The 43215-nt window shown below is 70.2% G+C and carries 35 protein-coding genes and 2 tRNA genes; 18 read left to right on the forward strand and 19 right to left on the reverse strand.

Annotation, left to right across the window (positions count from 1 at the left end; all coding sequences use genetic code 11):
• Positions 1-153: 153 nt before the first annotated feature.
• The 3 genes from KGA66_RS14655 to sodN form a co-directional block, all read right to left on the reverse strand.
• Entirely contained in the window at positions 154-1089 is a 936-nt protein-coding gene (locus KGA66_RS14655) for an RNA polymerase sigma factor SigF (protein ID WP_438822045.1), read from the reverse strand.
• Positions 1090-1238: 149 nt separating this feature from the next.
• Entirely contained in the window at positions 1239-1637 is a 399-nt protein-coding gene (locus KGA66_RS14660) for an ATP-binding protein (RefSeq protein ID WP_211468663.1), read from the reverse strand.
• Positions 1638-1941: 304 nt separating this feature from the next.
• Complete coding sequence (sodN, locus tag KGA66_RS14665) at positions 1942-2355, reverse strand: superoxide dismutase, Ni (RefSeq protein ID WP_246507845.1); 414 nt, start codon at positions 2353-2355, stop codon at positions 1942-1944.
• A gap of 93 nt (positions 2356-2448) precedes the next feature.
• Here sodN and sodX point away from each other — a divergent pair, with 93 nt between their 5' ends.
• Positions 2449-2814: a nickel-type superoxide dismutase maturation protease gene (gene sodX / locus KGA66_RS14670; RefSeq protein ID WP_211468664.1), complete on the forward strand. Its 366-nt coding sequence runs from the start codon at positions 2449-2451 to the stop codon at positions 2812-2814.
• On the opposite strand, the gene KGA66_RS31610 is transcribed toward sodX, so the two are convergent.
• A complete protein-coding gene (locus KGA66_RS31610) occupies positions 2792-3358 on the reverse strand; it encodes a CGNR zinc finger domain-containing protein (RefSeq protein ID WP_211468665.1) in 567 nt (188 codons plus the stop codon). The two genes, sodX and KGA66_RS31610, sit on opposite strands and share 23 nt — an antisense overlap.
• A gap of 613 nt (positions 3359-3971) precedes the next feature.
• On the opposite strand from KGA66_RS31610, the gene KGA66_RS14680 reads away from it, so the two are divergent.
• On the forward strand, positions 3972-5177 hold the full coding sequence (locus KGA66_RS14680) for an NAD(P)-dependent malic enzyme (protein WP_211468666.1): 1206 nt from the start codon (positions 3972-3974) through the stop codon (positions 5175-5177).
• Between the two features lie 117 nt (positions 5178-5294).
• Positions 5295-6254: a zinc-binding dehydrogenase gene (locus KGA66_RS14685; protein WP_211468667.1), complete on the forward strand. Its 960-nt coding sequence runs from the start codon at positions 5295-5297 to the stop codon at positions 6252-6254.
• 102 nt (positions 6255-6356) lie between these two features.
• Here KGA66_RS14685 and KGA66_RS14690 read toward each other — a convergent pair whose 3' ends face one another.
• The 6 genes from KGA66_RS14690 to KGA66_RS14715 form a co-directional block, all read right to left on the reverse strand.
• On the reverse strand, positions 6357-7451 hold the full coding sequence (locus KGA66_RS14690; protein WP_211468668.1) for a PadR family transcriptional regulator: 1095 nt from the start codon (positions 7449-7451) through the stop codon (positions 6357-6359).
• Positions 7448-8488, reverse strand: coding sequence for a DUF4097 family beta strand repeat-containing protein (locus KGA66_RS14695; protein ID WP_211468669.1), 1041 nt, complete (start codon positions 8486-8488; stop codon positions 7448-7450). The genes KGA66_RS14690 and KGA66_RS14695 overlap by 4 nt, the downstream gene beginning before the upstream one ends.
• A 163-nt stretch (positions 8489-8651) precedes the next feature.
• A complete protein-coding gene (locus KGA66_RS14700; RefSeq protein ID WP_211468694.1) occupies positions 8652-8834 on the reverse strand; it encodes a DUF6104 family protein in 183 nt (60 codons plus the stop codon).
• 176 nt (positions 8835-9010) lie between these two features.
• Positions 9011-12850, reverse strand: a complete 3840-nt coding sequence (locus KGA66_RS14705; protein ID WP_211468670.1) for a multifunctional oxoglutarate decarboxylase/oxoglutarate dehydrogenase thiamine pyrophosphate-binding subunit/dihydrolipoyllysine-residue succinyltransferase subunit — start codon at positions 12848-12850, stop codon at positions 9011-9013.
• A gap of 419 nt (positions 12851-13269) precedes the next feature.
• Entirely contained in the window at positions 13270-14346 is a 1077-nt protein-coding gene (locus KGA66_RS14710; protein WP_369015875.1) for a HAMP domain-containing sensor histidine kinase, read from the reverse strand.
• Between the two features lie 125 nt (positions 14347-14471).
• Positions 14472-15347 (reverse strand): response regulator transcription factor, encoded by an 876-nt coding sequence (locus tag KGA66_RS14715; protein WP_211468671.1) that lies wholly within the window; start codon positions 15345-15347, stop codon positions 14472-14474.
• A 137-nt stretch (positions 15348-15484) separates the two neighbouring features.
• Between KGA66_RS14715 and pgi the strand changes: the two genes are divergently transcribed.
• Positions 15485-17140 carry a glucose-6-phosphate isomerase gene (pgi, locus tag KGA66_RS14720; protein WP_211468672.1) on the forward strand — a complete coding sequence of 552 codons (1656 nt, stop codon included), beginning with the start codon at positions 15485-15487 and terminating at the stop codon, positions 17138-17140.
• A 57-nt stretch (positions 17141-17197) separates the two neighbouring features.
• On the opposite strand, the gene KGA66_RS14725 is transcribed toward pgi, so the two are convergent.
• Complete coding sequence (locus KGA66_RS14725; RefSeq protein ID WP_211468673.1) at positions 17198-17767, reverse strand: Uma2 family endonuclease; 570 nt, start codon at positions 17765-17767, stop codon at positions 17198-17200.
• Between the two features lie 132 nt (positions 17768-17899).
• Between KGA66_RS14725 and era the strand changes: the two genes are divergently transcribed.
• Positions 17900-19057 carry a GTPase Era gene (gene era, locus KGA66_RS14730; RefSeq protein ID WP_211468674.1) on the forward strand — a complete coding sequence of 386 codons (1158 nt, stop codon included), beginning with the start codon at positions 17900-17902 and terminating at the stop codon, positions 19055-19057.
• Positions 19058-19111: 54 nt separating this feature from the next.
• Here era and KGA66_RS14735 read toward each other — a convergent pair whose 3' ends face one another.
• A complete protein-coding gene (locus KGA66_RS14735; RefSeq protein ID WP_211468675.1) occupies positions 19112-20236 on the reverse strand; it encodes a GNAT family N-acetyltransferase in 1125 nt (374 codons plus the stop codon).
• 406 nt (positions 20237-20642) lie between these two features.
• Between KGA66_RS14735 and leuA the strand changes: the two genes are divergently transcribed.
• From leuA to KGA66_RS14755, 4 genes are all read left to right on the forward strand, one after another.
• Positions 20643-22328, forward strand: a complete 1686-nt coding sequence (gene leuA, locus KGA66_RS14740; protein WP_211468696.1) for a 2-isopropylmalate synthase — start codon at positions 20643-20645, stop codon at positions 22326-22328.
• 120 nt (positions 22329-22448) lie between these two features.
• Positions 22449-23066, forward strand: a complete 618-nt coding sequence (locus tag KGA66_RS14745) for a tellurite resistance TerB family protein (RefSeq protein WP_211468676.1) — start codon at positions 22449-22451, stop codon at positions 23064-23066.
• A 94-nt stretch (positions 23067-23160) separates the two neighbouring features.
• On the forward strand, positions 23161-23922 hold the full coding sequence (recO, locus tag KGA66_RS14750; protein ID WP_211468677.1) for a DNA repair protein RecO: 762 nt from the start codon (positions 23161-23163) through the stop codon (positions 23920-23922).
• Between the two features lie 10 nt (positions 23923-23932).
• Entirely contained in the window at positions 23933-24757 is an 825-nt protein-coding gene (locus KGA66_RS14755) for an isoprenyl transferase (protein WP_211468678.1), read from the forward strand.
• An 83-nt stretch (positions 24758-24840) separates the two neighbouring features.
• Here the strand turns inward: KGA66_RS14755 and KGA66_RS14760 are convergent, their stop codons facing one another.
• The gene (locus KGA66_RS14760) at positions 24841-25605 is read right to left on the reverse strand and encodes a class I SAM-dependent methyltransferase (RefSeq protein WP_211468679.1); all 765 of its coding nucleotides are present in this window, start codon (positions 25603-25605) and stop codon (positions 24841-24843) included.
• Positions 25606-25890: 285 nt separating this feature from the next.
• Between KGA66_RS14760 and KGA66_RS14765 the strand changes: the two genes are divergently transcribed.
• On the forward strand, positions 25891-26475 hold the full coding sequence (locus tag KGA66_RS14765; protein WP_211468680.1) for a GNAT family N-acetyltransferase: 585 nt from the start codon (positions 25891-25893) through the stop codon (positions 26473-26475).
• 15 nt (positions 26476-26490) lie between these two features.
• On the opposite strand, the gene KGA66_RS14770 is transcribed toward KGA66_RS14765, so the two are convergent.
• Positions 26491-26922: a Fur family transcriptional regulator gene (locus KGA66_RS14770; RefSeq protein WP_211468681.1), complete on the reverse strand. Its 432-nt coding sequence runs from the start codon at positions 26920-26922 to the stop codon at positions 26491-26493.
• Positions 26923-27153: 231 nt separating this feature from the next.
• On the opposite strand from KGA66_RS14770, the gene KGA66_RS14775 reads away from it, so the two are divergent.
• Positions 27154-28536 (forward strand): glycine--tRNA ligase, encoded by a 1383-nt coding sequence (locus KGA66_RS14775; RefSeq protein WP_211468682.1) that lies wholly within the window; start codon positions 27154-27156, stop codon positions 28534-28536.
• Between the two features lie 47 nt (positions 28537-28583).
• On the opposite strand, the gene KGA66_RS14780 is transcribed toward KGA66_RS14775, so the two are convergent.
• Positions 28584-29189 (reverse strand): hypothetical protein, encoded by a 606-nt coding sequence (locus KGA66_RS14780; RefSeq protein ID WP_211468683.1) that lies wholly within the window; start codon positions 29187-29189, stop codon positions 28584-28586.
• 132 nt (positions 29190-29321) lie between these two features.
• Entirely contained in the window at positions 29322-30122 is an 801-nt protein-coding gene (gene ppgK, locus KGA66_RS14785; RefSeq protein ID WP_211468684.1) for a polyphosphate--glucose phosphotransferase, read from the reverse strand.
• Positions 30123-30259: 137 nt separating this feature from the next.
• Between ppgK and dusB the strand changes: the two genes are divergently transcribed.
• Complete coding sequence (gene dusB, locus KGA66_RS14790; protein WP_211468685.1) at positions 30260-31426, forward strand: tRNA dihydrouridine synthase DusB; 1167 nt, start codon at positions 30260-30262, stop codon at positions 31424-31426.
• A gap of 358 nt (positions 31427-31784) precedes the next feature.
• A complete protein-coding gene (gene ppdK / locus KGA66_RS14795; protein WP_312886918.1) occupies positions 31785-34529 on the forward strand; it encodes a pyruvate, phosphate dikinase in 2745 nt (914 codons plus the stop codon).
• A gap of 89 nt (positions 34530-34618) precedes the next feature.
• Here ppdK and KGA66_RS14800 read toward each other — a convergent pair whose 3' ends face one another.
• The gene (locus KGA66_RS14800) at positions 34619-35080 is read right to left on the reverse strand and encodes a GNAT family N-acetyltransferase (protein WP_211468687.1); all 462 of its coding nucleotides are present in this window, start codon (positions 35078-35080) and stop codon (positions 34619-34621) included.
• Positions 35081-35181: 101 nt separating this feature from the next.
• On the opposite strand from KGA66_RS14800, the gene KGA66_RS14805 reads away from it, so the two are divergent.
• The 3 genes from KGA66_RS14805 (at position 35182) to KGA66_RS31615 (ending at position 40399) form a co-directional block, all read left to right on the forward strand.
• Complete coding sequence (locus KGA66_RS14805) at positions 35182-36441, forward strand: deoxyguanosinetriphosphate triphosphohydrolase (RefSeq protein WP_211468688.1); 1260 nt, start codon at positions 35182-35184, stop codon at positions 36439-36441.
• A gap of 10 nt (positions 36442-36451) precedes the next feature.
• On the forward strand, positions 36452-38422 hold the full coding sequence (gene dnaG, locus KGA66_RS14810; protein WP_211468689.1) for a DNA primase: 1971 nt from the start codon (positions 36452-36454) through the stop codon (positions 38420-38422).
• Positions 38423-39016: 594 nt separating this feature from the next.
• Entirely contained in the window at positions 39017-40399 is a 1383-nt protein-coding gene (locus KGA66_RS31615) for an RNA polymerase sigma factor (RefSeq protein ID WP_369015876.1), read from the forward strand.
• A gap of 228 nt (positions 40400-40627) precedes the next feature.
• Here KGA66_RS31615 and KGA66_RS14820 read toward each other — a convergent pair whose 3' ends face one another.
• Entirely contained in the window at positions 40628-40957 is a 330-nt protein-coding gene (locus KGA66_RS14820) for a hypothetical protein (protein WP_211468690.1), read from the reverse strand.
• Positions 40958-41289: 332 nt separating this feature from the next.
• Here KGA66_RS14820 and KGA66_RS14825 point away from each other — a divergent pair.
• Together KGA66_RS14825 and KGA66_RS14830 are read left to right on the forward strand one after the other, a co-directional pair.
• Positions 41290-41362, forward strand: a tRNA-Asn gene (locus tag KGA66_RS14825).
• A gap of 105 nt (positions 41363-41467) precedes the next feature.
• Positions 41468-41541 (forward strand) — tRNA-Ile (locus KGA66_RS14830).
• A gap of 417 nt (positions 41542-41958) precedes the next feature.
• Here KGA66_RS14830 and KGA66_RS14835 read toward each other — a convergent pair.
• A partial coding sequence (locus KGA66_RS14835) for a site-specific integrase (RefSeq protein WP_211468691.1) occupies positions 41959-43215 on the reverse strand: 1257 nt, incomplete at its 5' end.

A 43215-nucleotide genomic window follows, 5' to 3' on the forward strand; every position in this document is an offset into this window, starting at 1 on the left:
CAGCGACCGCGAGATGCGACTGCTGAAGGAGCGGCACGTCAGACCACACGAGTTCCACGGCGAGTGGAACTACGACCTGATTGCGACCGAACCGCCCGAATGAGCGTGTCGTTCATTTCCAGGCCCTGACCGCCGCGCGCGCCGCGCCGCCCTTTACTCGTCGACCAGCAGCTTCTCGCGCAACTGCGCGAGCGTGCGGGCGAGCAGCCGGGAGACGTGCATCTGCGAGATGCCGATCTCGTCGGCGATCTGAGACTGCGTCATGTTGCCGAAGAAGCGCAGCAGCAAAATCCGCTTCTCGCGCGCCGGCAGCTGTTCCAGCAGCGGCTTGAGCGATTCGCGGTACTCCACGCCCTCCAGCGCCTCGTCCTCGCTGCCGAGCGAGTCGGCCACGGCCGGGGACTCGTCGTCGCCGGACTCAGGCACGTCGAGCGACAGCGTTGAGTAAGCGTTGGCCGATTCGAGCCCTTCGAGCACCTCTTCCTCGGACAGGCCCAGGTGCCCGGCGAGCTCGCCCACGGTGGGGGAGCGACCGTTGCGCTGGGACAGTTCGCTGGTCGCCGCGGTCAGCGACAGCCGCAGCTCCTGCAGCCGACGCGGCACGCGCACGGCCCAGCCCTTGTCCCGGAAGTGCCGCTTGATCTCCCCGATGATCGTGGGAGTGGCGTAGGTGGAGAACTCCACACCGCGCTGCGGGTCGAACCGGTCCACCGACTTGATCAGGCCGATCGTGGCCACCTGGGTCAGGTCGTCGAGCGGTTCGCCGCGATTGCGGAAGCGCCGGGCCAGATGCTCGACCAGCGGCAGGTGCATGCGCACCAGCCGATCGCGGATCTGCGCCCGGGCCGGGTCCTGCGGGGTGAGCTCGGCCATCCGGCGGAACAGTTCGCGGGCCTCGGCGTGCGCGGCGGCGTGCGCCGAACTGCGCGGGGTGCTCTGATGCGTGCCCTGGTGCGGGGTGCGCACCGCACCGGCTTCCGGTTCGGCGGCGGGAAGTTCGAAGGCGCCGTCGCCTTCCAGGGCGTCGACGTCCGCGCCGTTGACCGCGGCGCCGTCGACCTCCGCGCCGTTCACGTCCGCAGCGTCCATGTCCGCAGCGTCCATGTCCGCAGCGTCCATGTCCGCAGCTTCCACGTCGGTACCGCTGAGGTCCGCGGACTCGGCGTCCAGGGCGTGCGAGTCCACGCTGCCGGGGTGGGCGCCGCCGGGCGCCGGGGTGGTCGGGGTGTGCGCGGTAGTCACTCTGCCGCCTTCTCCAGGCCGTCGCGCCGCTTGACCATGGTGATCGCCACCGTTCGCCCGTCCTCGGCGGTCACCGCGTCCACCTCGCCGGCCAGGGCGGTCAGCACCGTCCAGGCGAACGTGTCGCGGGCAGGCGGCCTGCCATCCGAGGTCGGCGCCGAGACCGTGATCGCCAACGCGCTGCCCGCCAGGTCGAAACGGCACGTCAGGCTCGTGCCCTCGACCGCCTTCTGCAGCAACATGGCGCAGGACTCGTCGACCGCGATCCGCAGGTCCTCGATCTCGTCCAGGGTGAAGTCCAGCCGTGCGGCCAGACCCGCGGTCGCCGTGCGCAGCACGGACAGATAGGCTCCGACGGCCGGGATGCGCACCTCCACGAAGTCGCGATCCTCCACCGCGGTCGCCCCTCCCGCCGAGCCCAGCCTTGAAGCGGCTTGTGTCCGTCCAACCGCGTCTTGGTCCACTGTGTCTGCCTCCCGCGTCCGTGCCAGGCAATCTGCCCCACGCCGACCGCACGCATCGTATGCAGCCGCACCCTGCTGTGAGAAGAAAGTACCTCCAACGGGTGACCGCTGTCGCCTCGCAACACTGATACGTCCGGGCACTTTTCCACAGCCGCGCCACCCCGGTGTGGACAACGGCCGGGACGGCCGGGCGGTTCCCGGCGCCCCGGCCGTCGCAGAGGCCGCAGATCGCAGGTCAGGCGGCCTGCTTGGTCTCCCAGAAGATCTTGTCGATCTCGGCGATCAGATCGAGCAGGCGCTGACCGGTGGCCGGGTCGTTCGAGCCCTTCGCGCCGCTCGCGCCGGCGGCCTTGACCGCGTCGTTGAACAGCCCGTGCAACTGCGGGTATTTCTCGAAGTGCGCGGCCTTGAAGTAGTCCGCCCACAGCACCTCCAGGTGGTGCTTGACCAGTTCGGCCCGCTGCTCCTTGATCTGGACCGCGCGGGTGCGGAAGGTCGGGTCCTCGTTGCCCTGGTACTTCTCCTGGATCGCCTTGACCGACTCCGCTTCGATCCGGGCCTGCGCCGGGTCGTATACGCCGCACGGCAGGTCGCAGTGTGCGTACGCGGTCAGCCTTGGGGCGAAGATGCGCATCGGTGACAGCTTCATGAGGGATGTCCCCTTCGGTCCTCTACGGTTCGGTCCGTGTCCGAGCCTACTCCGCACCCACCCGTGCCGCCGAGCATGGGATCATCGCGTGCTGTGAGCGCTGTCACCGGTTCGGCCCCATTCGGTCTGGCGCGCGTCTCCGGTGCGTCCATGGTGCCGGCGTACTACGACGGCGACAGGCTGCTGGTTCGCTACGGCGCGCCGGTCGGTCCGGGAGACGTCGTGCTCGCCCGCGATCCGCGCGATCCGCAACTGGTGCTGCTCAAGCGGATCGCACGGCGCGAAGACGGCGGCTGGTGGCTGCTCGCGGACAACCCCTACGCGCCGGGGGACTCCCGCCAGTTCGGCGCAGTGCCCGACGAACTGGTGATCGGGCGGGTGCTCGCGCGGCTCTGGCCGCCGAGGGCGGTGCGGCGAAGCGGCGCCGGCCGGTTGTTCAGGTCGCGACGCCGGAGGTAGCCAGCGCGGCCTCCCGGCGGCGCGCCCGGTACGCGGCGACGTTCGCCCGGGTCGCGCAGCGCTCGGAGCAGTAGCGCCGAGAGCGGTTCGTCGAGGTGTCGATGAATACATCGCGACACGGTGCCGCCTGACACACGCCGAGCCGGTCCATGCCGACCTCGGTGGCTTGCACGGCCAAACCCATGCACGCCTTCGCGCCGTACGCGGCCGCCGTGGATGGCGCGCCCTCGGCCAGATGCAGATGCCAGTCCGTATCGTCGTGCCCGGAGATCTGGGGCCTGATCGGATACTGCTCCAGCAGTTGGTTCAGCACGGCCACGGCCTGTTGCGGGTCTCCCGCCTCCACCGCGTCGAACACGACCCGCAGTCGGTGGCGCAGCGATCGCAGCTCGACCAGGTCTGCGTGGGAGAGCCGTCCGCAGGCGCCTTGACGGGACAGCAGCGCCCGTGCGTCATCGACCGTCGTAAGGCGGTCCTGGTCGCGGTACGGATCGGCCGTATTCACCAGCTGTACGGCGCGGTCCGCGTAGGAGGCAAGTTCCACTGCGTTGACCTCGGTGTTGTCATGCGAACGGTAATGGCGTGTGGGACGGGTCGGCGGTTCGTACCCGCGTGCTTACCGTACGCGATTCGCGGCTCGCGGGAGCGGACTTGCCGTTACGGTACGCCTCTATGCGGGCTTGGCAAGCCTACGGATTGCCCGGATCAGCGCTGCGGGCGCGGGTTACAGCCGTGCGGGCCGTCCGGTAAAACCCGTCGTGATCATGCCTATTTGCCGAAAATCACACCGTCTGAAGGATCACGGACTGAGTCATTCCCTGGAAACTCCCTGCCGCGGCGGCGTAGGGTTTCCGTAAGAGTCCAGCCCGGCGCCCTGCGCACCGGGCCGTGTGATTCCGCATCGGCAGGCCCGGTTCGTCACCCTCAGCCGGCTGGCCCGCGGTGTCACAATGACCACAGCGACCGGACACCAACGGTTATCGGTCGGCCTCGGCCGCGCATCTCCACCCTCGCGCGCGTCTCGGCGGTCGGCCGCACCCTCCACCCTCCCGGTGCCTCGACGGGCGCAGCACCGCCGGGTGGGCGGTTCGCCCGCTCACCCGATCGTCCTGGTGCGCACCGCGGGGACACCCAGCCGACCGAAGGATGCTCCCCCCATGCCTGGGCAGTTCCCCTCCTCCCAGCCCGCGCCCGGTGGCTCGCCCGAGTCCGCCGGCAATCCCGTGTTCGCGTTGCACCGCGGCGGCAAGCTGGCCGTCGCCGCGACCGTGCCGCTGCGCGACCGGGACGACCTCTCGCTCGCGTACACCCCGGGTGTGGCCGAGGTGTGCACCGCGATCGCCGAGCGTCCCGAGCTGGCGCTCGACTACACCTGGAAGTCCAACACCGTGGCCGTGGTCACCGACGGCACCGCCGTGCTCGGCCTCGGCGACATCGGCCCGCTTGCCGCGCTGCCCGTGATGGAGGGCAAGGCGATCCTGTTCAAGCACTTCGGCGGCGTGGACGCGGTCCCGATCTGCCTGGACTGCACGGACGTGGACGAGCTGGTGGAGACGATCGCCCGGCTCGCTCCGGCCTTCGGCGGGATCAACCTGGAGGACATCTCCGCCCCGCGCTGCTTCGAGATCGAGGCGCGGCTGCGGGACCGGCTGGACATCCCGGTCTTCCACGACGACCAGCACGGCACCGCGATCGTGCTGCTCGCGGCGCTGCGCAACGCGGCCACGGTCACCGGCCGCACGCTCGCGCAGCTGCGCGCGGTGATCTCCGGCGCCGGCGCGGCGGGGGTGGCCATCGCGAAGATCCTCGTGCAGGCGGGCATCGGAGACGTGGCGGTCGCCGACTCCAAGGGCATCGTGGACGCCGGCCGGGAGGACCTGAACCCGGTGAAGCGCGAGCTTGCGGCGCTGACCAACCGCGCCGGGCTCAGCGGCAGCCTTGAGTCGGCGCTGGCCGGCGCGGACGTGTTCATCGGCGTGTCGGCCGGTACCGTGCCCGAGTCCGCGGTCGCCACCATGGCGCGGGACTGCATCATCACCGCGATGGCGAACCCGAATCCGGAGATCCACCCGGACGTGGCCCGCAAATACGCCGCCGTGGTCGCCACCGGCCGCTCGGACTTCCCCAACCAGGTCAACAACGTGCTGGCCTTCCCCGGGGTGTTCGCCGGGGCGTTGTCGGTACGCGCCGCGCAGATCACCGAGTCGATGAAGCTGGCCGCCGCCGACGCACTGGCCGCCGTGGTCGCCGACGAGCTCTCGCCCGAGTGCGTGATCCCGTCGCCCTTCGACCCGCGGGTCGCGCCCGCGGTCACCGCGGCCGTGGCGCAGGCGGCCCGGGAGGCGGGGGTCGCGCGCGGCTGAGCCCGCCGCGCGCGAGACGATCGAGTGCGAGAGCCTGAGCCTTCTGTCGGCGGCCTCGGCTGTGACGCTGGTCCTACTCGGTGGCCGCCTCGGTTACCGGTGGGTAGGGTGAGGCGCATGTTCGCTGTCTACGCCGCTGCCATCGACAAGGACGAGCCGCTCAAGGGCCTCGCGCTGGCGCAGCGCCCGGAACCCGAGGCGCCCCCGGGCTGGACCACGGTCCGGCTGCGCGCGGCCGCCCTCAACCATCACGACCTGTGGTCGCTGCGCGGGGTCGGCCTGTCCGGGGCGCAGCTGCCGATGATCCTCGGCTGCGACGGTGCCGGCATCGACGAGGACGGCAACGAGGTGGTCGTACACGCCGTCGTCGGCGAGGCGGGGCGCGGGGTCGCCGATGGTGAGCGGCCAACGATTCTGACGGAGCGTTATCAGGGCACCTTCGCCGAGCGGGTGGCGGTGCCGCGGTGGAACCTGCTGCCCAAGCCGGCCGCGCTCTCGTTCGAGCAGGCCGCCTGTCTGCCGACCGCGTGGCTGACGGCCTATCGGATGCTGTTCACGCGCTCGGGGACGCGTCCGGGCGACACGGTCCTGGTGCAGGGCGCGGGCGGCGGGGTCGCCACGGCGCTGATCGTGCTCGCGCGCGCGGCGGGGTACCGCGTATGGGCTACGTCGCGCTCCGAGGAGAAACGCGCACGCGCGCTCGAACTCGGCGCGCACCGGGCGTTCGAGTCCGGGGCGAGACTGCCGGAGCGGGTGGACGCGGTGATGGAGACCGTGGGCGCGGCGACCTGGGCACACTCGGTGGCCTCGGTGCGCGAGGAGGGCACGATCGTGATCTCGGGGGCGACCTCGGGACCCAATCCGCCGGCCGCGCTGACCCGGGTCTACTTCCACCAGTTGCGGGTGGTCGGCTCGACCATGGGTTCGCGCGACGAACTGGCCGGGCTGTTGCGCTTCTGTGAGGTCTCCGGGGTGCGCCCGGTCATCGACTCGGTGCTGCCGTTGGCGCAGGCCGCGGACGGCTTCGCGAAGATGCAGACCGGCGACCTCATCGGCAAGATCGTCTTCACGGTCTGATCCACGGGACGCGACGCGCCTGTGCCCCGCCGGAACGGATCCGGCGGGGCACAGGCGCGTTACGAGCCGGGTCGCGACGCCGGGATCAGGACGCTGCCGGGATCAGGCCGCGTCGCCGGGGCCGCGGTCGTGCGGTCCCTCGAACAGGTTCCGCAGGTCCGCCACCGCCCGGTCGATGATCGCCTTCGCCTCGGCCTTCTGCGTCTCGGACAGCGGTCCGTGGCGGCGCAGGCTGTCGAAGAAGGGGCCGGCGTCCCGGCGCACGCCCTCGAACAGGTCTCGAAGCTGCGGGCCGAACACCTCCCAGTCGAAGGGGCGCCGGCCGCCGCTCTTGCCGCCGCCCGGCTGACCGGGCACCGCGTCCTGCGGCTCGCCCGCGGGGGGCTGGTCGGCCCGTTCCCGCGTGCCGCCCTCCTCGTGACCCCAGAACGGCGCGCCGCCGAACAGCCAGGCCCACGGCGGTCCCGGCGGCTGACCCTGGCGCTGCCGGGCCCACTGCTCCTCCCACTGCTCCTTCCACTGGCGTGCCCACTGCTCCTTCCAGGCGCGCTGCCAGTCCTTCCACTGCTCGCGCTGCCCGCCCAGGTCGCGCTTCCAGTCCCGCCACTGCTCGCGCTGCTCGCGCTTCCAGTCGCGCCACTGGTCCCGGTCCCAGTCCGCAGACTCGGGCGGCGGGCCCCCGGGCATCGAGCGCCAGTCGAACGGCGCGCCCGGGCCCCAGGCGCCAGGCCGCGGGCCCGCACCCGCGGCCGAGCCGGCCCCGGTTCCGGCGCGGGCCGGGCCCTCGGAGGCTTCGCGCGCGGCCTGCAGCGCCGCTTCACGGGCCTCCGCCTCCAGCTCCTCGCGCACGGTGCGGGCGGACTCGCGCACCTCGTCGCGGATGCCCTCGGCCAGATCGTTGACCGAGTCGCGGATCTCGCTCTCCAGCGCCTCAAGTTCCTCGGCGCGCGCCGCCAGCTCGCGACGTCCGGCCTCGGTGATCTGGTAGACCTTCCGGCCCCCGTCCGTCTCGTGCCGCACCAGGCCCTCGGATTCCAGCCGGGCCAGGCGCGGGTAAACCGTGCCGGCGCTCGGCGCGTAGAGCCCCGCGAAGCGCTCACGCAACTGCTGGATGATCTCGTAACCGTGCCGCGGGCTCTCCTCCAGCAGCTTGAGCAGGTAAAGCCGTAGCCGGCCGTGGCCGAAGACAGGGGTCATCGCGCTTCCTCGCTGTTCTCGCCGTTTTCGCCGTCCGTGCCGGTCCCGGCCGGGTCCGTCGCGTCGGCGTGCGTGCCGTCGTGCTGTCCGCCCGGACCGCCGGCGTCGTGCGGCTGAGATGCGCCGCCCTGCGCCGTGTCGCCTCCAGGTACCGCGTCCTCGGGGACGGCGTCCTTCGGGTCTTGCCGGGCGGCGGGCCGCTCGTCCTCGACGAGCACGTCCCAGGGCTCTTCGTCGGCGCTGCGTCGCAGCAGCGTCACCGAGCCGGAGACCGTCTTGCCGGTCAGCACCGCGGTTCCGCCGCCCACCGTGCCGGTCAGCTTCTGCGAGCCGCGCATACCGCTGGCGCGCACCTCGGGGAAGGAGCTGACGGCCCGTCCGTTCGCGGTGCCGAGGTCCACGCGCACATCGGGGTCGTGCGGCAGCCGGACGGTCATCGCCCCCGACACGCACTGCAGCTTCACCGACGAAGGCACCGGCTGCTCAAGGTCCAGCGCGATCGCGCCCGACACGGCGGACAGGTCGATCGCGCCGCCCGCCCCGGCGATCACCGTGATCGCACCGGAGACCGCCTTGACCGCCAGGTCGCCGGTCACCTGCTCGGCGGTCACCGCCCCGGACACGGTCGAGACGCGCGCCTCGCCGTGCACGCCCGCCAGCGTCACCTCGCCGGACACGCCCTTGACCGAGACGCGCTCGTGGAAGTTCGACACCACGACCGGGCCGGACAGGACCCTGACGTCGACCAGCGCGTCCGGAGGCAGCGCGAGCGAGAGCTCGACTTCCATCCGCTTGCCGGCCAGCAGCCACTGGAACAGTTGCGGCCTGGCGTACTCGCCGTGCCGCACCACCAGCTCGCCGCTGTCCGACAGCTCGACCTGGAGCGGCGGTCCGCTCAGCTTGGTCACCTCCAGCGTGGCCGGGCCGTCCTTGCCGATGAGGTTGACTCGACCGGCCACGGCGCTCAGGCGCACCGAACGCACACCGTCACCCAGGGCCACCTGGTCCGGGTGCTCCAACTTCCAGCTCTCTGGCATCTACGCGGCCCTCCCGCATTCCGAGGGACGCGATGTATCGCGTCTCTGTAAAACCACGATATATCGCGTTGCCGGGAAGTCAAGCCACGGGCGGCGACCGCCGCCGCCCGGCCGCCGCGACGTGCGGAAACGCCCTCTGCGGCCGGCGGGGGTGCCGCGCTGGTCAGTCGTCCTCTTCCGCGTCGTCCAGCCGCGCCAGCCACGTGGCCAGCCGCTCGATCGGCGTTTCGAACTCCGGGTTGAGGTCGACGAACTCGCGCAGCCGCTCGGCGACCCAGGCGAGTGAGACCATTTCCTCGCCACGCCGATCGTCGAGCTCTTCGATGCCGCGGTCGGTGAAGTACACCGGTGGTGCTCCGTTCCAGATCCGGTCTTCGTGCTCTTCTCGTGCGCCGATCTTCCCCATGCCGCGCATCCGCCGCGCGCATCCGCCGCGCGGTGCGCACCCGCGTCCGCCCGGGCGGACGAGGAAGCGGCCCCGGTCCGGATCGGACGGGGCCGCGTTCGTCGCCGGGGCGCCGCTCAGTCGGCGAATGCCTCTTCCACCACCCGGTGCTGCTCCACCTCGTGCCGCTTGGCCGAGCCGACCGCGGGCGAGGAGGAGGCCGGGCGCGAGACACAGGTCAGCGCTCGCCCGCCCAGTTCGGCCGGCAGGTTCAGCGCGATGAACGGCCAGGCGCCCTGGTTTGCCGGCTCCTCCTGCACCCACCGCACCTCGGCGCCGGCCGGGTACTTGCCGATCTCCGCCAGCAACTCAGCCGCGGGCAGCGGGTACAGCCGCTCGGCGCGCAGGATCGCCGTGTCGGTGATGGCCTGCTTGCCGCGGCGCGCGGCCAGATCCCAGTAGACCTTGCCGGAGCACACCAGGATCCGCCGCACCGCCTCGGGCTGCACGCCGGCGTCACCGAGCACCGGCTGGAAGCCGCGGTGGGCGAACTCCTCGATCGAGGAGGCCGCGGCCTTCAGCCGCAGCATCGACTTCGGCGTGAACACCACCAGCGGCTTGTGCGCCGGGTTGTGCGCCTGCCAGCGCAGCAGGTGGAAGTAGGAGGACGGCAGCGACGGCATCGCCACGGTCATGTTGTTCTGGGCACACATCTGGAGGTACCGCTCGATCCGGGCCGAGGAGTGGTCCGGTCCCTGACCCTCGTATCCGTGCGGAAGCAGCAGTACCACGCCCGAGTGCTGGCCCCACTTCTGCTCGCCGGAGGAGATGAACTCGTCCACGATGGTCTGCGCGCCGTTGCCGAAGTCGCCGAACTGCGCCTCCCACAGCACCAGCGCCCCGGGACGGGCCACCGAGTAGCCGTACTCGAAGCCCATCGCGGCGAACTCGGAGAGCATCGAGTCGTACACCGAATACGTGGCCTGGTTCTCGGACAGGTACGACAGCGGCGTGTACTCCTTGGCCGAGTGCCGGTCCACGATCACGTGGTGCCGCTGGACGAAGGTGCCGCGCCGCGAGTCCTGGCCGGTGAGACGGACCGGCACGCCCTCCATCAGCAGCGAGCCGAAGGCGAGGGTCTCACCCATCGCCCAGTCGATCGTGCCGTCGGTGACCATCTGCGCCCGGCGCTGGAGCTGGGGCACCACGCGCGGGTGCGCCTCGAAGCCCTCGGGCAGGTTGACGTGCACCTCGACGATCCGCTTGACCACCTCGTCGCTGATCGCGGTGCTCACCGGAACCGGGAACGGCACGCCGTCCTCGGTGTGCCCGTTGAAGGTCAGCGACGACGCGTCCGTCTTCGGCGCGCTGTCCTTGGTCTCCGCGAAAACCTGCTCCAGCTTCGACTGGTAGTCCTTGAGCGCGGCCTCCGCCTCGTCCAGGGTGATGTCGCCGCGGCCGATCAGCGCCTCGGTGTAGAGCTTGCGCACCGAGCGCTTGGCCTCGATCAGCTGGTACATCAGCGGCTGGGTCATCGACGGGTCGTCGCCCTCGTTGTGCCCGCGCCGCCGGTAGCAGACCATGTCGATCACGACGTCCTTGTTGAACGACTGGCGGAACTCGAAGGCCAGCTGGGCGACTCGGACGCACGCCTCGGGATCGTCGCCGTTGACGTGGAAGATCGGCGCCTCGACCATGCGCGCCACGTCGGTCGCGTACACCGAGGAGCGCGAGAAGACCGGCGAGGTGGTGAAGCCGACCTGGTTGTTGATCACCAGGTGGATCGTGCCGCCGGTGCGGAACCCGCGTAGCTGCGACATGTTCAGCGTCTCGGCGACCACGCCCTGTCCGGCGAACGCGGCGTCTCCGTGCATCAGGATCGGCAACACGGTGAAGGCGGTGCCGGCCTTGTTGATGATGTCCTGCTTGGCCCGCACGTAGCCTTCGAGGACCGGGTCCACCGCCTCCAGATGCGAGGGGTTGGCCACCAGCGAGACCTTGATCTGCTTGCCGGAGAGCGCCGTGAAGGTGCCCTCGGTGCCCAGGTGGTACTTCACGTCGCCGGAGCCGTGCATCGACTTCGGGTCGAGGTTGCCCTCGAACTCGCTGAACACCTTGCCGTACGGCTTGCCGACGATGTTCGTCAGGACATTGAGACGGCCGCGGTGCGGCATGCCGATCGCGGCCTCGTCCAGGCCCTGCTCGGCGGCCGCGGAGATGATCTGGTCCAGCAGCGGGATCGCCGATTCGCCGCCTTCCAGCGAGAAGCGCTTCTGGCCGACGTACTTGACCTGCAGGAAGGTTTCGAACGCCTCGGCCGCGTTGAGCCGGTTGAGGATGCGCAACTGCTCCTCGCGGGTCGGCTTGGCGTTGCCGGCCTCCACCTTCGACTGGATCCAGCGGCGCTGCTCCGGGTCCTGGATGTGCATGTACTCGATGCCGACGGTGCGGCAGTACGAGTCGCGCAGCACCCCGAGGATGTCGCGCAGCTTCATCAGCGGCTTTCCGCCGAAGCCGCCGGTGGCGAACTCGCGCTCCAGGTCCCACAGGGTCAGCCCGTGCGACACCACGTCGAGGTCGGGGTGGCGGCGCTGCTTGTACTCAAGCGGGTCGGTGTCCGCCATCAGGTGCCCGCGGGTGCGGTAGGAGTCGATCAGCTCGATGACGCGCGCCGTCTTGCTGATGTCGTTCTCGTGCGAGGCGGGGATGTCCTGGATCCAGCGCACCGGCTCGTACGGGATGCGCAGCGACTCGAAGACCTTGTCGTAGAACCCGTCCTCGCCCAGCAGCAGCCGGTGGATCGCGCGCAGGAACTCGCCGGACTGCGCGCCCTGGATGATGCGGTGGTCGTAGGTGGAGGTCAGCGTCATGACCTTGCTCACCGCGAGGCGCGACAGCGTCTCCTCGCTCGCACCCTGGTACTCGGCGGGGTACTCCATGGCCCCGACGCCGAGGATCGCGCCCTGACCCTTCATCAGGCGCGGCACCGAGTGCACGGTACCGATACCGCCCGGGTTCGTCAGCGAGATCGTGGTGCCGGCGAAGTCGTCCGCCGTCAGCTTGTTGTTGCGCGCCTTGCGGACGATGTCCTCGTAGGACTGCCAGAACTCGCGGAAGTCCATCAGTTCCGCGGCCTTGATCGAGGGCACCACCAGCGAGCGCGAGCCGTCCGGCTTGGTCACGTCGATGGCCAGGCCGAGGTTGACGTGCTCGGGGGTGACCACCGCGGGCTTGCCGTCGACCTGGGCGTAAGAGGCGTTCATGGCCGGCATGGCCTTGACCGCCTGCACCATCGCGAAGCCGATGAGGTGGGTGAAGGAGACCTTGCCGCCGCGGGCGCGCTTGAGGAAGTTGTTGACCACGATGCGGTTGTCGATCAGCAGCTTCGCCGGGACCGCGCGCACGGAGGTGGCTGTCGGCAGTTCGAGCGAGACCTCCATGTTCGACACGACCCGGGCGGCCGGGCCCTTGAGCACGGTGGTCTGCGAGCCGCCGCCGGCGGGCGTGGAGGCGGCGGGCGGAGCGGTGATCGCGGCGTCGCGCGGCACGCCGCTGGCCGGGGAGACGGCGACCGGCGTCGGCTTGGCGGCGATGCCGTCGGGCGCGGCGGGCGTGGCCGGCTCGGCAGCGGGCGTGGGCGCGGCGGGTGCCGCCGGCCCTGCCGTCGGCGCCGGTGCGGCTGAAGCGGGGGCCGCGGCCTGCCGGGCCGGCGCGCTGGGGCGCTGGGGCGCGCTCGTGGCCGGCGTGCTCGCCGCCGCCGCGGTGGCGGCGGTGTCGGTCGGCTGGTAGTCGGCGAAGAAGTCCCACCACGCCTTGTCCACGGAGGCCGGATCGCGCAGGTACTGCTGGTAGATCTCATCGACGAGCCACTCGTTGGGCCCGAACTCGGCCGCTGTGTGCGCGGCGGGGTGGTTCGGGCCCCCCTGCGCCGGCTCTGTCGAGGTCGATGTGGACGCTGACGTGGACTGTGGCGACACGGCGGGTTCCGCCCTCTTCCGCTTCGTAGATCCGTGTTCTATGGCTGTGCCGGTGAACAGCCGGATGCCAGGTGGGGCGCCCGCATGCATGAATAAAGCCCTGCGGGAACTCCCAGCGGGCAGCGGTCATCCAGATTACGCCCTTTTCCGGGCCGATCGCCGCTTGTCGCGCTGAACAGCGACGAGTATCACACTGTCCACCGCGTTTACCACCCAGGAAGATGGTAGCCGGATAGCCCGGAATGACTACAGCTGGATGAGCCGCGAACGAGGCGTGCGGAGCCGTGTGCGCCGAGTCATCGCACTGCGCCGGGCCGGCCGGCCGACCGCGTTCGCGACCTTCGCCGTTCACCCTTGGTTCAACGGCACCGCGCATGCCCGCATTCCGTGCGAATCCACGCGTCGTCTCGATCGCCGTCTCACAGTCCGGACGCGGTTGGGCGGGCGGGCGGTTGCGAATCGGCGGGCAGCTCGACCCGGATCAGCGCGCCGCGGCTGGACGGGGCGACTTCGATCGTGCCGCCGTGCAGTTCGATCGCCCAGCGCGCGATGGCCAGCCCGAGCCCGGTGCCGCCGCCGGTCGGCTGCCCGCCGCCGTCCGTCCCGCGGGTGAATCGCTCGAACACGCGGGTCCGCTCGCCCTCCGGGATGCCGGGCCCCTCGTCGGCCACCTCGATCCGGATGCCGCCGCCCCACCGCGCGGCCGCGCCGACCCGTACCACGCCGTCCGGAGGGGAGTGCTTGGCCGCGTTGTCCACCAGGTTCGCGACGACCTGGTGCAGCCGGGACTGGTCGGCCCGGGCGATCAGGTCGCGCGGCTCGACCGACAGGCTGAAGCGCACCGGCCGCGCGGCTGCCGCGGCCTCGCCCACGGCGCGGGCCAGGAACGGCTCGACGGCGAAGTCGGACAGGTCCAGCGGTACCGCCCCGGCCTCCAGCCGGGAGAGGTCCAGCAGTTCCTCGACCAGCCGGCCGAGCCGCTCGGTCTGCGTCAAAGCGGCCTTGACCACCGCGTCGTCCGGCCCGGTCACCCCGTCCACCACGTTCTCCAGCACGGCGCGCAGGACCGAGATCGGGGTGCGCAGTTCGTGCGAGACGTTCGCGATCAGCTCGCGGCGCTGCCGGTCCGCCGCGCCGAGGTCCGCGGCCATCTGGTTGAACGCCCCGGCGAGTTCGCCGACCTCGTCCCGGGACGAGGCGCGGATCCGGCGGCTGTAGTCCCCGGCGGCCATCGCGCGCGCCGCGGCGGTCATCCGGCGCAGCGGGGACGTCATGCCGTGCGCGAGGATCTGGGTCACGATCATCGACAGCACGATCGCGGTCAGCACGACGTAACGCGCGCGGATGCCGATCGATACGCCGATCGCGGTAAAGGAGCCCGCGAAGGTGACGCTCGCGATCACCAGGATCCCGAGCTTCGCCTTGATCGAGCGGACCGGGTCCAGCGGGCGCAGGTCGAGCCAGAGCCGGCGCAACCGCGGAAAGCGCGCGAGCAGCGTGCCGAGGCCCGGCGTCCACGGGATCTCGTGCGGCGCCCCGGCAGGCAGGTCGCCAGGGCGCGGATCGCGGGCCTGCCGCGGGCCCGGATCGCGCTCCTCGCGCCGCCGCCGCCGCGGACCGTTCACGGCCGTTCCGGCGGTGGGTCCGCGGGCGTCGGCGGCGCCCCGGCCGCTTCCGGCCCCGTGGCCGTGGCCGTAGCCGTAGCAGCCTCTCCGTCGGCCTCGGCCTCCAGCGCGTAGCCGATCCCGTGCACGGTGCGGATCCACTCCGCCCCGATCTTCTTACGCAGAGCCTTGATATGTGAGTCGACGGTCCGGGTCCCCGAGGCGTCCGCCCAGTCCCACACCTCGGCCAGCAGCGACTCGCGGGACGCGACCGTCCCCGGCTTGCGTGCCAGGCAGCCGAGCAGGTCGAACTCGATCGGCGTGAGGTGCACGTCCGTCCCGTCCACCCGCACCCGCCGCGCCGCATGGTCGAGTTCCAGCGCGGGCCGCCCGTCGCGCGGCTCCTCGTGGCTCTCGCCGCGCCCCGCGGCCGCCGCGTGCCCTCGTAACCGCACCGAACGTGCCGCCTGCGCCTCATCGAGCCCGCGGGCGTGCTCCAGCGTCTGTTCGCGCACCACCTCGACCCGCCGCAGCAGCGCCTGCACCCGCGCGATCAGCTCCCGCATCGAGAACGGCTTGGTCAGGTAGTCGTCCGCGCCCGAACCGAGCCCCGCCAGCAGATCCGGCTCGGCGTCCCGCGCGGTGAGCATGAGCACCGGAGTCGGCCGTTCGCGTTGAATGCGCCTGCACACTTCGAGGCCGTCGAAGCCCGGCAGCATCACGTCCAGGACCACCGCGTCCGGCTTGTGCTCGCGCACGGCGGCCATCGCCCCCGGCCCGTCCCCGGCGTGCACCGTGGCGAACCCCGCCGCGGCCAGCCGCGCCACCACCGCGTCCGCGAGCGTCGGCTCGTCCTCGACGACCAGGATCAGGCGGCGCACGGGTGTGTCCATGTCGGGAAGCTTAGGCGCCGCCGTGAAACAGATGCGGCGTGGCCCGTAGTGCGCCGGGCCGATGTTAGGTTCGGCGGTGCAGTGAAGAAGACGTGTGGATATCAGTGGTTTCGACACCGCAGTTCGAGGAGACGCCGATGGCGCAGCAGTTGACCCAGACCGAGCAGTGGCAGGCCCTGGCGGACCACCGGGAGAAGTTCGGCGCGACGCATCTGCGGGAACTCTTCGCCGCGGACCCGCGGCGCGCGGGCAAGCACACGCTGCCGGTCGGCGATCTGACCGTCGACCTGTCCAAGAACCTGATCACCGACGAGACGCTGGCGCTGCTGGTGGGCCTCGCCCGCGCGCGCGGCGTCGAGGTCCTGCGCGACGCGATGTTCCGCGGCGAGAAGATCAACCTGACCGAGAACCGGGCCGTGCTGCACGTCGCGCTGCGCGCGCCGCGTTCGGAGCACATCGAGGTGGACGGCCAGGACGTCGTACCCGGCGTGCACGAGGTGCTTGACCGGATGGCCGCCTTCGCCGACCGCGTCCGTTCGGGCGAGTGGACCGGCCACGCGGTCGACGGACACGGCGGCAAGCCGATCCGCAACGTGGTCAACATCGGCATCGGCGGCTCGGACCTGGGCCCGGCGATGGCGTACGAGGCGCTGCGCGCGTACTCGGACCGCACGCGGGTGTTCCGCTTCGTCTCCAACGTGGACGGCGCGGACCTCCATGAGGCGACGCGCGACCTGGACCCGGCCGAGACCCTCTTCATCGTCTCCTCGAAGACCTTCACCACCGTGGAGACCGTCACCAACGCCACGTCGGCGCGCGCCTGGCTGCTGGCCGGGCTCGGCGGGGACGAGTCGGCCGTCGCAAAGCACTTCGTCGCGGTCTCGACGAACGCGGCCGAGGTGGCGAAGTTCGGCATCGACACGCGCAACATGTTCGGCTTCTGGGACTGGGTCGGCGGCCGCTACTCCTACGACTCGGCGATCGGCCTTTCGCTGATGATCGCGATCGGGCCGAAGCAGTTCCGCGAGATGCTGGACGGCTTCCACACCGTCGACGAGCACTTCCGCACCGCGCCGCTGGAGCGCAACGTGCCGGCGCTGCTCGGGCTGCTGGGCGTCTGGTATGGCTCCTTCTTCGACGCCCAGACCCATGCGGTGCTCCCGTACAGCCACTACCTGAGCAGGTTCTCCGCGTACCTCCAGCAGTTGGACATGGAGTCCAACGGCAAGAGCGTCCAGCGCGACGGCGAGCCGGTGGCCTGGCAGACCGGCCCGATCGTGTGGGGCACGCCGGGCACCAACGGCCAGCACGCCTACTACCAACTCATCCATCAGGGTACGAAAATCATCCCGGCCGACTTCATCGGCTTCGCCGAGCCGGTGATTCCCGCGGCCGACCCGCGCGGCGCGCACCAGGACATGCTGACCGCGAACTTCCTGGCCCAGACCGAGGCGCTGGCCTTCGGCAAGACCAGGGAGCAGGTGGAGGCGGAGGGCACGGATCCGGCGATCGTGCCGCACCGGGTGTTCAAGGGCAACCACCCGACGACCACGATCCTCGCCCCGACGCTGACGCCCTCGGTACTCGGCCAACTCGTCGCGCTCTATGAGCACAAGGTGTTCACCCAGGGTGCGGTGTGGAACATCAACTCCTTCGACCAGTGGGGCGTGGAGCTCGGCAAGGTGCTGGCGAAGAAGATCGAGCCCGAACTCGGCGCGGGCGGCTCACACGGCGAGCACGACTCGTCGACCACGAGCCTGATCGAGCGGTACCGCGGGCTGCGTGGCCGGTAGAGCTCGCACGCACGACGGTTGGGCGGCGCCGGAACGTCTCGGCGCCGCTCGCAGTGGTCAGCGTTCGAAGATGGATGTGTCGATCGTGCGGTTGAACGGCTCGGGAAGCTCCAGCAGTTCGCCGTACGACGTTCTGATCGTGACGGAGTAGCGGCTTGCCTTTGCGTCCGGCACGTAGCGCGGCGTCGACTGCAGTAGCGCCATCTTGCGCGGCTTGTCGATCAGGAGATAGAGCGGCACTCCCGATGCTGCATACCCCCTGGCCTTGTCCTCCCGATCGCGCCGGGCGGCGTTGCCGTTGTCTTTGCCGGAGACGACTTCGACAGCCATGACGAGCGCACTCGCCGGGTTTAGCCAGACATCGGGATCGAGTTCGTCATACCGGTAGTAGGCAAGATCGGGAATGAACTCCTCGTCGGTGGCCGGCAGGAAGACAGTGGTCATCTCAAGCGCGATCAGGCCGGGAACCAGCCCTATAGCGTCCCTCAGATGGCTGACTGCGAAAGCGTGCCGGTTGAACGGTGTGGCGGCGTTCACGATGAGTTCCCCGTCGATGATCTCGGCTCGAACGGTATCCGGCAGCACTTCCTCGATGACCTTGTTGAGCAGGTCCGTAGTCAGGCTCATGCCGACTCCTCCGATTGGTCTCACCCCGAGGCCGCCAGTCTATCGATCCACTCTGACAGCCGTCCGAGCCGTTGGCCAGGGCGAATGCGGGCCTGTCGGTGCGGACCCGCCGGATGCGGGACAATGGCGGCCATGACCGAGCCGCGCCGCAGTTCCAGCCCCCGGGCCAAGGCCTCCCGCAACGCCGCACGGGGCAGCGCCCAGCAGTGGGCCGCCGACCGCAAGGCTGCCGAGCAGCGGCGCAACCGCTCCATCGCGAAGGCGGAGCGGCGCACGACGGCCGACTCGGTGCGTTCCGCTGAACCCGCTCCGACCGCGGCCGGGCGCGCACGGGTCGAGGACTCGCCGACTCCGACCTCATACACGGAAACGCCGGAGGGGTACCGCGCGGGGTTCGCGTGCTTCGTCGGCCGGCCGAACGCGGGCAAGTCCACGCTGACCAACGCGCTCGTCGGCGCGAAGATCGCCATCACCTCGGGGCGCCCGCAGACCACCCGGCACGCGGTGCGCGGCATCGTGCACCGGTCCGACGCCCAGCTCGTGGTCGTGGACACTCCAGGGCTGCACCGGCCGCGCACGCTTCTCGGCGAACGGCTGAACGACCAGGTGCGCGCGACCTGGAGCGAGGTCGACGTCATCGGTTTCTGCATCCCGGCGGATCAGAAGATCGGCCCCGGCGACACGTACATCGCCCGGCAACTGGCCGAGGTACGCCGCACGCCGAAGGTCGCGATCGTGACCAAGATCGACACGGTCGGCAAGCAGGCGGTCGGCGAGCAGCTGCTCGCCGCGGTCGAGCTGGGCAAGGAGGTCGGGATCGAGTGGGCCGACGTGGTCCCGGTCTCCGCGGTGGCCGGCGACCAGGTCGGGCTGCTGGCCGATCTGCTGGTCACGCAGCTGCCCGTTTCGCCGCCGCTGTACCCCGGCGGGGAGCTGACGGACGAACCCGAGCAGGTCATGGTCGCCGAGCTGATCCGCGAGGCGGCGCTTGAGGGCGTGCGGGACGAGTTGCCGCACTCGCTCGCGGTGACCGTGGAGGAGATGCAGCCGCGAGCGGGGCGCTCCAAGGACCGGCCGCTGCTGGACGTGCACGCGATCCTGTACGTCGAGCGGCAGAGCCAGAAGGCGATCGTCATCGGTACCGGAGGCGCACGGCTTCGCGATGTCGGCACCCGCGCGCGCCTCCAGATCGAGGCGCTGCTCGGTACGCCGGTGTTCCTGGACCTGCACGTGAAAGTGGCCAAGGACTGGCAGCGCGACCCGAAGCAGTTGCAGCGGCTGGGTTTCTGACGGCCGGACGAGAGCCGGTCCACCGGCGGGTCATCCCGGCGCGGGACACGCGCATCAGAGCGTGAGCGTCCAGGCGGCGTGCGTCGCGATCGGTTGGAAGCCGAGGCGGCGGTTCACCGCCAGCATCCGGTGATTGTCCACCGCGTTGTAGGTGTCCAGCATCGTCAGCGAAGGCTCAGCCTTCAGCAACTCCCCGATCAACTGCGCCTTCACCCGCAGCGCCAAGCCCAGGCCGCGGTACTCGGGCACCACCACGGTCTCGTTCTGCTCGCCGCGTAGGCCGTCGGCCGTGTGAGCGCTGGAGAGCGCTGCAATGCAGCCGGTGGCACGGTCGATCAGGCACGCGGTGTACTCGCGCAGCCCGGCGCGGAGCGCGGCCTGCTCGCGGTGGCGCACCTCGGCAGGGGTGAACGGTGAGAACTGCGCGGCCGCGGGATCGGGCGCCGGCGCCCCGGTGGCGGACGCGGCCATCGCTGCGGCAGGCACGGTATGCAGGCCGTCGAGCGCCCTGATGTAGCCCGGCAGGAAGTCGTCCGGGCAGTGGCTCTTCCAGTGAAGCGGCACGAAGCCGTCGTGACGCGGCGGCAGCGCGTGCCGGCGGTGCGAGCCGGAACGGCCCACCGCCTGCGCGCTGTGCACGATCGCGGCCGTCCGCTCGCGCGACAGCGGGCCGCGCAGGTCCAGCCGGGAACGCAGGTCGCGACTCGCGACGTACATGCCGTGCCGGGCCGCGAAGTTCTCGCTTGCACGCGTACGCGGCGCGTCCAGCATCAGGCGCGAGCGGTGCCACGTTCGGGCGGCGTCCGCCAGCGCGTCGAGCAAAGCCGAGCCGACACCGCAACGGCGCGCGGACGGGTGCACGACGATCGCCGCGTGCGCGACTTCCCGGTGGAAGGCTTCGTACACGCCCAGCCACGCCCAGCCGCCCACGCCGCCGGCCTCGTCCGTCGCGGCGAACAGCACCCGGCGCCCGCGGTACGGCGGGACCAGCAGAACCCGCAACTCGGCCGGGCTTACCGGCGGCTCTCCGGGACGGTCGGCCAGGTCGGCGGCGTTCTGGCAGGCCAACAGCCAGCACAGCTGCGCCGTAGCCAACCCGCCCGGCCCCAGTTCCAGCGCCGTCACCCGCCACCCGCGGGTCGGGCAGGCTGCGGCGGGTTGAGCGAAGAGGGCGCGCACATTCCCATCTCACAGCGTGCGCCGCCTTCGAGCCAGCAGAAACGCCCGGGGACACGCGAGTTGCGCAGGAATCGGGGCGCGTCGTGCGGCCCGGCCCGCGGGCGCGGCCTGTCCGCATGGTGGACGTCGGCCGGATGGATTGGCCGCGCCGCGGTGTGATCCGCTACCGTGGGTGTCCTATGTACGCCAAGCGGCTGCTTCTTACCTGCCGCGGCGGGGGTCTGTAGACCACAGACCGGCACCCCTGCCGCGGTGATGGTTGTTGCTTTCGTTTCGTCTTTTCCGCCGGTCGGCTTCCTTTCGACAGGCGATGGAGACCCCGCACATGACCGAGCACTCGACGAAGAGCTCTGCTACCTCCGCTACGCACGACGGTTACCCCCATACCGCGCAACAGCCCACCGGGATGCCGGTCCACAAGTACGTACCCTTCGCCCCGGTCCCGCTGCCGGACCGGACCTGGCCCGACAAGGTGATCGGCAAGGCGCCGCGCTGGTGCGCGGTGGACCTGCGTGACGGCAACCAGGCGCTGATCGACCCGATGTCACCGGCGCGCAAGCTGGAGATGTTCGACCTGCTGGTGCGGATGGGCTACAAGGAGATCGAGGTCGGCTTCCCGGCGGCCAGCCAGACCGACTTCGACTTCGTCCGGCAGATCATCGAGGAGGACCGGATCCCGCACGACGTGGTGATCCAGGTCCTGACCCAGGCCCGCGACCACCTGATCGAGCGCACCTTCGAGGCCATCCGCGGTGCCAAACGCGCCATCGTGCACCTGTACAACTCCACCTCCACCCTCCAGCGCCGCGTCGTCTTCGGGTTGGACCGCGAGGGCATCAAGCAGATCGCCGTCGACGGCGCGCGGCACTGCCTGAAGCAGGCCGACCAGCTGCCCGAGACCGAGGTGCTGTTCGAATACTCGCCGGAGTCGTACACGGGCACCGAACTGGACTTCGCGGTCGAGGTCTGCAACGCGGTCAACGACGTGTGGCAACCCACCCCGGACCGCAAGGTGATCATCAACCTGCCGGCGACCGTGGAGATGGCCACCCCGAACGTCTACGCCGACTCCATCGAGTGGATGAACCGGCACCTGAAGCACCGCGACTCGATCGTGCTGTCGCTGCACCCGCACAACGACCGCGGTACCGCCGTCGCCGCCGCGGAGCTCGGCTACCAGGCCGGGGCTGACCGCATCGAGGGCTGCCTGTTCGGCAACGGCGAGCGCACCGGCAACGTGTGCCTGGTAACCCTGGGACTGAACCTGTTCTCGCAGGGCATTGACCCGCAGGTCGACTTCAGTGACATCGACGGGATCCGGCGCACCGTCGAGTACTGCAACCAGCTGCCGGTGCACCCGCGGCACCCGTACGGCGGCGACCTGGTCTACACGGCCTTCTCCGGCTCGCACCAGGACGCGATCAAGAAGGGCTTCGAGCACCTGGAGCGGGACGCCGCCGCGGCCGGCAAGAGCGTGGACGAGATCCCGTGGGCGGTGCCTTACCTGCCGATCGACCCGAAGGACGTCGGCCGCACCTACGAGGCCGTGATCCGGGTCAACTCGCAGTCCGGCAAGGGCGGGGTCGCCTACATCATGAAGGCGGACTATCAGCTGGACCTGCCGCGCCGCCTCCAGATCGAGTTCTCGCAGGTCATCCAGGCCAAGACGGACGCGGACGGCGGCGAAGTCAGCCCGGAGGAGGTGTGGGCGCTCTTCGCCGACGAGTACCTGCCCGTGGATGACGCCCCGTGGGGCCGCTTCCGGCTGGCCGGGCACCGCAACGAGGCGACCACCGACGGCAAGGACGCCCTCTCGGTCGACCTGGTCGTCGACGGCGCCTCGCACACGGTCGAGGCCGCGGGTAACGGGCCGATCGACGCGTTCGTCGGCGTGTTGTCCGGATTCGGCGTGGAGATGCGGTTCCTGGACTACGCCGAGCACGCGCTGTCCGCGGGTGGCGACGCGAAGGCCGCGGCGTTCGTCGAGTGCGCCATCGGGGACCGGGTGCTGTGGGGCGTAGGCATCGACGCGAACATCGTCACCGCCTCGCTCAAGGCCGTCGTCTCGGCGGTCAACCGCGCCGTGCGGTAAATCAGCCCGCTTTTCCGGGCACCCGCGGCACAGGGTTCCCACAGCGGCATGGGAACCAATACGCTGATGGACCGCGTCTTCGGGCGCGGTCCATCAGCGTCTGCGCTAGGGGGTAAATCCGTGTTCTTCCTCATCTGGGGATTCAAGGTCCGTTTCAAGGTGCTCGGCAGCGGCACCTTCTTCTGCCCGCGCTGCGGCGGCGACCGGCCGTTCGAGCGCCGGCAGGCCAAGCGCTGGTTCCACCTGTACTACATTCCGCTGATTCCGGCCTCGGTCCTCGGCGAGCAGATCCGCTGCGGCGTGTGCCAGACCTCGTACACCCAGGACGTGCTGAACCGCCCGACCTCCGGCCAGCTGTCGGCGCTGCTGATCGACGCCGCCCGCGGCACGGTGGTACACGTGCTGCGCACCGGCTCCACCGAGTCGCCCGCAGCCCGGGCGGCGGCGGTCCACGAGATCGGCAAGGTCGGCCTGCCCGGCTACGCCGACGAGAACCTCAGCGCCGACCTGGACGTGGTGCCCGGCGACTTGTCCCAGCTCTACGCCGCGCTCGGCTCGCAGTTGGCCGACACCGGCAAGGAGTCGCTGCTCGGCGCGGCCGCGCGGGTCGCCCTGGCCGACGGCCCGCTGACGGACCTTGAGCGTCAGGTTCTGGTCTCCACCGGCGCATCCCTCGGCATGACCGCGACGCACACCGCCGGGGTCATCTCCGTTGCCGAGCAGGCCGCCCGCGCGTGACGCCGCCCGCCAGGGGCCGTGCGCCGCGCGCCGGGGTTGTGGAGGTTGGGTGCAGAAGGGCCGCAGGCCGTGAACGGCGTGCGAGAATCAGCGGGTGAGCCTGCATCGCGCCGACGGGATCGTCCTGCGCACCCAGAAGCTGGGTGAGGCGGACCGGATCATCACGATCCTGACCCGCGAGCACGGCCGCGTCCGGCTGGTGGCCAAGGGCGTGCGGCGCACCAGTTCGAAGTTCGGCGCCCGGCTCGAACCCTTCGCGCACGTGGACTTCCAGGTCTTCTCGCGGCGCCATCAGCCCTTGGGCAACCGCGCGCTCGACCTGATCACCCAGGCTGAGACGATCGCGCCGTACGGCGAGCGGATCGTGAACGACTACAGCCGCTACACCTCCGGTACCGCGATGCTGGAAACCGCCGAGCGGCTCACCGACGCCGAGGGCGAGCCGGCCGTCCAGCAGTACCTGCTGCTGCTCGGCGGGTTACGCGCGCTGACGTCGGGAGAGCACGCGCCGGGCCTGGTGCTCGATGCCTTCATACTGCGTTCGCTGGCCGTGGCGGGTTACGCACCCTCCTTCTACGACTGTGCCCAGTGCGGAGCGGAGCCCACGCAGGATGCGCCCTGGCGCTTCTTCGCCGTGGCCGCCGGGGGAGTGGTGTGCCCGAACTGCAAGCCACCGGCCTGTGCCGTACCGCAGCGCCCCACGCTTGACCTGCTTGGGGCGCTGCTCGCCGGCGAGTGGCGGACCGCGGACGCGAGCGAAGAGCGGCACAGGCGGGAAGGCAGCGGCCTGGTGGCGGCCTACCTGCAATGGCACGTCGAGCGAGGACTACGGTCGCTGAAACTGGTGGAACGGTAAGGAAAGTCAAGTGCGACGCAAGAACCACGGCGGCTATCCGGCCGCCCCGCGCGGCCCGCGGTCCTACCGCGACCCGAAGCCGCACAAGGACGGCGCGGAACCGCCGAAGATCCCGGCCGAGCTGGTGCCCAGGCACGTGGCGATCGTGATGGACGGCAACGGGCGTTGGGCCAAGGCGCGCAACCTGCCGCGCACCAAAGGCCACGAGGAGGGCGAGAAGTCGCTGTTCGACGTTGTCGAGGGCGCGGTGCAGATCGGCGTGACGCACATCAGCGCGTACGCGTTCTCCACCGAGAACTGGAAGCGCTCGCCGGACGAGGTGCGCTGGCTGATGGGTTTCAACCGGCTGACCATTCGTCGCCGTATCGATGAGATGGACGAGCTCGGGGTGCGCATCCGCTGGGCGGGTCGGCGGCCGCGGCTGTGGAAGTCGGTCATCGAGGAGCTGGAGATGGCCGAGGAGCGCACGAGAGACAACAAACGGTTCACGCTGACGATGTGCGTCAACTACGGCGGCCGCGCCGAGTTGGCGGACGCGGCGGCGGCCATGGCGCGCGACGCGGTCGCGGGGAAGCTGAACCCGAACCGGATCGACGAGCGCACGCTCGCCCGCTACCTCGACGAAGCGGATCTGCCGGACGTGGACCTGTTCCTGCGTTCCTCCGGCGAGCAGCGCATCTCGAACTTCATGCTCTGGCAGGCCGCGTACGCGGAGATGGTGTTCCTGGACACGCTCTGGCCGGACTTCGACCGGCGAGACCTGTGGCGCGCCATCGAGATCTACGCGGAGCGGGACCGCCGGTTCGGCGGCGCCCTGCCCAATGCCGTCGCGTGAACGGCGCCGTGGTCTGAGGACGTTTGGCCTGGTTTTGGGGTCAACCGTCCGTAATGGTATGTGCCCGGACGTCAGAGGCCTGCTCAGTGCGTGAGCGGCTGCCGCACCCGGATCTTCGACTGCTTGTGCGGCAGTTGCTCCCAGTCATCCATGAAGCGGCCCTCCAGGCCGTGCTTGCGGGCCAGTTCAAGCAGGGTCTCGGTGCGGAAGTAGTAGTCCTCCCACAGCACATGGTGCTCGCTGCCCTCGGTGCGGTCGAAGGTGAAGTCGAAGAAGCCGCCCGGCGCCAGGATGCGCCCGACGTGCGCCAGCGCCTCGTCGACCACCTCGACGGGGGAGTGGGAGAAGACGCTGTGGGCGTGTACGACGTCGAAGTGGCCGGCGGGCAGGAAGGCGAAGGTCAGGTCGTCGACCAACGCCAGGTTCGGCAACTTGTCCTGGAGCCCCTGCCGCACGAGGGTCTGCTGGGCGGCCAGCAGGATGTCGGGCGAGATGTCGATGCCGTGGTAGTGCCCGGTGTCGAGGTGGTCGATGAACCGCCAGCCGGCGCGCAGGTTCCCGCAGCCGATCTCCAGCATCCGGTCGCCCGCCTTGAGCCCGTGGTCGACCAGGTAGTCGAACTGCATCTGGCCGAGCGCCAGCCAGCGTTCGTGCGTCTTGCTTCCGACCGCGGCCTCGGGACTGCGGGCGGCGTCCGAGCGCATCACCGCCCGGTAGTAGGACACGTGGTCGCGGGTGGACAGGCGCAGGCGCAGATCGCGGGTCAGGCGCCGCAGGTGGGCGGGGACGCGTCCGGGGTGCTGAAGGGCGTACTTGGCCTGGTGCAGCGGATTGGCGCGGTTGGGCATCGTGTGCCTCCCGAGGTTAGGGTCGGCTGTCGGGTCGGTCGGCTGTCTTTCCGTCTCGGCCCGCAGCGCGAGACATTCCACCAGACCGGCACCGATTTCGGGGGGAAATGGGACCGATCGATCGCGTGATTCACCGGGGAGCGCCACCGCATGACGGATCCATGGCTGATCCATTCCTGATCCCAGCTTGATCCCAGCCCGGGCCCAGCCGTGGCGCCGCGCGCTGTTATTGCGTTGCGGTGTTATTGCGTTGCGGTCGCGCTGCCGCGCCCTGATGATCAGGTGATGGAGACTAACCAGCAACCGCAGTGGCTCCCGCGCGACGTGTCGCCGCCCGAGCAGTTCGCGGTCGACGGCATGCTCGTGCGCCGCTGGACGGCGGACGACGAGCAGGCCGGCTACGAAGCGATCACCGCGTCCTACGAGCCCTTGCACGCGTGGATGGACTGGATCTCCGAGCCACGCACCCGGCAGGAGCACCGCGAGTGGATCGAGCGGCAACTGGCCTCGTGGCCTTCCGGCTTCTCCTACAACTACGGCGTCTTCGACGCGGCCGCCGGCACGCTGCTCGCCGTGATCGGCGTGCACGACCGGGTCGGGCCCGGCGGACTGGAGATCGGTTACTGGTGCCACATCGACCACACCGGCAAGGGCGTCATCACGCGCGCCGCCCGCGCGTTGACCGACATCCTGCTCGCCCTGCCCGGCGTCGACCGGGTCGAAATCCACTGCGACGAGGCGAACGAGCGCAGCGCGGCCGTGCCGCGCCGCCTCGGCTACCGGCTCGACCGGATCGAGGACGACACGATCGCCGCACCGCTCGAGACCGGCCGCGCAATGGTGTGGATCAAGGAGCGGGAGCGCGCCTGAACAGATCCGGCGCCGTCAGCGCGCCGCGCACTGCGCGCAGGTGCCGAAGATCTCCAGGGTGTGCGCGACGTCCGTGAAACCGTGCTCGGCCGCGATCCGGTCCGCCCAGCTCTCCACGGCCGGCCCCTCCACCTCGACGGTCTTGCCGCAGCCGCGGCAGACCAGGTGGTGATGATGGCTGCCGGATGTGCACCGCCGGTAGACCGCCTCGCCGTCGTCCGTGCGCACCACGTCGACAGCACCGGCGTCCGCGAGGGACTGGAGCGTGCGGTACACGGTCGTCAGGCCCACCGAGTCGCCGCGGTGCTTGAGGCGGTCGTGCAACTGCTGCGCCGACTGGAAGTCGTCGGTCTCTTCCAGCAGGGCGGTGACCGCGGCCCGCTGCCGGGTCGAACGGCCGGGCGCGGGAACCTGCGGGCGCGGCCCGCCGGTCTCGGTCTCGCTCATCGCCGGTGCTCCTCGCTCGGGTGAATCTCCCCCAAAAGTACCCCGGGCGCGACCGTGCGCGCCCGGGACATTGTGGCACCGCGCGCCGTTCCGGGCGCCGGCCCGACCGGGCCGGGGCCGCCGCGTGGAACGCGTTGGAAACCCGGCGCTCACCCTCGGTACGCTTTCCCCCTTGGTTGACCGCACACCAGCCGGGTGTGATGGCGAACAGAGCAGACGAGAGAGCACACCGTGCCCGCCGACAAGATCGACACCATCGTGCGCCTCGCAAAGGCCCGCGGCATCGTCTTCCCCTCCAGCGAGATCTACGGCGGCTCCCGCGCCGCCTACGACTACGGTCCGCTCGGCGTGGAGCTGAAGGAGAACGTCAAGCGGCAGTGGTGGCAGGCGCTGGTGCGCGGCCGGGACGACGTGGTCGGGCTCGACTCCTCGGTGATCCTGGCACGCGAGGTCTGGGAGGCGTCAGGGCACGTCAAGGAGTTCGCCGATCCGCTCACCGAATGCCTCTCCTGTCACAAGCGCTTCCGCGCCGACCACCTGGAGGAGGCGTACGAGGCCAAGCACAAGCACGCCCCCGAGCACGGCCTGGCCGACGTCAACTGCCCCAACTGCGGCAACAAGGGCCAGTTCACCGAGCCGAAGATGTTCAACGGCATGCTCACCACGCACCTGGGCCCGGTCCAGGACGGCTCCGGCCTGCACTACCTGCGCCCGGAGACCGCGCAGGGCATCTTCGTGTCCTACAAGAACGTCTTCGAGACCGCGCGCAAGAAGATCCCGTTCGGCATCGGCCAGATGGGCAAGTCCTTCCGCAACGAGATCACCCCCGGCAACTTCATCTTCCGCACCCGCGAGTTCGAGCAGATGGAGATGGAGTTCTTCGTGCGTCCCGGCGAGGACGAGAAGTGGCACGAGTACTGGATCGAGGAGCGCTACGCCTGGTACACGGGCCTGGGCATCGACCCGGCGAACCTGCGGATCTTCGAGCACCCGAAGGAGAAGCTGTCGCACTACTCGAAGCGGACCGTCGACATCGAGTACCGGTTCAACTTCGGCGGCAGTGAGTTCTCCGAACTCGAGGGCATCGCGAACCGCACCGACTTCGACCTGAACACGCACTCGAAGCACTCCGGCCAGGACCTGTCGTACTTCGATCAGGCGAACAACGAGCGGTTCACGCCGTACGTCATCGAGCCCGCGGCTGGCGTGAACCGCTGCATGCTCGCGTTCCTCATGGACGCCTACAGCGCGGATGAGGCGCCCAACGCCAAGGGTGTGATGGAGCCGCGTACCGTGCTCAAGCTGGACCGCAGGCTCGCGCCGGTGAAGGTGGCCGTGCTGCCGCTCTCGCGCAACGCGGACCTCTCGCCGAAGGCCCGGCAGTTGGCTGACTCGCTGCGTGCCCACTGGAACGTCGACTTCGACGACGCGCAGGCGATCGGCCGGCGCTATCGGCGCCAGGACGAGGTCGGCACCCCCTTCTGCGTCACCGTGGACTTCGAGACGCTGGAGGACAACGCGGTGACGGTCCGCGAGCGTGACACGATGGCGCAGGAACGGGTCTCGCTCGACCAGGTCGAGTCGTACCTGGCCGCGCGGCTGGTCGGCTGCTGATCCGCTGATCCGCAGCCTGCTGATCCGTCGCCCGCTCCCGGACGGTGTTACTTCGAGGCCGCGCACTTGGGCGAGTGCGCGGCCTCGGTCACGTTCGACACCTGCCAGTGGCTGGCCGCGCGCGTCAGTGTGAGCGCGGTGTACGTACCCGGCGTGCCGGCCTTCTGCACAGCCGGACCCACTACGTGTGTCTTCGCGTCCCCGCGCATGACGTTGCGCCAGCTGGCGCAGAAGGACACGGTGGCCTTCCCGGTCGCGTCAGGTGGCGTGTAGACCGTGTTCGACACCACCAACACGCCCACCGGCTGCTGGTGCCTGGCGGACCAGCCGGTCACCTCGTGTCGCACGGTACTCAGCGCGCTGCCGGACCAGTAGACGCCCAACAGCGGATCCTTGGAGCCGGCACCGTACTCGGCGTGCAGTTGAGCGCGGACCGACTGCTGCACGGTATACAACACCTGATGCTCGATGCGGTTGGTCGGCCGTGGGTGCTTGAACGCCAGGCCCATCGTCGTGGGCAGCGTGATGCGTTCGTCCACCGGCGCCGCGACCGCGGTCGGGCTGATATCGGGAGTAGGCCGCGGCGCGGAGTTGCACCCCGCGACCGCTCCCAGCGGCGCCAACATCAGCAGCGCCGCCGCTGTCTTACGCACAGACCTTTGGCCTGCCAAGTCATTCACCAGTCCACTGTCCCCGCGTGCCCGAATCGCTAAGCGTGGCGACGTGCCCGCTAAGGGTAGTCGGGGCAACGTAAGCGAGCCTCAATAGTGCCTCAGGACACGACACTAAGGCGCGGATATTTCTCGGTTGTCGGTTGCCGCGGCGAGCGCGGTGGGCGCGGTCGGAGCGACGGCGGCCATCGCGGCCCCCACGATCCCCGCGGTGTTGGCCAGGCGGGCCGCCACGAGTTCCGTGCGCAGCGAGAGCAGCGGCAGGAAGCGGTCCGCGTGTCTGGACACCCCGCCGCCCACGATGATCAGATCCGGACTGAACAGCGCCTCGGCGCGCGAGAGGTATTCCTGGACGCGCTCGGCCCAATCCTCCCAGGTCAGCTTCTTCTCCTCGCGCACCCGGGCCGAGGCGCGGCGTTCGGCGTCCTTGCCGCGCACCTCGATGTGTCCCAGTTCGGTGTTGGGAACCAGCACCCCGTCGGCGAAAAGTGCCGACCCGATCCCGGTGCCGAAGGTGAACATGATCACTACGCCACTGCGACCCCGTCCCGCACCGTGCGCCATTTCCGCGACACCGGCGGCATCGGCGTCGTTCAGGACCCGCGGCAGCCGTCCGCCCGCGATGGACAGCGCGTGGGTGAACAGCGTAGGAGCGTCGATGCCGACCCAGCCAGGGTCTACGTTTGCCGCAGTAAGGACTGTCCCGTGCCTTACGACGCCGGGGAAGGTGATACCCACGGCGCCGGTCCAGGTGAAGCGCCCGGCCACCAGGCCGACCGTCTCGGCCACGGCATCCGGCGTCGCGGGCTGAGGCGTCTCCAGGCGGTAACGCTCGGCGGTCAACTCGCCGGTGACCGTGTCGACCGGGGCGGCCTTGATGCCTGAGCCGCCGATGTCGATGCCCAATGCGAGCACGCTTAGCCTCCTTTCCGGTCTAGGCCGACCACGCCCCAGCGGACGCCGCGACCAGGGCCACCGGCTCCGGGGCGCGGATCTGGGACAATGGACCGGTACCCGCGAACACGCCCGAGCAACGGTCCGAGGTCCATTAGATGCCCGCAGTACATACGCCGCTCGCGGTCGGTCCTTATCAGGTCTGGCCGCCCGTGGTCCTCGCCCCGATGGCGGGCATCACCAATCCGCCGTTCCGCGCGCTGTGCCGCGAACAGGCGACCAGCCGGGTGCCGGCCGCGGACACAGGGCACCCGGCAGGGCTGTTCGTCTGCGAGATGGTCACGACGGTCGGGCTGGTCGAGGGTAACCCCAAGACCCGCAAGATGATCCACTTCGAGCCGGACGAGCAGCCCCGGTCGGTCCAGCTCTACGGCGTGGACCCGGACTATGTCGGACGCGCAGTGCGTATCGTCGCGGAGGAAGACCTTGCTGATCACATCGATCTGAATTTCGGCTGCCCCGTCCCCAAGGTCACCCGTCGCGGCGGCGGTTGCGCGCTCCCGTACCACCGGGTGCTGTTCCGCAACATCGTGCGGGCGGCGGTGCGTAACGCCGGAGCGCTGCCCGTGACCGTGAAAATGCGCGTGGGCATCGACCCGGAGCACGAGACCTACCTGGAGGCCGGCCGGATCGCCGAGGACGAAGGCGTCGCGGCTGTGGCGCTGCACGCGCGCACGGGCGCGCAGGGCTATTCGGGCGAGGCGGACTGGGACCGGATCGCGAAGCTCAAGGCCGAGCTCAGCGGGGTTCCGGTGCTCGGCAACGGCGATATCTGGGAGGGCGCGGACGCGCTGCGCATGATGGCCGAGACCGGCGCGGACGGGGTCGTGGTCGGCCGCGGCTGCCTGGGCCGCCCGTGGCTGTTCGCGGACCTGGCCGCGGCGTTCGTCGGCGGCGCACCGGTGCGCCCCTGCCTCGGCGAGGTCGCCGCGATGATGCGCCGCCACGCCGAGGGCCTGGTCGCGATGCACCGCTCCGATCACGGTGTGCGCGAGTTCCGCAAGCACGTCGCCTGGTATCTCAAAGGCTTTCCGGTCGGCTCCGAACTGCGCGGCAGGCTGGCGCAGGCCTCGAACCTGCCGGAGCTCGAAGAGCTGCTCGCCCGGCTCGACCGCGCTGAGCCCTGGCCCGCCGCCAACGAGGGCTCGCCGCGCGGCCGCAGCCACGCCTCGGAGCGCCGGGTCACACTGCCCTACGGCTGGTTGGAGAACCCTGACGACCCGACGCCGCCCACCGGCGCCGAGACCGACGAATCAGGCGGCTGATACTGCCTGGAGCGGCGCCTCGCCCCGGGTGGCGACGCCGCTGCGCCGGGCGGCGGCGTCACCGGAGACAGAGACAGAGACAGGGGCAGGGGCAGCGAGCCGTGTGCTCCCGGCGCCTCGCCGCATGCCCGGGCTGCCCGCGGCCTCGTCCGCCGTTTCACCGCCGCGGTTCGGGGCATCGGAACCGGGCCGTCCGGCGAAGCGCGCGAGAGTTATCCACAGGGTGGTCAGTCTCACGCTGACATCGTCGTGACCGGCCGGTACTGTCATGAGAACCAGGAGGTGGGCGCCGGTCGTGCGGGTCGGCGTCCATTTCGCACCTTGTACGCGCACGCGTTTGAGCTTCAGGGAGCCTCACGTGCCGATCGACATTGCGCCGACTGCTGCGGCGACTCGGACAACCAAATACGTCTACGACTTCACCGAGGGCAACAAGGATCTGAAGGATCTGCTCGGCGGCAAGGGTGCGAACCTCGCCGAGATGACCAACCTCGGTCTGCCGGTCCCGCCGGGGTTCACCCTCACCACGGAGGCATGCCGCGCATACCTGTCCGACGGCGACGAGCCGGACGGTCTGCGCGCCGAGGTCTCCGAGCACCTGGCCGCGCTGGAGGCGCGGATGGGCCGCCGGCTGGGCGCGAGCGCGGACCCGCTGCTGGTCTCAGTGCGCTCCGGTGCCAAGTTCTCCATGCCCGGGATGATGGAGACGGTGCTGAACATCGGTCTGTCCGACGAATCGGTGCGGGGCCTGGCCGAGGTGGCCGGTGACGAGCGCTTCGCCTGGGATTCGTACCGGCGGCTGATCCAGATGTTCGGCAAGACGGTGCTCGGCATCGAGGGCGAGCACTTCGAGGACGCGATCGACGCCGCGAAGAAGGCGAAGAACGTAACCAGCGATCTGGACCTGGACGCCGAGGATCTGCGCGCGCTGGTCGAGTCGTACAAGGCGATCGTGCGTGAGCACGCCCAGCGGGAGTTCCCGCAGGATCCGCGCGAGCAGATGGACCTGGCGATCCGCGCCGTGTTCGACTCCTGGAACACCAAGCGGGCCAAGCTCTACCGGCGGCAGGAGCGCATCCCGCACGACCTGGGCACTGCGGTCAACGTGTGCTCGATGGTGTTCGGCAACCTCGGTCCCGACTCGGGCACCGGCGTCGCGTTCACCCGCGACCCGGCGACCGGCTCCCAGGGCGTCTACGGCGACTACCTGGCGAACGCGCAGGGCGAGGACGTGGTCGCGGGCATCCGCAACACCGTGCCGCTGCAGGATCTCGAAAAGCTCGACCCGAAGTCGTACCGCGAACTGCTGGACATCATGGCCACGCTGGAAGGCCACTACCGCGACCTGTGCGACATCGAGTTCACCATCGAGCGCGGCAAGCTCTGGATGCTGCAGACCCGCGTCGGCAAGCGCACCGCGGCCGCCGCGTTCCTGATCGCCACCAGCCTGGTCGACGAGGGCGCGATCGACCGGGACGAGGCGGTCTCCCGGGTCACCGGCGCGCAGCTGGCGCAGCTGATGTTCCCGCAGTTCGACACCCGAGGCGGCCATACGCGCATCACCACCGGCATGAACGCCTCGCCGGGCGCCGCGGTCGGCAAGGCGGTCTTCGACTCGTACACCGCGGTGAAGTGGTCGCGCTCCGGCGAGCGGGTGATCCTCATCCGCCGCGAGACCAACCCGGACGACCTCAACGGCATGATCGCGGCGCAGGGCATCCTGACCTCGCGCGGCGGCAAGACCTCGCACGCCGCAGTGGTCGCCCGCGGCATGGGCAAGACCTGCGTGTGCGGCGCCGAGGAACTGCACGTCGACACCAAGGGACGCAGGTTCACCGCCCCGGGCGGCACCACCGTCGAGGAGGGCGACCTGATCTCCATCGACGGCACCTCCGGAGCGGTCTACCTCGGCGAGGTGGCGGTCGCGCCGTCCCCGGTGGTCGAGTACTTCGAGGGCCGGCTGGGCGCGGACTCGCCGCGGGCCGGCGAGCTTGTCAAGGCCGTGCACCGGATCATGACGTGGGCCGACGAGCGGCGCCGGCTGTACGTGCGCGCCAACGCGGACAACCCGGAGGACGCCGCGCGCGCCCGCCGGTTCGGCGCACAGGGCATCGGCCTGTGCCGCACGGAGCACATGTTCCTCGGCGAGCGCCGCGCGCTGGTCGAGCGGCTGATCCTCGCCGAAGACGAGTCCGAGCGCGTCAAGGTGCTCGACGAACTGCTGCCTATGCAGCGCGACGACTTCGTGGCGATCCTCACCGCGATGGGCGGCCTGCCCGTGACCGTGCGGCTGCTCGACCCGCCGCTGCACGAGTTCCTTCCCGACCTGACCGAGCTGTCCGTGCGCGTGGCCGTGGCCGAGGCGCGCGGCGAACAGCACGAGGGCGACCTGCGGCTGTTGCAGGCGGTGCACAAGCTGCACGAGGCCAACCCGATGCTCGGCCTGCGCGGAGTGCGGCTCGGCCTGGTTGTGCCGGGCCTGTTCATCATGCAGGTCAGGGCGCTGGCGGAGGCTGCCGCGCAGGTGGCCAAGGCGGGCGGGGTGGCCCGGATCGAGATCATGGTGCCGCTGGTCGGCGCGGTGCAGGAGCTGGAGATCATCCGCGAGGAGGCCCGCGCGGTGCTCGACGAGGTTCGCGAGATCACCGGAGCCGACATCCGGGCGCTGATCGGCACGATGATCGAGCTGCCCCGCGCGGCCCTGACCGCAGGCCAGATCGCCGAGGCCGCCGAGTTCTTCTCCTTCGGCACCAACGACCTGACGCAGACGACCTGGGGCTTCAGCCGAGACGACGTGGAGGCCGCGTTCTTCAGCGCCTACCTGGACAAGGGCATCTTCGGCGTCTCCCCGTTCGAGACCCTGGACCGCGGCGGGGTCGGCCGCCTGGTGCAGATCGCCGCTGACGAAGGCAAGGCCGCCCGCCCGTCGCTCAAACTCGGCGTGTGCGGCGAACACGGCGGCGACCCGGACTCGGTGCACTTCTTCCACCAGGTTGGTCTCGACTACGTGTCCTGCTCGCCGTTCCGCGTCCCGGTGGCCCGGCTGGAGGCCGCCCGCGCGGCTGTACAGCAGCAGTGCGAGCGTACCGACACGACCGCCTGACCGCTTCGCTCCACCCGCGCCCCAACGCCTGCCGTGCGTCGGGTTAGCCGTTGTCGTTCTCGCACCCGGTCGAATGGCCCTTCCGGGGCCTATCCGGCCTCGAAGGCCTTCTCGTAGGAGACCGACAGCGGCGACCCGATGTACGGCGGGTACAACGGTATTGTCGTGTACCCGCTGCGCTCGTAGAACCGGATCGCCTCGGGCTGTCCGGTCCCGGTCTCCAGGTAGATCCGCGGCGCGCCGAGCCGCCGGGCCAGCGCCTCGGCCGCGGCGAGCAGCCGGCCGGCCGCCGTGGTGCCGCGCGAGGTGGGCACCACGTACATCCGCTTCAGTTCCAGTCCTTCGAGCCCTGATGCGCGGTTGGGCTGTAGCGCGCAACAGCCGATCGGCGTGCCGTTCTCGCGCATCAGCAGGAAGCGGATGTCATCGGTCAGGTGCTCGTCACTGTCCGCGCCTACGTCCGGATAGCGTGCGCTGATGTCGGCGCGCAGTTCCTGGCGCAGCTTGGCCAGCTCCTCGTCGTCAACAGGCACCGGTTCGATCGTGATCACCGCTTCACGCTAGCCATTCGATGTTGCGGAGATATATCGGCCAAGTAACCCGGGACGTTCACACGGACGTGCTGCGCGCCGCCGCGCACTACCGTTGATCCATGACACAGGTCATCACCGTGCCCGGGTACGACCAGGCGGACGTGGAGCGGTACGCCGTCGAGCCCGCCAGCGAGCTCAAGCGCACCGGCGGGGAACGCACCCCCTTCCAGCGCGACCGCGCGCGCGTTCTGCACAGCCTCGCGCTGCGCCGCCTGGCCGGAAAGACCCAGGTCGTCACTCCCGGCGAGTCCGACTTCCCGCGCACCCGGCTGACCCATTCGCTGGAGGTGGCGCAGATCGGCCGCGAACTGGCCGGCTCCCTCGGTGCCGACCCGGACCTGGTCGAGGCCGCCTGCCTCGCGCACGACCTCGGCCACCCGCCCTTCGGCCACACCGGTGAAGCCGCGCTCAACGAGGTCACCGGCGCGATCGGCGGCTTCGAAGGCAACGCGCAGAACCTGCGCATCCTCACCCGCCTCGAAGCGAAGGTCGTCCGGGCGGACGGCCGGTCCGCCGGGCTCAACCCGACCCGCGGGCTGCTTGATGCCGCGACCAAGTACCCGTGGACGCGCCGCCCCGGGAACACCAAGTTCGGTGCTTACTCGGACGATCTTCCGGTCTTCTCCTGGTTGCGCATCGGCGCGCCGCCCGATCCGGTCAAATGTTTCGAGGCGCAGATCATGGACTGGTCCGACGACGTCGCCTACTCGGTGCACGATCTTGAGGACGCGATCTACGCCGGGCACGTCGATCCCAGGATCCTCCTCGTCGAGGGGGAACGCGCCGCGCTGTTCGAACGCTCCCGCGGCTACGCCCCCGACGCCGAGCCCGCGGAACTGGCCGCCGCGCTCGACCGGCTGCAGACGCTGGAGTGGTGGCCCGCCGATTATGATCGTTCCTTTGCCGCCCAGGCCCGGCTCAAGGGCGCCGCGAGCGAGTTGATCGGCCGCTTCTGCTTAGCCGTCGTGCGTGCGACGCGGTCCGAGTTCGGACCCGGACCGCATACGCGGTACAACGCCCATCTCGTCGTACCGCGTCCGATCCGCCTGGAGAACGCGGTGCTCAAGGCGGTCGCGGCGCGTTACGTCATGGAGACCGAGCATGCCCTCGCCTTGCGCACGCAGCAGGCGGCACTGATCCGTGAGCTGGTCGCGCTGCTCGCCGCCCGGCCCGAACAGCTGGAGCCGCCGTTTCAGGCATGGTGGTCCGAAGCCTCCGACGACGGTGCGCGCCTGCGCGTCGTCGTGGACCAGATAGCCTCGCTCACCGACAGCTCGGCCCGGCGGCTACACCGACGCCTTGTCGGAAGCGCCGCGTAGAATCCCGACCATGGCCGGGCGCATTCGGGACGAGGACGTGAAAGCCGTCCGCGACGCGTCCGCGATCGCCGATGTCATCGGGGAGCACATCCAGCTGCGCTCCGCGGGCGGCGGGAATCTCAAGGGCCTGTGCCCGTTTCACGACGAGAAGTCCCCGTCCTTCAACGTGACGCCGGCGCGCGGCCTTTGGCACTGCTTCGGCTGCGGCGAGGGCGGGGACGTCATCACGTTCCTGACGAAGCTCGAACACCTCTCCTTCAACGAGGCGGTCGAGCAACTGGCCAAGCGTGCCCGCATCGAGCTGCGGTACGCCGAAGGCGGCTACACCAAGCGCACCGAGACCAGCGAACGCGCACGGCTGCTTGAGGCGCACAGCGTCGCCGCGGAGTACTACCGGGAGCAGCTGACCACTCCCGCGGCCAAGCACGGCAGGGAGTTCCTCAACAGCCGCGGCTTCGACGCTGCGGCGCTAGAACGCTTCGGCGTCGGCTACGCGCCCGGCGGCTGGGACGCGCTCGTCCGGCACCTGCGCGGCCGCGGCTTCACCGACAAGGAACTGCTGGTCGGCGGCCTCGCCTCCGAGGGACGGCGTGGCCCGATCGACCGCTTCCGTGACCGCCTCGCCTGGCCGATCGCGGACATCGGCGGCGAGGTGATCGGGTTCGGCGCGCGGCGGCTGAGCGAGGACAAGGACTCGCCCAAGTACCTGAACACCCCCGAGACTCCGCTCTACAAGAAGTCCTCGGTGCTCTACGGTCTCGACCTGGCGCGCAAGGAGCTCGGCAAGCAGCAGCGCGCGGTCGTGGTCGAGGGCTACACCGACGTGATGGCCTGCCACCTGGCCGGCGAGACCACCGCGATCGCGACCTGCGGGACCGCGTTCGGTGAGGAGCACATCAAGATCCTGCGCAGGCTGCTGGCGGACCGCAACCAGTACCTCGGCTGTGAGGTCGTCTTCACCTTCGACGGCGACTCGGCCGGCCAGAAGGCGGCGCTGCGGGCGTTCATGGAGGACCAGCGCTGGGTCACGCAGACCTTCGTGGCGGTGCAGCCGGACGGTATGGACCCCTGCGACCTGCGGATCGCCCGCGGCGACGCGGCTGTCAGGGATCTGGTCTCGTCGCGGATCCCGCTGTTCGAGTTCGCGATCAGGGCCCGGCTGTCCGAGCACAACCTGGATACACCGGAGGGCCGGGTGCGTGCACTGCGCGCCGCGGCCCCCATCGTCGCCGCGATCCACGACCCGGCGCTGCGTCCCGAGTACGCCCGCAGGCTGGCCGGCTGGCTCGGCTTCGACGACGTGCCGCTCGTTCTCGCCGAGGTCCGGCGCGCGACCCCCAACGCGCGGCGCAACATCCCGGGACAGACCCGCGGCGCGTCCTCCGCGCCCGCTTCGTCGTCTGTCACCGCTGCCTCGCACACCGCTTCGCAGGGGCCGCCCGCGGCGAGCGCCGCCACCGCCGGCGCCGCGTCGCCGTCGGCGGGCAACGCGCTGCCCACCGGCCCTGCCTCCCGCCGACAGCGTGAAGCCCTCAAGCTCGCCTTGCAGTACCCGAAGTTGGCCGGCGCGACCTTCGACGGGCTGGGCCCGGAGGAGTTCACCGCGCCCGCTTACGCCGCCGTGCACGCGGCCATATCGGCGGCCGGAGGGGCATCGGGCGCCGCGGACCCGGTGCAGTGGCTGAGCACGGTGAGCGCGGCCGCCGCCGACGACTCGGTTCGTTCCCTGATCAACCGGCTGGCCGTGGAGCCGTTGATGCTGCGGGAAAACGCCAAGGGCGGCCAGAGCGTCGACGCGCGCTACGCGACGGAACTGGTGACCCGGATCTGGATCGACGCGGTCGAGCTGCGCCGCGCCGAAACCCTCTCCCGGCTGCGCCGACTGGACCCGGTCGCGCAGCCCGAGGATTACCAGAAGCTCTCCGTTGAGCTGAACGAGTTGAACATGTTCCGGGCGCAGCTGTTCTCCTCCCTCGACTGACGTCTGTAGGCGCGTCCCGAGCGGGTGCGCTCGCGACCCGGCGGGACCATCCGCGGGACCACGCCCCGCGCCATCGCGCGTGCCGCAGCGCCTCTCCCCGACGCCTTCTCCAGCGCTTTGCGTGACTGCGCCGACACCTGGCGTATCACCGCCGAATCCCCGGATTCGCCGAAGTTCTTGCCCGTCGGGAGGCGCGAAACGGTGCGTGCCGGGGTAGGGGAGGAGTCGTGGAATCCACACCGCGTGGAGCCGACCGCGTCGCCGATCCGGCGGGGCGCGGTGCACAAGTCGCCAGTGACGTCCGGGTGTTCGGGCACCGTGCGGGGACGACGAGGTCCCCGGCGGCCCGGCGGGCTGGCCGGTGAAGTGGACGGAGTTCGTATGGACGGCGCCCTCGCACGTGTCATCGTCGGACCCACACCGGGCGGGGCCGAGCAGCAGCAGGCCGCGCAGCAGCCGCGCGGCGAGCGCATCCTGTCCGTGGTCACCCAGCCACGCGAAACGGCCGTACAGGCCGCACCTTCCGAGGCAGTGGAGACGGTGCCACCGCAGGACGCGCTCGCGGACACCCAAGAGCTGCCCCTGGCCCGGGTGATGCCACTGCCGGTCAACCGGGATGCCGCCACCCTCACGTCCGAGCCCGCCGCAGCGCGTCCGCAACCCGGGCCGCGAGGGCGTGGCGCAGCTACAGCGGGCACGGCCACCCCGCTCGTCAACGGCTCCGTGTCGGGTCCGCGTATCGACATTGGGACCGCAGCCGAAGCCGTAGCCGCAGCCGTAGCCGAAACGAGCGCCGACGGCGACGCCGAGACCGCTGCCCGCAACGATGCCGAGAGCACTGCCGACCCGGACGCAAGTCTGGCCGAAGCGGCCGACCCTGACCCGGAGCCCGGCGCCGATCTGGAATCCGGCCAGTCGGGCCAGTCCGGCCCCGAGGCGGCGCGCACCCGCGACCTGCGCGAGCCGGACCCGCAGGAACTGGCCGAGACCGAGGCGGAAGAGGAACCCACCGCGCAGGAGCAGGAGGCGGCCGACGCCCACGTGGCCGCCTGGGCTGACTCCGCCGGTCCCGCGGGCGACCTCTTTCGCCAGTACCTGCGCGAGATAGGCCGCATTCCGCTGCTGACCGCGGTGGAGGAGGTGGAACTGGCCCGCGCCGTCGAAGCCGGCCTGTTCGCGGACGAGAAGCTGCTGCACTGCTTCGACCTGCGCCCCGAGGACCGTCGCGACCTGCATGTGCTGGTGCTGCACGGCCAGGCGGCCAAGCGCAAGCTCATCGAGGCGAACCTGCGCCTGGTCGTGTCGATCGCCAAACGCTACATCGGCCGCGGAATGTCGATCCTCGACCTGGTGCAGGAGGGCAACCTGGGTCTGATCCGCGCGGTCGAGAAGTTCGACTACGCCCGCGGATACAAGTTCTCCACGTACGCGACCTGGTGGATCCGCCAGGCGATGAGCCGGGCGCTGGCGGACCAAGCCCGCACGATCAGGGTTCCGGTGCACGTGGTGGAGCTGATGAACCGGGTGGTCCGGTTGCAGCGGGCGCTGCTTCAGGCCAACTCGATCGAGCCGACCCCCGAGCAGATCGCGGATGTGCTGGGCGTCCCCGAGGAACGTGTCGTCGAGGTCCTGCGTCTCGCCCAGGAGCCGGTCTCGTTGCACGCCCCGGTAGGCGAAGAGGACGACGTGGCGCTCGGCGACCTGATCGAGGACGCGGACGCGGTCTCACCGGCCGACTCCGTGGCTGTGATGATGCTGCGCGAGCACCTGGATACGCTGCTCTCGACCCTCGGCGAGCGGGAAAAGCGCGTGGTTCAGCTGCGTTACGGCCTCACCGACGGCGAACCGCACACCTTGGAGGAAATCGGCCGCACCTTCGGTGTCACGCGTGAACGCATCCGCCAGATCGAGGCCAAGACGCTGGCGAAGCTGCGCGGCCACTCGTATGCCGACCAGCTCAAGGACTACCTGCGTTGAGCGTTTGGCTCAAGGGCCGCCCGCGTTGACTGAGGCGGGAGCCTAGTAGGCCGGCCCGGGGTCGAGTCGAGGCCGGCGGCCCAGGAATGTCGAGAACGGGCCGGGAAGCCGAGAAGGGGCCGGTGGCTCGGGCGAGCATGGCCCGAGCCACCGGCCCACCAACCCATCGGCGCGGCTCAGCGTGACGATCAGCGGCGAGCGCTCGTCAACGCCCGTTCCCGCGAGGACTCATTGATCTGCGAGCGGATCCTCATCAAAGCGGCTTCCGCCGTGCTTCGCGCCGTTCGGCGCTGAATGACTAACGCTGTTGAATCGGTCTCCGAACCGGTGCGTGACCACCTCGCTGGCATGTCGCACCTGCTGCGCAGCCGACATCCCGGCGTTCTTCGCGACATGCGCGGCGCGATCGCCGGCATTCGACGCGCCGTGCCGCACCCGCGGATCCGCGGCGAGAGACGACACGGCGGCGGAGACCCGTTCGTAAAGCCGCGGGCCGATCTTGCTCCCGGCCAGCAGACCGAGCACCATTCCGCTTACAAAACTGATCTTGGCCTTCATCACCACTCCCAGCGAAGCCCGGCAGGTTCGTCGGATCCATCGGTCCCAGCAATCCGCTGGGTGCGGTGGGACCAGTGGGTCCGGCGGCCCGGGTGGGCCACAGCGGATCCCGCACGGGCAAGGACCCGACGAGCCGCGACTACCCGCACGCAGTCCCACCTAATCGGCGCACCGGTCCCCTTGCCCCTCGTGGCGCACGCTCCACCGTCAGACTTCGCCGGATACGGAGTGGCGGAGCACCCCCCTGGATGCGCTAAGGTTGGTGTCCGCAGGGCCGCGATCAGGTAGCAGTAACGATAAACACGCCGTGACCAGCGGTCTGGCATGAACGATCCCGCATAGCTCAACTGGCAGAGCAGCCGGCTGTTAACCGGCAGGTTATAGGTTCGAGTCCTATTGCGGGAGCGCACGACAACGTCTCCGAGGCGCCCGCCCGGAGACGTTTCGCGTCTACCGCGGGAAATGGTTGATTCCGGGCCGAATCGGGCACAAGCCATCCGTTGGTGACGAGGGGCGGTAGCTCAGCCGGTTAGAGCAGAGGACTCATAATCCTTGGGTCGTGGGTTCGAGTCCCACCCGCCCTACCGAGGTTGGACATCCAACCAGGCGGGTGAGCTGCATATATGCCCAGTTTCTCTCCGTATGGTTCAGACCACCTGACGTAGTGTCAGGTGGTGGTGGGAGGGAAGTGGGAGGGAACCGGATGGATCTTGGTCGCCGGTTTGTAACGAAAGCGCCCGTGGGAAAAGTGGGGTCGAATCCGTTGGTCGGGCCTCTCCACCGTTTCTGATCGTGTTCTGTCGGTGCCGTGCGCTGGTTGTCGCGCCGTGCGTGGATGGCCGGTGCGACGGTGATGGGTGGCTGCGTCGGTGGTCGCGGGGCCGGGGACTGTGTCCGTGTGTCGGGCCGGCGTGGCGGCTTGTGTAACGGCGCCGTGGCATGGGCCTGGACGTGGCTGCGCCCCGCCGTGTGGCGGGGCGCAGCGTTGCGGCGGGGGTCGGTTATGCGGCTTGCGGTGCGGGGGCGTCGCCGTCTCGGGGTTCGTGCGTCGCGTTGCCGGCTGGGTGGTCGCGGTGGTGGAAGATGGCGGCGAGGGTGTCGGCGGCGGTGCGGCGGGCTTCGTCGGCCACCGACATGTACGTGTCGCGGGTGAACGATGATGTGGTGTGGCCCAGCAGGTCCTGCACCAGCTTGATGTCGATGCCTGCTGTGAGTGCGTGGGTGGCGGTGCCGTGGCGCAGGTCGTGCAGCCGGATCGGCGGTAGGTCGTGTTCGCGCACGAGCTTGTAGAACTCGTAGGTCAGTTGCGCGGGGTGCAACCGGCGCCCGTCGGGGTGGGTGAAGACCAGGTTCGTATCCGGCCAGGCTTGGCCCATGGCGGTGCGGTTGCGTTCCTGTTTGGCGCGGTGTGCGCGCAGTAGCTCGACCATGGGTTGGGCGATGGCGATGGTGCGGTAGGAGTCTTCTGATTTGGGGGCGGTCAGCTTGGTTTGCCAGCCGATCTGGGCGAGTTGGCAGGTGACGGTCAGTTCCCCCGCGTCGAGGTCGACGTCGTGCCAGTGCAGTCCTGCGGTTTCTCCGCGGCGCATGCCGGTGAAGGCCATCAGGTGGTAGGCGATGGCGAAGGGGTGGCCGTGGGTGGTGTGCAGGAAGGCGATGGTCTGTTCGATGGTCCAGATCATCACCGGGGAGGGCTTCTTCCCGGTCTTGCGCCACGCGGCGACGCGTGGCTGGGTCCAGACCAGGCCGCGGGGTCGGCGTCCGCCGGACAGGCGGATGAGTTTGGCGGGGTTGACGGGGATGAGCATCTGGGCGACCGCGTCCGAGAGGGCGGAGGAGAGGGTGGCGCGGATGCGTTTGACGCTGGAGGGGCCGGTGATCCGCCGCGGCGCGCCGAGTGCCTTGATCCGGGCTCTGATGCGCCGTGCCTGGTCCGCGTCGCCGGTCTCGATGGCTTGGCCGAGTTCGACTTTGAGGGCGGCGCGGCGCAGGTTGTCGGCTTCGATCTTCGTGTTCTGCGTTTCGATCGCGTCGACGAGGCCGCGGACGTGGCTCACGCGCAGCTTGTCCAGGCGGATCTTCCCGAGGTGGGGGATGAGGTGGACGCGGATGTGCATCTGGTAGGACATCTGGGTGCCGCCGGCCAGGTCGGCTTTGGTGGTCAGCCATTCGGTGAGGTATTGGCCGAGGGTGAGCGGATTGTCGACGGCTTGGCCGAGGGTCAGGCGTTTGCGGATCTCGTCCTCGTCCGGCAGCGG

It is taken from the genome of Actinocrinis puniceicyclus (assembly GCF_018283645.1).
Lineage (GTDB): Bacteria > Actinomycetota > Actinomycetes > Streptomycetales > Catenulisporaceae > Actinocrinis > Actinocrinis puniceicyclus.

Excerpts from the sequence above, each read along its gene's own strand:
- KGA66_RS14805 (WP_211468688.1), top strand. The coding sequence starts at position 35,182 with ATGACACAGGTCATCACCGTGCCCGGGTACGACCAGGCGGACGTGGAG.
- KGA66_RS14680 (WP_211468666.1), top strand. The coding sequence starts at position 3,972 with ATGCCTGGGCAGTTCCCCTCCTCCCAGCCCGCGCCCGGTGGCTCGCCC.
- KGA66_RS14685 (WP_211468667.1), top strand. The coding sequence starts at position 5,295 with ATGTTCGCTGTCTACGCCGCTGCCATCGACAAGGACGAGCCGCTCAAG.
- KGA66_RS14765 (WP_211468680.1), top strand. The coding sequence starts at position 25,891 with ATGGAGACTAACCAGCAACCGCAGTGGCTCCCGCGCGACGTGTCGCCG.
- KGA66_RS14725 (WP_211468673.1), bottom strand. The coding sequence starts at position 17,767 with ATGAGCCTGACTACGGACCTGCTCAACAAGGTCATCGAGGAAGTGCTG.
- KGA66_RS31615 (WP_369015876.1), top strand. The coding sequence starts at position 39,017 with ATGCCACTGCCGGTCAACCGGGATGCCGCCACCCTCACGTCCGAGCCC.
- dusB (WP_211468685.1), top strand. The coding sequence starts at position 30,260 with ATGCCCGCAGTACATACGCCGCTCGCGGTCGGTCCTTATCAGGTCTGG.
- leuA (WP_211468696.1), top strand. The coding sequence starts at position 20,643 with ATGCCGGTCCACAAGTACGTACCCTTCGCCCCGGTCCCGCTGCCGGAC.
- KGA66_RS14655 (WP_438822045.1), bottom strand. The coding sequence starts at position 1,089 with ATGGACGCTGCGGACGTGAACGGCGCGGAGGTCGACGGCGCCGCGGTC.
- KGA66_RS14770 (WP_211468681.1), bottom strand. The coding sequence starts at position 26,922 with ATGAGCGAGACCGAGACCGGCGGGCCGCGCCCGCAGGTTCCCGCGCCC.
- KGA66_RS14820 (WP_211468690.1), bottom strand. The coding sequence starts at position 40,957 with ATGAAGGCCAAGATCAGTTTTGTAAGCGGAATGGTGCTCGGTCTGCTG.
- dnaG (WP_211468689.1), top strand. The coding sequence starts at position 36,452 with ATGGCCGGGCGCATTCGGGACGAGGACGTGAAAGCCGTCCGCGACGCG.
- KGA66_RS14760 (WP_211468679.1), bottom strand. The coding sequence starts at position 25,605 with ATGCCCAACCGCGCCAATCCGCTGCACCAGGCCAAGTACGCCCTTCAG.
- KGA66_RS14715 (WP_211468671.1), bottom strand. The coding sequence starts at position 15,347 with ATGGACACACCCGTGCGCCGCCTGATCCTGGTCGTCGAGGACGAGCCG.
- KGA66_RS14690 (WP_211468668.1), bottom strand. The coding sequence starts at position 7,451 with ATGACCCCTGTCTTCGGCCACGGCCGGCTACGGCTTTACCTGCTCAAG.
- era (WP_211468674.1), top strand. The coding sequence starts at position 17,900 with ATGACCGAGCCGCGCCGCAGTTCCAGCCCCCGGGCCAAGGCCTCCCGC.
- pgi (WP_211468672.1), top strand. The coding sequence starts at position 15,485 with ATGGCGCAGCAGTTGACCCAGACCGAGCAGTGGCAGGCCCTGGCGGAC.
- sodN (WP_246507845.1), bottom strand. The coding sequence starts at position 2,355 with ATGAAGCTGTCACCGATGCGCATCTTCGCCCCAAGGCTGACCGCGTAC.
- KGA66_RS14695 (WP_211468669.1), bottom strand. The coding sequence starts at position 8,488 with ATGCCAGAGAGCTGGAAGTTGGAGCACCCGGACCAGGTGGCCCTGGGT.